The following is a 47,428-nucleotide window of genomic DNA, read 5'->3' on the forward strand; positions in this document are numbered from 1 at the left end:
GGCACGGTCATGCCCATAGACACACATTAGACGGGGTGCGCTGAACGATCGGCGCACGGTACGCTCAACGCATGACGCACCTACCGTTCGCGGGGCCCGCCCTGGGCCGCCGCCGGCTTCGGGCGAGTATCTACGTCCGTCTGTCCAACGCCGCCGACGAATCGAATACGTCGCTAGACAACATGGTCGCCGAGTGCCGCGCGCTGTGCGCCCGCGAGGACTTCGAGGAGATCGCCCTACACGTAGACGACGGCCTGTCCGGCGGTATCCGCGACCGCCCGCAGTTCACCGCGTGGCTGAACGACGCCCGTCACCAACGCTGTGACGTCCTGGTCGCGCATCACGTCGACCGCATGACCCGCGAGGGCCTGAACGTCGCGGCGACGATCCTCGACGTGCAAGAGGGGAAGGACCCGACGACCGGGCGGGTCGTCCGCCCCCCGGTCCGGTTGATGGATACGAAGGGCGTCGACTCGAACGGCGGCGTCGCCTTCCGAATGATGTTCGTAATCAAAGCCGAGGCGGCCCGGGAAGAGCGCGAGCGCGCCCGCGAGCGGGTCGCCGGCCGTGCGACCCGGCTGCGCCTCGCCGGCCGCTGGCCCGGCGGGGAGGTCCCCTTCGGCTTCGAGATCGTTCCGGCACCTGACGGGAAGGGAAAGACCCTCGCCGAGTGCCCGAAGGAGGCCGCCGCCCTGCGCGAGTGTGCGTCGCGCATCCTCGACGGTCACACCCTCGGCCGCACGGTCCGATGGTTGAACCTGAACGGCCCTAAGCCACGCCGCGCGCCCGAGTGGTCGCGGATCACTCTCGGGCAGGCACTCACGGGGGACCACATCCTCGGTCGGGTCACGATCGGCGGCGTCGTCCAGCGCGACGGCAAGGGCCGCGCCCTGACGCCGTTCCCGGCCGTCCTCGACCTTCCGACGGTGGTCGAGCTGCGGAAGGCCCTCGCGCCGTCTGGTGACCCTCGGAAGCGCGGCGGCCGGAAGCCCTCGCGCCTCGGCTCGCGGCTGATCGAGTGCGACGGCTGCGGCGGGTACCTCTACGTCGTCCGGCGCACCGCCTCGCGCACCGCCGCCGAGATCGCCGCCGGCCGCAAGGGGCGCTCGGACCTGATCGCGTATCGCTGCCAGCGGCGGGCGGACGGCGGCATCTGCCCGACTCCCCTGGTCGTCTCGGCGCTCCCCTTCGAGGCGTACCTAGAAGAGCGCTTCCTGTCCGACTTCGGGCATGTCCCGATGGTTGAGCGGCGCGTGATCGTGGCGGACGACGGGCGCCTAGCCGAAGTAGAAGAGTCGATCGCCCACACGCTCGCCAAGCTCGCCCAGGCGGCTACGCCCGAGGGCTTCGCCGACCTTCAGCGGCTACAGGCCGAGCGCGCCCTACTGGCCGACGCCCCGCGCGAGCCCGTCGTGACCCGCGTCCTGACCGGCCGCACGATGGCCGAGGAGTGGCACACCCGGGACCTCGAAGGGAAGCGCGAACTACTGGCCGACGCCTACGAAGTCCTGCGCCTGCGGCCCGGTCGGCGTGGCCGTAGAGGTTTCGACCCGGCCCGCCTCCTCGCGATCCCGGCCGAGGGCACCCACGACCCCGAGGACTAGCCGTGTAAACGAAGATGGGCCCGAAGGTGCGAACTTCGGGCCCGGGTGCGGCCACCCCTGGAAAGGCGAACGCCCCGGCACGGTAACACGAACGCCCCTGGCTCACCGCCCGGGGCGTTTGCCGTGTGCGCCGGGTAGCGCCGGGGTGACGCCGGGTAGTGAAGAGCGGCGCGGGAGTGACGAAGTGGCCCCAATCTCTACACTCCCCTATTACTTCTTAGAAGGAGGAGGAGGAGGAGCCTAGACATAGATACGGGAGTGTAGAAGTTGACGTCACTTCGTCACCCGGCCCCCGGACGCCGCTACTCCGCTTCCGCCTCGCCCAGGTGCGGGCGGTGCTTCCGAATCCAAGCCTCGACGTCAGCGATCCGCCAGACCGTCCCCATCGCGAGCCGGTCATAGGGCGCCGGCCAGTCAGCGCGCAGCGTCAACTGCCGGACACGCTCCCGCGAGACGCCGAGGCGGTCGGCGATCTCCTGAGGCCCGTACAGATGATCCGGCACGCCCGCAGGTTAGCCGGGTCACCCCTTGGCAAACGTGGAGAGTACGCCCGCCAATTGGCACGCGGGTACTACACGCTTGACAAGGGGTGCGTTGAACGGGAACGTAGAGGAATGAGACGACTACGCCCCGCCCCCGTCCTGGCCGACCTCGTCCACCGCCGCCGACGCCCCTGGTCCCGCTGGTGCGTGTGCGGGCTGCGCTGGCGGGCGTGCCCGGACCGTCACCGCCCGCCCGAGCCCGTATACCCGCCGGCCGTTCAGCGCACCCGCGCCCGCTGGGACGCCCCGACCCGCGAGGTCGGGACCGTTGGCCGCGTCGGCCGGCTGACCCGCGCCGGGGCCTTCCGCGCGAACGGGGGTCACTGGTGACCCTAAGGAAGCTGAAGTCCGGCGACGTGATCCGCCTGACCCGCGACGCGAGCCCCCAGTTCGTTAACCCGATCCGCGTCCGCGTGATCCGCGTCCTAGACGACTGGCACACGTACGACGGGTGGAAGTGGCTGGACGGCTACCAGCTCGGCCCGAAGGACGAGGCGGTCGACCGCCGGACCCTCTTCGTCCGCGTGGCCGGCGTCCAATGGCTGACGAAGCCGGCCCCACCGTCGCCGGGTACGCCGCGCCGGCCGCTCCCGCGTGCGCGGATGGTGGTGGGCTGATGGTTCCCCGCCGCATCCTCCCGCACCTGCCGTCTCGGCCCACCTGGCGCTGCCAGTCGTGCGGTGTCGCCTGGCCCTGCTCACCCGCAAAGCTGCGTCTCCTCGCCGAGTACCGCACGCGCCGCGCGGGCCTGCTGGTCTACCTGCGGGCCCTGAAGGCCGAGGCCGCGGAACAACTCGCCGAGCTGGACAGCGGGACGCCGCCGGCTGACCTCGACCGGCGCTTCGTCAACTGGGCTATCCCCGTCCTGTAGCCGGCCCCGACCGCCCCGGCCTGTCTAGCGCCTAGACAGCGTCGGGGCGGTTTTATTTTGCCCTGAACACCCCGGCGCGCTCTGGCCCACTCCTCCTGTGTCCCCAACAGACACGAGGCCTGAGGAGGCCAGCGTGACCCGTAACCTGCACATCACCTCGACGGCAGTCTCCGGTGAGACCCGCTCGACGCTCGACGTCGAGCGGTCGCTTCACCTGACCGACGGCACCTTCCTCCGTATGGACGACCGCACGCGGCTCGGTCAGGCGCACTTCTCGGCCGACGACGCCCGGAAGCTCGGCGAGTGGTTCGCGACCCGCTACGGCGTCGGCGGCTACCTCGACGCGAAGCCGGGCGAGACCGTGAAGGTCGTCAACCGCGACGGCACGCTGAAGGACACCGCCGAGGTCCGCGAGGCGGTCGACAGCGACGGCGCGTACGACCTGAAGGGCCACGGCTACGTGTCGGCCGCCTTCGTTCGTCACGCCGACGCGATCCTGCCCGAGGCCACCCCGGCCACCCCGGCTGCGCCGTCCGCCCCGGCCTTCACCGAGGGAACGCCGGTCGTGATCGTGACCGACGACGCGAAGAGCCCGGTCGGTAGCCCGGCCGGCCTGGCGAAGGGGACCCCGGCCGTGGTCCGGCGCACGACCGGCGGGAGCTACACGGCCCGGAACGGCCTCGGTTACCACGTCCGCGCGATGGTCGACGGCACGCTGACCGACCGGCTGGTCCGCGCCCAGGACGTCGCCCTGACCATGCCGGCCGAGCCCGCGACGCCCGCGCCGCTGAAGGTCGGGGACGTGGTCGCCCTGAAGCCGGGCGCGAAGACCTCCTTCGGCGGCGACGTGTACTTCGCGTCGGACGTGGCCCGGGTGAAGGTCGTGAGCCTCCCAGACGCGAAGGACGTCTACGTTCGGGCGGTCGACGGCTCTGGCGCGCACGGTAGCCGGGCTACCGGTCAGTACGTCGGCCGCGCCTACCTCGGCGACCCGATCGCGGAAGCGCCGTTCGCCCCGAAGGTCGGGGACGTGGTGGCGCTGAAGTCCGACGCCCGGATGGTGGCGGGCCCTTGCTCGCTGGTCCGGCTGGGCGCGACGAAGGTCAAGGTCGTCAGCCCCGCGGACCCCGACGGTGACCTGTTCGTGAAGGCCCTCGACGGCCGGGAGATCGGCCGCGGCGCCTACGTCCAGCGGTCGGGCCTCGCGCCGCTGTCCGAGGCCCCCGTGCGCCCCTGGGCCGTCGGTGACGAGGCGATCGTGACTGAGGACGAGCCGACCTTCGCGGGGGTCTTCCGGGGCGACCGCGTGCGGATCACCGACCTGCCGTCGGGGAGCGACCCGCGCTACCGCGCCCAGTTCGTCTCGGGCCGGGGTCGCGTCCGGCGGGACGGCGGTTGGTACGTCCCCGCCTCGGCGCTGCGCCGCCCGTGACCCTTCCGCAGTAACCGAAAGGCCCGTCCCTGGGACTCCCCCGGGGGCGGGCCTTTTCCGTTGCCCGGACCTGAACAGCGCGGCGGGTGCTGGCCCACTCCTCCTGTGTCCCTGAACGACACACGGCCCGAGGAGGCCCGTTGAGCACGTACAACCGTTCCGCGATGATCTTCGACCACAAGGACGCCGACGGCGACACCCTGAGCGTTTACACGCTCGCCGCCCGCCGCTACGCCCCGGCGACCCTCGCGGTCGCGGTGAACGCCGAGGACGACGACCGCGAGCAGATCGCCCACCTGACCCCCGACGCCGTAACCCGGCTGCGGGCGGCCCTGAAGCCGCACGACCCGGCCGAGAAGGGCGCCGAGGCACCGGCCCAGGTGTTCGAGATCGGCCGCGCGTACCGACTTCTGCCGGGGGCGCGCTACTCGAACGGCGAACCCGCGTCGATCGCCCGCGCGGGCGCGACCCGCGTCACCTACGACGGCCCCGGCGACGGCGACGGGAACGTCTGGGTCCGCCCGGTCGGGGGTGGGATGGCCCGCCTGGTCGCCCCGAGGTACCTCGCCCCGCTCGACCCGCCCGCGCCGGCCCCGGCAACGACCGAGGGCGCGTCGTACGCGGACCTGTCCGGCGAGGACATGGACGCCCTCGGGCTGCGCCTGGTCACCGAGGAGTCCTTCCCGCTCGACGCCCAGCGCGTCGCGGCCGTGAAGGAAGCCTTCGCGATCCTCGGCGACGACGGCGCGACCGTCGACACGGACTCCCTCCTCGCGATCGCGGACTTCCTGATTGGGGAGGCGGCGTGAAGCGCGCTCTCCCCTACGTCGCTGGCGGGGCCCTCCTCGGGGCCCTCGCCGGCCTGGCCTTCGGCCTCGGCAACTACGCCGCGACCTGGCTGCTCTGGTTCCTGTACTTCGCCCTGGTCGAGCTGCGGGCCCTGTTCAACAGCCGCACAGGCGACACGCTGTCGGAGCACGTCTGGCAGTGGTTCGCGGTCGGCGGCGGTCGCCCGGTCGACGGGTGGGCACGCCTACGACGGACGGTCCTGCTGGGCTTCATGGCCTGGCTGACGCTTCACTTCGTCGGCGGCGGGGTGATCGTGTGACCGTCTTCCGCCACACGAACGGAAACGCCCTGTCCGTCGGCGAGACGTTCGACGCCGACGGAGAGCTTCGGATTGACGGCGACTACATGGAACGCGCCGAGGTCGTGAAGCTGCGCGACCACCTGACCGCCCTCCTCGGCGACGCCCCTGCGGTCCCGACCGGCCCGTTAACGGTCGCTGCCGGTTACGGCCGGCTGACCCGCGCCGAGGCCCTGAAGCTCGCCGAGGAGACCGTGACGCGGCTCGCCCCGGCGACGAACGCCCGCGGCTACGCGGACGGGACGGCGAAGCTCGCCGAGCGCATGGACGCGATCCTTCGCACCGCTGACTACCTGACGGGAGGTCGGGCGTGATCATCCATACCTTCAACGGCTACACCCGCGAGGTTGCCGACGAACTGGACGACGACGGCGACCTGAAGATGTTCGGCGAGTGGTTCCGCCGTAAGGACGTCGCCGCCCTGCGGGACCACCTGACCACCCTCCTCGGCGACGTCCCGCCGGCCGACCCGGACGCCGTCGCCGTCGTGAAGGCGGCGGTCGAGGAGGTCGCCCGCCAGCTCGACGCCGATACCCGCTTCCCGTCCTCGACCGGCGTCGCCTTCCGGATGCTCGCCCGCAATCTCGACGTGAGGAGTCACCTGTGACCATCACCCCCGACGAGGCCCTGACGAAGGGCCGCGAGTTCGTGACCAACCTTCCCGGTGAGTTCGAGCTGACGACGCCGGACAAGATGATCGCCGCTGAGGTCTGCGTCGCGGCCTTCCTCATGGACTACAGCGCCCCGCCCGAGCCCGAGGCGAGCGAGGAGCCCGAGGGGGAGACCGAGGCCGCCGACGAGAAGGACAGCGAGCCGGGTCCGCTCGGCCCGGTCCGGCACGCCGTGTGTGCGGTCTCGCCGCCCGACGCCGCCTACACCGAGGCGTATCGGACCGTCCGCGGCCCGATGGTCCGCCTCGGCGTGGCCGACGGTCCGTCGCGGTTCAACGTCGTCTTGACGCCGTCCGACGCCCGCCGCTTCGCCGCCGGCATCCTGAACGCCGCCGACGAGGCCGACGGGACCGATGCCCTTCACTTCGGCGTGGGAAGCCCGCTGTCGTGAGCGACGACCCGACGGCGGACGGCATTCGAGAGAGCGCCGTCGACACGATCCACGAATGGATGCCGAAGCGCCCGGACGCGGCGCCCGGCTGGTTGCTCGCCCTGACCGGCCGCGACTACGGATCGGGCGAGCTGCGTTACGAGCTGCGCCCGGAAGACCTGGCCCTCGCCGGCCTGCCCTCGCTGCGCTACCGCGTGACTATCACTGTCGAACAGGAGGCCGCCCCGTGAAAGAGTTCATGACCGCCCTCGCCGCCCTGGCCGTCTCGATCGCCCTGACCGGCTGGCTCTTCATGGTCACGGTCGGCGTGATCCGGGGCGAGTGGCTTCACGACCTGCCGACGATCGGCTTCGGGTCTTCGATGCTGGTCGCGACCCTGATCGGCGCGTGCGCGGCCGTGATGCGCGGTACCCACGGCGCGCGGTCGGATTCGTGACCGCCTGAGACCGCCTCAGAAATTCTGAGCGCCCCGACCCCACCCGCACCTACCGCCTAGCACTGATCGCCCGCGAGAGACCGTCTCTCGCACCCCGGAAGGGCACGTCTGGCCGCGCGCTGGGCGTGCCCTTCCCTGTCCCTGAAGGAGATCCCGTGTCCCGTGCCCTGTCCCTGGGCGTCTCGGCCGTCATGGTCGGCGCGCTGTCCCTGACCGTCGCCGCGTGCGTCGACCCCGAGGCCGCCTGCGCGAAGCCCGGCGGTGGGTCCGGCTCGTCGTCGTCCGGTTCGAGGTCGTCCAGCTCGACCAGCTCGGGCACCCGCACCGCCCCGCAGGCCCCGCGAGTGCAGGCCCCGCCCCGCCAGCCGGCCAGCAAGCCGACGACCTACCGGACCACCTACCGCGACGGCGTCCCGGTCGTCGTACCGATCGTCGTGGACGACGACGCCTTCGAGACCGACTGCGACGACTGAAGGAGGCCCCGCATGTCCCGCAGGATGAAGGCTGACGAACCGCTGTACCGCGCCGCGATCACGGCGACCTACCCGCCGAGCCGCTGGCGGGACGAGGAATGGACCGAAACCGTCTACGTCGGCCCCTACACGTCGACCGGCCCGGCTTCCCGGGCGGTGACTGTCGAGGTCAAGAAGGCGTTGGAGTGGGGGGGAGCGACGTCGGCGACCGGCCACGTCGAGCGCGCCCCGGCGGCCTGGGAGCGGATCGAGTGACCAACCCCCTCGACGAGCTGGCCGCCGAGGTCGCCGAGGCCCACTCCCTCGACCCGGCGGCCTTCGCGGCCCGCGTCCGTCGTCAGCTCGCCCGGCGAATGGAGCGCGGCGCGCGGCCGTTCAAGCGGTGCGCGGCGTGCGACCGCGACCTTCCGGCGCGGGACTTCGCCGAGGACAGGTCCCGACCTGACGGCCTTCAGCGACGCTGCCGGCAGTGCGACCGGGACCGCTCGGCCGCTCGAAGATCCGCGTCACCCACCCCCGGCACACTCACCTAGTAGAGCGAGGGACCACGCGCCCTCGCCCACCCGCTACGGCCCCGCCACCCGCCGACCTGTGAGCCCCTAGGGACAGGCGCGGGAGGCGGGGCGTATGCGAGACCCCGCCGGGTGATTCCCGGCCTGCGGACTGGCCCCGTACACACGGACTAGCTGGTCTGCTTGAACGCCCCGGGCGCTTCGGCCACCGGGGTTCTGTGTGAAAGCCCCGGACCCACCTCTGTCTGCCGACATGTGGCCGGGGCCATGCTCTCGCCTCGGGCGGGGCGCTCTCCTTCGGACCTGGCCGCGAGAGCACCCGCCCGAGCGCCATCCCACGCCCCCGGCGTGCGCTCCCCCACTGCCTCTTACGCATGGGGTTCGAGCGCCCCGGGGGCGTTCGTCTTCTACCTGGGGGTCGCGATGACCTGGGAAGGGTCAGATCGCAGGGCCCGCCTTCCGCACGACTGGGCCCTTCGCCGCGTGCGGGTGCTGCGCAGGGACGGCTATCGCTGCCGGCAGGTATTCACCACGGGGGAGCGCTGCGGCGCCCCTGGCAGCGAGGTCGATCACGTTGAGCGAGGCGATAACCACGACCTAGCGAACCTTCAGACCCTCTGTTCGTACTGCCACGCACGTAAGACCGCAGGCGAGGCCGCCCAGGCCCGTCGCCCGCGGCCGAAGCGCGCTCGCGAGTCCGAGCGTCATCCTGGCGCGCTGTGACCCTGTGTGTTGTCACTCTGCGTGACCCCTGGGGGGTGGCCCCCCGCCCCGGCCCGGCCCCCACCGAAGCGGCATAGCGCCTCGGGCTGTGTACGGGCATAGAGGTCGTGATCGAGGGTCGCGCCCGACCGGAATCTCACCCTGTGTAAACGCCCGAGGAGGGCCCATGACCCCTGCCGACGTCGCTCACCGCTTCGCGTTCCACACCGCGACGACCGAGGAGAAGCGCGACGCGCACACGAGCGTCCGCCAGGCGTGCCGCCAGCTCGCCGACGACCTGAACGCGCGCCTTCCCGAGGGCCGCGAGAAGTCGACCGCGATCACGAAGCTCGAAGAGGTCATGTTTTGGGCGAACGCCGCCCTCGCACGGGCCGAGTCGTGATCTTCGGCCGCGCCCGCTTCGGCGGCTGGGTCCGCTGGCTTCCCCTCTACGCCTCGCCGATGTTCGAGGACCGCCGCCGCCCGTGGCGCACTGCGCGCGGCGTCGCCGTCGGGACGTTCGGCCGCGTCGTCTACGCCTACGCCGCCCCGCGCGAGGAGACCGCCGCGGGTTGCGTCCCTGACGACTGCTACGAGGTCGCCCACCACGAGTACCGGACGTGGCCCGTCCGTCTTCCCACGCCGCACGCCTTCCGCCGTGGCACCTGGCCGCGCGGCGGCACCCGCGCCAACCGCGCGTGGATGTACCTGCGGGGGTGGGGCCTGATCCGCCTTTACCACCTGTAGCCCGAGAGGAGGTCCGCCGTGGCCCGTGGCACCCTTCACGCCCCGAAGAGCGAAGCGACGCGCCGCCGCCGCAACACCCCGACGCACGGCGAGACCGTCCTTCCCGACGACGACGAGGTCCGCGGCCCCGAGCTGGCCGACCTGACCGCCGGCCGCGAGTTCCGCGCCGAGACCGTCGCGTGGTTCGAGACCTGGCGCCGCTCTCCGCAGGCCGCCGTCTTCATCGCGACCGACTGGCTTCGCCTGGCGACCCTTGCGCCGATCGTGGACGCCTACTGGCGCCGCCCCTCGGCCGCCGCCCTGTCCGAGATCCGGATGAACGAAGAGCGCCTAGGCGCGACCGTCGTAGACCGGATGCGCGCCCGGATGCGCGTCGAGACCGACGACGAAGCCGCCGAGGACGACCTTCCGGCGGGCGTCGCGTCCCTGACCGAGCGTCGTGCCGCGCTGCGCGACAGGCTCGCGTGACCGCCCCGGACGCCCGGGATGCCGAACTCGAAGAGCTGAACCGCCTCGCCGCGCTCGAAGCGCGAAAGGCAGTCGCCGCCCACGCCCTGACGACGATCGAGGCGTTCCCGCTCGACGGGTCGATTAAGACCCTCGGATGGGGCGTTATCGATTGGGTCGAGGCGTGGCTACTTCAGCCCGACGGCGACGAGGCCGGCGAGCCCTATCGGTTAACCCGGGAACAACTGAACTTCGTCCTTTGGTTCTACGCCGTAGACAATCGGGGACGCTTCATTTACCGACGCGCGGTACTGCGCCGCGCTAAGGGCTGGGGGAAGTCGCCGTTCCTGGGTGCGCTCGCGCTCGCGGAATTGTGCGGGCCGGTCCGGTTCTCGCACTGGACGAAGGACGGCGAGGCCGTCGGTAAGGCGCACCCCGCGCCGTGGATCGTGATTGCGGGCGTCAGCGAGACGCAGACCGAAAACACGATGGCCGCTATTCGGTCAATGGTCGAGGACTCGCCGCTAGTCGAGGCCGCCGGCTTGGACGTCGGAAAGACGCGGATCTTCACGCCTACTGGCGGGAAGATCATGCCCGTTACCGCGTCCAGTAGCAGTCAGGAAGGCGCGCGTCCGTCCTTCGCGATCATGGACGAAACGCACCACTGGACCGAGTCGAACGGCGGCTACGCCCTCGCCCGCGTGATTCGCCGCAACCTGGCGAAGAGCCGCGACGGCATGGCCCGCGCAATCGAGACCACGAACGCGCACGGCCCGGGACAGGACAGCGTCGCGGAAATCTCCTACCTGGCGTATCTCGCCCAGCAAGAGAAGCGCACGCGCGGGACGGGCATCCTCTACGACTCCCGCGAGGCCCCGGGTCATATCGACCTGTCGGACCGCGACGAGCTAATGAACGGCCTCGCGATGGCCTACGGCGATTCGCTGTGGGTCGACCTCGAACGCATCGCCGAGGAGGTCTACGACCCGGCGACGCCCCCAGAGGAGGCACGGCGGTTCTACCTGAACCAAATCGTCGCCGCCGCGGACTCGTGGCTCGCCCCACACGAATACGACGCGAACGGGCCGGAAGAGCGGCGCAAGAAGGGCTTGCCCGAGCTGGTCCCGCTGAAGCGCAGCGAGCCCGGGAAATGGCGCGAGGCCGACACGGTAACCCTCGGATTCGACGGCGGCCGAACGGACGACTCGACGGCCCTGGTCGCCGTCCGAATGTCCGACGGCGCGGCCTTTTTGCTCGGCCTCTGGGAAAAGCCCGAGGGCCCTTCCGGCGTCGGCTGGGAGGTCAATCAGGAGGACGTCCGCGGCGTCGTCGACCACGCTTTCGCGACCCTCGACGTCGTCGGCTTCTTCAGCGATGTCGCCTACTGGGAAACCGACGTCGACCGCTGGCGCGAGCTACACGGGGAACGCCTCCTAGTGAAGGCGACGACCCGCCACACGATCGCGTGGGATATGCGCTCTCACCAGGGCGACACGGTCCGCGCCGTCGAGGCCCTTCACCGCGCCTTCATCGACGGTGAGGTCCCCCACGACGGCGAGCTGAGGCTTCGCCGGCACGTCCTGAACGCCCGCCGCCGGCCGAACCGCTGGGGCGTGAGCTTCGGGAAGGAGACCCGGGAGTCGCCGAAGAAGGTCGACGCCCTGGCCGCGTTGCTGCTCGCCGTCATGGCCCGGTCCCGCGTGATCGCGGACGGCGCACTCGCTAAGCGCCGCAAGCCGACCGGCCGCCTCGTCGGCTTCTAACCCGTTTACACGCCTCGGAAGGGGGCCCGTCCGTTGCCGACCGACGGCAGTATTACCGGCCTCGCCGAAGAGCTGATTACCGAGCACCGCGCCGAGACCGGCAACCGCCACAAGGGAGCCGGGAAGGTCGCCCGCTACCTGCGGGGCGATCACGACCTGCCGTACATGCCGCGCGGCGCGAAGGCCGAATACGTCAGCCTGGCGAAGAAGTCCGTCACGAACTGGCTCCCGCTGATCAGCGAGACCTACGTAAAGGGCCTGTTCGTGGACGGTTACCGGGCCGCGAAGAAGACGGAGAACGCCGCGCCGTGGCGGTTCTGGCAGGCTAACCGGCTCGACGCCCGGCAGACGATCGCGCACCGCGGGGCGTTGGAGCTGGGCGCGGCGTACGTGCGGGTCCTGAAGGGCACCCCGGCGCCGAGCATCCGCCCGCTACCGGCCCTGTCGACCTGGGCGCGGTACGAGGACGACGGCGACGAGTGGCCCGTTCACGGTCTCTACGTGAAGGGCCGCTCGGCCGACGGCGCGCAGCTTTTCGAGTTGTACGACCGGGAGCACGTCTACCAGCTCGCCCAGGGCAAGGGCGAGAGCCTGAAGGTCGTCGGCACCCCGCAGGCCCACGGCCTCGGCGTAACCCCGCTGGCGCGCTTCCGCGACCGCCTCGACGGCGAGAACCGAGGCATCGTCTGCCCGCTGATCGTCCTTCAGGACCGGATTAACGAGGCGGTCTTCTCGCTGCTGATCGCCCTTCAGTTCGCGTCGTTCCGACAGCGCTGGGCTACCGGCCTGGCGATCCCGACCGTGGACGACCCGGAAAGTCCGCTCTTCGGCCAGCCGGTCGAGCCGTTTCAGGCGGCCGTCGATCGGCTCTGGGTCACGGACTCGCCGGACGCGAAGTTCGGGTCGTTCGACCAGACGGACGTTAGCGGCCACCTCGAAACCTACGGGTCCGGCGTGCGCACGCTCGCGGCGATCGCCCAGCTTTCGCCTCACGTCCTCCTCGGCGACCTCGTCAACCTGTCCGCCGACGCGCTCGCCGCCGCCGAGGCCGCCACGCAGCGCAAGATCGGCGAGTACGAAACGATCTTCGGGGAGTCCTGGGAACAGACCCTTCGCCTCGCCGCGCTCGCGGCCAACGACCGGGAGTCCGCGCAGGACACTTCCTCGCAGGTCCGCTGGCGCGACACCGAGGCCCGCAGCATGGCCGCAGCGGTCGACGCCCTCGGGAAGATGGTGACCATGCTCGCCGTGCCGGCCGAGGCCGCGTGGGAGCGGATCCCGGGCGTGACCGACGACGACATCACGCGATGGCGCGAAATGGCGAAGTCGTCCGACGGCCTGACCCAGCTCGCGGCGACGCTCGCCCGCCGGGCCGAGCCGGCCGCGACCACTCCCGCCGGGGCCGCCGATGGCGCCGACGGCTGATCAGGTCGCCGACGAGTACCGCCGGCTTCAGTCGCAACTGTCGGGCGAGGCCGCCGCACAGGTGACCGTCGCCTATGAAACCCTGCTGAACCCGCTCGACCTCGACCAGACCTTCCCGGTCTATGCCGAGGTCGTCGCCCGGATCATCGAAGCGGCCCGCCAGTCGGCGGCCGTCCTCGCCGGGGCCTTCTACGTCGCCCACCGCGAAGCGCTGCGGGTGACCGAGGAGGTCCCGGCGATCGCGTACGCGGGTCAGCTTCCGCCGGCCCAGCTCGCGACGTCCCTCCTCGTGACCGGCCCGGTCCGCGTGAAGCGGCTGACCAGCAAGGGAGCCTCGCCCGCCCAGGCGGCGGCGAAGGCCCGCGCGGCGACCGCTCGCGCCACGATCCGGCACGTTACGGACGGCGGCCGAGAGACGATCCGGGACACCACGCGGCGGGACCCCGTCGCACTGGGCTTCGCCCGGCTGACCGACGGCGACCCGTGCTATTTCTGCGCGATGCTCGCCAGCCGGGGCCCGGTCTATGAGTCCGAGGAGACCGCGGGGAAGGACGACCCGTATCACGACGGGTGCGGGTGCATACCCGCGCCTGTCTACCGCCGGTCGGACCCGTGGCCCGGCCGCGCCCGAGAGTTCGAGGCGTTGTGGGCCGAGGCGACCGCCGGCAAGTCGGGCCGAAAGGCGGTCAACGCCTTCCGTCGCGCCCACGAAGCGAATCGGCGAGTCGAAAGGCCCGCTGAGACGGCCTAGGAGCGTCTGACGCCCCTCAGCCCTGCCACACCCCTAGTCGACGTGCGTTGAACGATTCACGCACGCCCCTAGGCCCCCGCGCGGGCAGGTCCCGCGCACTCCCCAACCGACCCAGGAGGTCGAACCGTGCCCGACGAGCCCACCACCCCGCCCGTGACCGACCCGGCGCCGTCCGGCGACCCGGCCCCGAGCACCCCGCCGGCCGTGAAGCTCGACGGCCCGTACGACGAGGCCCGCGCCACGCGCCTGATCGAGAACCTTCGCGCCGAGCTGGCCGAGGTCAAGGCGAAGCGTCAGACCCCGCCGACCGAGGTCGCCGAGCTGAAGACCCAGCTCGACGCGATCAACGCCGAGCTTGCGCAGACCCGCACCGCCGCGATCGAGGCCGCGAAGCGGGCCGCCATCGCTGACGCGAAGGTCCCGGCCCACCTGGCGGGCTACGTCAACGGCACGACCCCCGAGGAGATCAAGGCGAGCGCCGAGAAGGTCGCCGCCGACTTCGCCGCGGGCCAGCCGGCCGCGCCGGACCCGCTCCCGGGCCTGCCGAGGCCCGCCCTCACCCCGGGCCGCGCGCCAGCCGACGCCACGCCCGCTTTCGACCCCGTCGCGACCGCCCGAGCGGCGCGCGGTTACTGACCCCCTGGAAGGTAGAAAATGCCGCACGACTTCGTCATTCCCGAGCAGGTGCTCTCGACCGCTATCGCGCTGGTCCGCGATGACCTCATGCTCGCCGCGACCGTGAACCGCGACTACGAGGACGCCTTCGGCGGCGGCCGTGGCACTGTGGTCAACGTCCGCACGCCGAACACCCTGAAGGCCCGGCGCCGGAAGATGACCGACGACGGTCAGGAGATCGTGACCGACACGGTCACCGAGTCGACCATCCCGGTCACCATGACCGAGCACGTCTACTCGGCCGTGGACGTGTCTGACCTTCAGATGCGCATGGACATCGCCGACTTCACCCGGCAGGTCACCGTGCCGCAGGTCCGCGGCATCGTCGAGGACCTGGAAAACCTCGTGACCGAGACCATGCAGGCCCTTCCCGAGTCCGTGGGCCTGGCCTACGACCCGGCGAAGCCGCACCTCACGTTCACCCGGGCGCGCAAGATGCTGCGGGACCTCGGCCTGCCGGCTGCCGGCCTGTGGGCCGCCGTCGGTACCGGCGTCTACGCCGAGCTGGTCGACGCGAACGCGCTCACCGACGCATCGCAGTCCGGTTCGACCGAGGCCCTGCGGAACGCGAACGTCGGTCGCGTCCGGGCCTTCACCGTGGTCGAGAACAACCGCTTCGACGACGACGAGATCGTTTTCTACGGCCGCGACGCCTTCACCCTGGCGATCCGGGCCCCGTACCCGCCGGACGGCGCCGCGTTCTCGGCCTCGCAGTCGGACAACGGCTTCGCGATGACCTGGGTCAAGGACTACGACTCGAAGGTCCTGAAGGACCGCTCGGTCTTCCAGACCTACGCCGGCTGTCAGGCGATGCAGGTCAAGCGACTCGCGAAGGACGGGACGACCTCTCTGGTCACCCCGGCGCTGCGGGTCAAGACCTCGACCATCCCGGCCTGATCGGAGTAACCCGTGAGCCTGCCCCCGCTCGCCCCGGTCGCCGAGCTTGAGCGGCGTCTAGGGCTGGCCCCCGGCACGCTCACCGGATCGGACCTCGTCCGGGCGGGGGTGGCGCTCGAAGATGCGTCGACCCTCGTCCGGGCCGAGGCCGGGACGGACTGGGTTGCCGGGGACGGCGCGACCATCACGGCCCCCGCCGTGGTGACGACCGTCGTCCTCGCGGCGGCCCTGCGTGCCTACCGCAACCCCGACGGCTACCAGGGCGAGTCCGTCGGCGACTACTCCTACCAATACGCCCGCGAGTCGACGTCCGGTTACCTGACCCCGAGCGAAGTCCTGATCGTGCGGCGGGTGGCTGGGAAGGCTGGCTCGCGCGTTTACACGGTTCGGACGCCGAGCGCGTACGACCCGGATCCGGCCGCAACCGCCGACCCGTTCCGCGCGGTGGTCGCATGAGGTTCCCCGACGCCGTGACCGTCCTACGCCCGACCGGCGCCGACGAGTACGGCAACCCCGGCACCGGCCCGCACGCCCCCGCCGGCACGTTCGCCGGCTTCCTGTCCGGCGACGCCGTCTACGCGGCCCCCGGGGTCGATGTTCAGCGCGGCGACCGGCTGGTCATCGGTGCGGACACCTACGACGTCGAGGGCGACCCGCGCGACCTGCGCTCGCCCTCTCGCCCGGTCATGACCCGCGTCGCCGTCCGACTGCGAAGGAGGTAGCCCCGTGGCGGGCGTGGATATCCGACTCGACCACAAGGGCATTGCCGAGCTGCTGAAGTCGGCCGAGTTCGCCGAGGCGATGGCCGAGAAGGCCGGCGAGGTCGCGGCGACCGTCAAGGCCCACCAGTCGATCCGGCGCCACAAAATGCCGGTCACGACCGGCGCCTTCGAGACCGACCGCGCAACGCACAGTGTCACGATCGCAGACCCCGGCGGCCTGCCCGTACAGGCGAAGTACGGCGTCCTGACCCAGGCGGCGACAGCCGCGGGCCTCGAAGTGACCGAGGGGGCCCCCGAGTGAGGGCGGCCGTCCCGTTTCTCGACCCCCGCGCCGGGACCCTCGCGGTCCTGCGGGCCCTGCACCCGGACGTCACCTTCGGCACGAAGCGCCTCGACGAGTGGCCCGAGGGCGACGTCCCGGTCCTGCCGTACGGCGGCGTCTTCGCCGACGGGACCTTCGTCCGCCAGCGGGTTACCGCGACCGCGACGGTCCGAGTCGTCGTCTGGGCCGAGACGGACGCCGCCGGCTACCGGCTCGCCGACGACCTTCACGCCGACCTCCTCGCGTACGAGGGCGGCCCGGACGTTGGGGGCTTCGGCCCGATGACCGGCCCCCTCCCGACGACCGACCCGGACACGGGCCGGCCGATGACCTACTTCACCGTGCGCGCCCGGCTTCGCCCGCGCACAGACTAGGAGCGTTTACATGGGCGACCCGACGAAGGTCAACCTTTGGTCCGGCGCGGACGTCTACATCGCCGAGCCCGGCACCGCCGAGCCGACCGACCTCACGACCCCGTGGGCCGTCGACTGGGACCCGGCCGGCATCCTCGACGGCGAGGAGGGCTTCACCTGGGAGCGCGAAGAGGACTCGTCCGAGTACTACGGCTGGGGCGGCATCCTCGTGAAGAAGACCCGCTCGAAGCACAAGCGGACGGTCACGTTCGTAGCGATGGAGGACAACCCCGTTGTCTTCGCGCTGGTCAACCCCGGCTCGACCCAGACCGTCGCGGGCGGCATCACGACCTCGAAGGTCAAGGTCCCAAAGTACGTGGACATCGCGGTCGGCTTCGAGCTGCGCGAGGGGACGAAGGTTCGGCGGCGCACGGTCAAGCGCGCAACCGCCGAGGTCGCGGGCGAGATCAAGGAAAGCGAGACCGCGCCGACCGTTTACACGATCCTCGTCACCCTCTTCCCCGAGGCGGACTCGACTCTCTACACCGAGCTTTCCGGCGACACGGCTGACCTCACGCCGTGATGCGCTGAACGTTCATCGCACTACCAGGGCCCCGAGGTCGCCGCCCGGACGGCCTCGGGGTCCTTCCTTTCCGCGCCCATCCGCGCCGACTCCCGAAGGAGCCCCCGAATGAAGGCACCGCAGACCCAGGCCGCTCGCGCCGAGGCCGCCGGCCAGGTCGCACAGTTCGCGTACGACGGCGAGACCTACACGGTCGCCCCCTCGAAGGACTGGGACCTCGACGCCCTGGCCGCTTTCGAGGACGGCCACATTCTGACCGCCGTCCGGCTGATCATCGGCGACGCCCAGATGAAGACCTTCAGGTCGAAGAAGCGGACGATCGGCGAGCTGAACGCCCTCTTCGAGGAGGCCCAGAAGGCCGCCGGTATCGAGGGAAACTAGCCGCGCTCGTCGGGGCCCTGCGGGACCACTACGACGCCGTAGAGGCCGACCTTCAGCGCTTCTACGGCGTCGACCTCGCGGGTCTCTGGACGGGCGCGCTCTCGCTGCGCCGCCTGTGCGCGCTGGTCGCGAACCTTCCCGCCGGCTCGGCGCTCTGGGCGGCCGAGGCCGGCCTACCGCTCGGCCTGACGCCGACGGACCTCCTCCTCGCGGACGTCTACCACGCCCTTACCGGCAGCCCTCACCCGCTGCGCCCGACGCCCTCGCCCGCGGCGACGAAGGCGGCTGCGGCGACCCACCACGAAGCCCTAGCCGCGAAGCTGCGCGCCCAACGTGCCCGGCTGCGCCCGCCACCCCGGGAGGAGGCCCCGCATGTCGAACGTCGGCTTCGCGACGCTTCAGGTGATACCGAGCCTGAAGAACCTTCGGCGCCACCTGAAGAAGGAAGCTGACCCGATCCTCGCGGGCTGGGCGAAGGAGGCCGGCGAGACGATCGGCGACGGCCTGGCGAAGTCGGCCGGCGGCGGGATCGCCGAGGCCGTCGGCGCTGCCCTGCGCGAGGGCGTCGACCAGGACAGCGACCGCCTCGGCGAAATGCTGCGCGAGACCTTCCGCGAAAGCGTCCGGCGCGGCGTCGGGGACGGCGTCCGCAACGGGGCCGACGACGCTGAAGACCTCGTCGACCGCCCGCTTCGCCGCAGCGTCCGGCGCGCGACGGCCGCGGGCTTCCGTGCGGGCTTCCGCGCCATGTTCACCGGATCCCAGGACCAGGGCGACCGCTTGCGCCGGTCGATCGGCCTCGGGATCGCGGGCGGCATCGCGAACGGCGCGAAGGAGGGGTTCGAAGCCGCGATGGACAGCGCCCGGACCTTCGTGAAGTTCACGGGCCAGGTCGGCTCGGCCGTCGCCTCGGCGGCGGTAGCGGGCGTCGCTACCGCGCTTCAGGGCATCGGGACGACGGTCGCGACCGGCGGCCTGAACCTCCTCGTCGGCGCGCTGCTCGCGATCGCGTCAGCGCTCCCGATCGTCCTTACCGGCTTTACCGCGCTGGCCCCCCTCGTCCTGCTCGCGGGCGGTCTGTTCGGGTCCCTGTTCACGATCATCGCGGGCGGCGTCGGCTCGGTCGGCGTCTTCGCCCTGGCCTTCCGCGGCCTCGGCGACGCCTTTTCCGAGGTCATGGAAAAGGGGAAGGCGACCGACGAGACGCTGAAGAAGCTCGCGCCGAACGCCCGCAAGTTCGTTAAGGCGTTCGCCGGCCTGCGGAAGCCGCTTTCGGACCTGCGCCGGGCCGTTCAGGACAAGCTCTTCGCCGGCCTCGACAACACGCTGAAGTCACTCGCGAAGAGCTGGCTCCCGGCCCTGAAGCCGATGCTCGGCGACCTCGCCACGCGGTTTAACCGCTTCGCGAAGACCATTGCTGAGGCGCTCGGTAAGCCGGACTTTATCCGCAATATCCGCGAAGCGATGATCGGCTTCGGGTTCTTCCTCGACCGAATCGGCGAAGCGACAGGCCCCCTGATCAAGACGTTCGGCCAGCTCGCGAAGGCCGCCGGTCCGTTCCTCGCGTCCCTCGGCGACAACCTCGCCCGCGCGCTTGAGAAGTTCAGCGCGTGGGTCGACAAGGCCGAGAAGTCCGGTGCCCTGAACGACTTCTTCACGAACGCCGCGAAGGCGCTTCGGGATATCTGGGATATCGGCGGGCTTGTCATCGGAATCGCGGGCGAGCTGATCGACACCTTCTTCCCGTCCTCGAAGAAGGCGAGCGACACCTTCCTCGGCGGCGTGAAGTATTGGCTCGGCGAAATTAAGGCGTGGCTCGCCGACCCGGCGAATAAGCAGAAGATTCAAGAGTTTATGGACAAGCTCGGCGAGTTCATAAACAAGGCCGTCACCGAATGGATCCCGGCCGTCATTGACTTCATGATGAAGGTCGACGAGTGGGGCCAGCGGATCGAGTCGTGGGGAAACACAATCGAGCGGTGGGGCCTCAGGGTCTCGACCGCCTTCACGTCGGCACAGGTCATCGTGTCCGGGCAGATCGCCGCCATGCGCGCCGCGATCGACACCCTGACCGCGCCGATCGAAGCCGCGATTGGGGCCTTCCTGCGACTGCGCAACGGCGCCGCCGGGCACCTCGGCGCGTTGCTCGGGCTGGTCTCGTCCATCCCCGGGCGGATCCTCGCGGCCCTCGGCGGTCTCGACGACGCCCTCTACGGCGTCGGCGCGAACATCGTTCGAGGGCTGGTCGCCGGTATCCGGGCAATGATCCCGAGCGCCCAGAGCATCGCCCGCACCCTGGCGAGCAGCGTCCGGGCCGCCGCTGAAAACACCCTCGGGATTAACAGCCCGTCCAAGGTCTTCGCCCGAATCGGTGGCTTCACGGCCGAGGGCATGGTCCGGGGGATCGAGCGCGGGACGCCGAAGGTCACGAAGGCCGTAAACGCGATGGTCGCGGCCCCGAACGTTGCCAGCGGCGGCACCTCGCGCGGCGCGGTCACGGCGGCCGGCGGCCCGCTGGTCGGCTCGCTGACGCTGAACGCCCGCGAGGACGTCCGCGACCAGCTCGAAGAGGTCACTTTCGCGCTTCGGCGCATCCGGCGAGGGGGCGTCTATGCGTGACGGTGAGTACGAGCTGCGCTTCCCAGGGACCTCGGTCACCTGGGGGCCGGCTGACCTGCCCATCGTGAACATGTCCGCCCCCGACCTGGGCGACGCCGAAGTCCGCGACGACGACGAGGACCGCCCCCGAGAGGACGGCCGAGCTTTCGGCCAGGACTTCCGGGGCGGCCGGTCGATCACGTTCGAGCTGGGCGTCTTCGGCGACGACGAGGCCGAGGCCCGAGCGACGCTGGCGGGCCTGGCGCAAGCCTGGCGCGGGGACGCCGTCCGGCGCACGCCCGGCGCGGTGGCCGAGCTGCGAATGCGGCACGCGGGGCGCGAGCGGATCGTCTACGGGAGGCCCCGGCGCTTTGCGTCGAATGAGACCGAGATCGGCGAGGGCGTCGCCCTGGTCGTCGCGGACTTCGCCGCCACGGACGATCTCTTCTATGGCCCGGCCGAGCACACCCGAGACGTCGGCCTCGTCCCGCCTCTCGGCGGCGGCCTGACCGGTACCCTCGCGGCCCCGCTGACCACGACCGCAACGTCCGACCGTTCGGCCGGGGTCACGGTCGGGGGTGCGCTCGCCGCCTGGCCCGTCCTGACGATCCGCGGCCCGGTCACGAACCCGGTCGTCGAGGTCGTCGGCCTCTGGCGGCTAGAGCTGCGCACGACCCTCGCCCACGACAGCACGGTCACGATCGACCCCCGCCCCTGGGCCCGCTCGGTCTTGCTTAACGGCGGCGGGTCCCTGGCGGGCGCGCTGACCCGCACGTCGCCGCGCCTCGCCGCGATGGCGATCCCGCCCGGCGCGTACGAGGTCGCCTTCCGGGGGACCGACGCGACCGGCACGTCTTCCGTGCGCTTCGCCTGGCGCGAGACCTTCCCGACCCCTTAGGAGCGTGTAAACGTGGCTTTCGACCCTGTCCCGTGGTTTGTGGGTGGCGGCGCCGAGCACTCCCCCGAGGTCGCCCGCCTCCTCGCATACATCGCGTTTCGAGGAAACGAAGGCGTCGTCGCTTCGGCGGACCTGAAGGTCGCGGCGCTCGCCGTGCCCGGGACGTCCGTCCGGGTCCTGCCCGGTGCGTGCGCGATCAACTCGCGGGCGGCCGGCGGCGCCTATCAGGCGTACGCGGCCCGGATGCCGACCGAGACCGTCGTCCCGATCGCCGCGACCGGCTCGGGCGGTGGCCGGTCGGACCTGATCGTCGCTCGCGTAGAGGATCCCTTCATGCCGGGTGAACCCTGGCAGACCCCTGCGGACGTGAAGGTCGGCCCGTACGTCTATGTGCGCGTGATCGCGGGCGTCCCGGCCGGGACGACCTCGGTCGCCGCTCTGAACCTGGGCTACAGCGCAATCGCACTCGGCCGCGTCGACCTGCCTGCGAACACCGGCACGGTCACGCAGGCGATGATCGTCGACCTGCGGCGGGTCGCGAACCCCCGCCGCGAGCGCTTGGTGATCACGGTCAACCCTGGTCAGCGGTACGACCTAACCGCGACGACCTTCACCGGCCCGTGGACGAACGCGAGCGGGTCCGTCGAGGTCCCGCCCTGGGCCGCGAAGGCGATCATCCGTACGTCCATCGGTGGCGTTGTGGTGACCTCGGGCGTCGCCTGGGGCCAGATCCGCGCCCGCCTCGGCACGCTGACCACGCAGGCGACCCGCTGGGACGACACGGCAACCGGCGACGGTAACCGCCGGTTCTGGCGGGACGCCGACACGCTGTCGGTCCCTTCGGCCCTGCGCGGGACGACCCAGACGGTCACGTTGGAGGCGAACCGGGCGGCCGGGTCGACCGCGGGCGTCTACGCCGACACCTCGTCGAGCCTTGACTTCGACATTGAGTTCGTCGAGGCCCCGGCGTGACCCGCTGGCGGTACATCGCGCAGCGGGCCGTGACTGGCGAGTTCGTCGACTGGGACGTCCCGATCGCCCGCGACGAGCTTTCCTGGTCGCTGTCCGGCCCCGGCTCGCTGCGCGGAACCATCGCCCCGGACGTCGGCCGCCTGCGGGGCCCGGACGGACGCCCCCTGCTCGACGAGTGGGGGACGCTGCTCTACGCCGAGGCCGACGGCGAGATCCGCTGGGGCGGCGTCGTCGTGCAATCGGGCTTCTCGGGGTCGGCCTGGCGTGTCGAGGCCACCGGCTTCACCGCCTACCCGCACGGCGTGCCTTACCTCGACCTGTACTCGAAGGTAGGCGTCGACCCGCTCGACGCCGTCCGCGAGGTCTGGCGGCATGTGCAGGCCCAGCCGGACGGCGACCTCGGGATGCTCGTCGACCCGACCACGACGCCGGTCCGGCTCGGGAAGCCCGTGACCCCCGCCTATCAAGAGGTCCAAATCGGGGGCGTCTGGGTGCGGAAGGACTCCGTCCCCGCGTCGAGCATCGAGCCGTCGGCGTCGGCGAAGCTGAAGGCCAGCATCGACGCTAACGACACGTCGCTAACCCTGGCGGCGCTCGGCGTCTACGCCCAGCTAACCCCGCCCTACCTCGTGACGGTCGGTTCGGAGACGATCCGCGTCGGTGGCCGGACTGGCTCGACGCTGACGGGCCTCACACGCGGGCACGGGACGAGTAAGGCGACCAGTCACCGCGCCGGGACGGTGGTCCGCCACACGGGAACGCCGACCCGGACGGTCGCGGCCCGGCCCGCCGAGCCCTACCAGCTCGCATGGTGGGACGCCCCGGACTGCGGTGGCGAGCTGGACGCCCTCGCCCGGGAAACGCCCTTCGATTACGCCGAAGAGCACTACTGGGACGGCGACAAGATCGCTCACCGCCTGCGGATCGGATACCCCCGCCTCGGCCGGCGGCGTACGGACCTCGCCTTCGTTCAGGGCGACAACGTGACCAGCGTCGTCGCCCCCGAGCGCGACGGCGAGGGCTTCGCGAACGAAGTCGTCGGCCACGGGGCGGGCGAGGGCCGAACGGTCCTTCAGCGCCGGATCCCCGAGCGGGACGGTCGCCTTCGGCGCCCCTTCGTCTACGCCGACAAGTCCGTAACCACGTCGGCCCGTATGGACGCGCTCGCCCGCGCCGAGCTGGCGACGCGCCGACACACGCTCGAAATCGATTCGGTCGAGGTCGTCGACCACCCGAACGCCCCTATCGGCTCGTGGGCCCTCGGCGACGACATCCCGATCCGGGCCGTTATCCCGTGGCTCGGCGAGGTCGAGGTCTGGGAGCGGGTCGTCGGGTGGGCCATGCGAGGCGAAGACCGGGCCGTCCTGAACCTACGTCGAAGCGACGCATTCACCTACGCGAGGAGTCCTGAGTGACCACCGCCGACGACCTGGCTACCCAGATCGCCGACCTGACCCGCCGCATGGAAGCTGTCGAACGCAGCTCGCAGGCCCCTCACACGACCGTCGAGGGCGGGACCTTCGCGGTCCTCGACCCGGACGGTAACCCGGTCTTCCTCGTCGGCGAGGACAGCGACGGCGTTTACACGGCGCAGGCTGCGAACGGCGCCGCGCTGATCGCGTCTGACCTCGACCTACCGGCGGGGTCGATCACCGAAACCGACATCAGCGACGAGGCGATCACCACGCCGAAGCTCGTCGCAAACGCCGTCACGGCCGACAAGATCGAAGCGGGGGCCATCGTCGCCGGGAAGCTGAGTGCCGACGCGATCGACGGCCGCACGATCAGGGGCGCGACCCTCATCGGTGGCGAAATCGTCATGGAGGGTGCCGACGGGTCCGAGATCCGCCTCTACGAAGACCCCGTCGAGGGCGCAAGCCTGACCATGCTCCCCGCCGGGTCGCCGCCCAGCGTGCGCCCGGCGGCCCTGACGACCTACCGCGACCCCGAGTTCACAGACGTCGGTACGGTCCTGCGAGGCCCAGCGGACGACGACGGCCTAGGCACCCCCGAAAAGGGGGCGGAGATCATCCTGACGGGTCAGTCGTTCAATGGGACGATTGAAATGCGGGCCGATTTCGTCAAGGTCGACTCCCAGCACCCGGCCGAGTTCAACAACGCATTTTTCGGGGGCACCGCCGAGGTCACGGACGATCTCACCGTGAACGCTAACGCATCGGTAGCCGGCGGCCTGACGGTCTCAGGGACCGCAACCGTCGGCAGCACGCTCGACGTGACCGGGAAGGTCACCGCGAACGGCGGTCTCGCCGTGACTGGCGCCGCGACCGTCGGCGGCCGGAACGTCGTCACCGGCCCCGGCCGGATCCACTGGCAAGCCGCCACGGTCACCACGAACGCCCAGGGCATCGCGACGGTGCCGCACGCTGCCGGCTTCGTCCCGACGGCCGTCGGCGTCTTCCAAAATGGCGCGACCGGCTCGTCCGCGGTTTCGCTCTTCTACATCACGGGGACGGCGACCTCGACGGCCGTTCAGGTCAAGGCGATGTTGAACGGCGCGGTATTCAGCGGGTCCGTCGGCGTGACCCTGATCCTCGGCGGCTAAGCCGCTGCCCCCGTCCGAAGAGGGCGTTCCCCGCGCGGGAGCGCCCTCTTCGGCGTGCCCGAAAGGAGGCCGCGTGTCCGCGGCACCCGCAAACCTCCTCGCCGTCCGCCGGCTACTGCTCGACCACCTGAACGACGCGCCCGGCCCGGACGACCTCGAACCGATCGAAGTCGGCATCGTCGGCGACACCGCCCACCAGCGCCAGGGCGACTCGTACCACCTGGGCACTCCCGAGCAACGGTCCTACGGCTACTCGGTCGGCGAGTCCCCGCGCGACCGGGCCGGTCTGTCGGTCTACGCCTCGGCCCTCGACGTCGGCGCCTTCAGGGTTACGACCCCGAAGGGGACGTTCGACCTCGCCCACTTCTCGCGATGGTGCGTCGCCCAGTGCGTCGCGGAAGCGCCGGACACCAACGACATTCGGGAAATCATCTACTCCCCTGACGGCCGGGTCGTAAAGCGGTGGGACCGCCTCGGCCGCCGCAGCTCGGGCGACGACTCCCACCTCTGGCACACGCATTTCAGCTTCTTCCGCGACGCGACGCGCTCGGGCCGCGATCAGACGCCGCTCTTCCGCCGCTACCTCGCTCACATCGGACTCATCGACCCCCCGGAGGACGACTTGACCCCCGACCAGAATGCCAAGCTGAACGCGATCTACCAGGCACTTTTCTACGGTGGCTCGTCCTGTGGGGCGACCGTCCCGGCCCCGCACCGCGTCGCCGGCTCGAAGTCGCACGGTAACGCGGTCGTCGACAAGCTGGGCCACATCACCGCGACCCTCGCCGCCGTCGCCGCGAAGGACGGCGCGGACGAAGCCGAGATCGTGTCGGGTGTCCTCGCCGGCCTGAGCCCCGAGACGATCGCCGCCGCGATCCCGACCGACCTCGCCGAGCGTGTCGCCGCCGAGCTGGCCCGGCGTCTGGCGGCGTGACCCAGTGCCCGTACAGATAACGACCGGCGCAGAGAACCCGCCGGGCGCGGACGGAACCGCGTCCATGCTGATCATCCTCGCCCGGTTAGAAGGAAAGGTCGACGTCGTCACCGCCCAGCACGGCGCCCAGCTCGACGAGCACGGGCGCCGCCTGAACGACATCGAGCTTCGCCTTCGCGCCGAGGAGGCACGCCCCGCGACCGCGCCCGAGGTCGACACCCGCCTTCGGGCGGTCGAGTCCCGCCCGGTCGTCACGCCTAAGGCCGTTTGGGCGGCCGTCGCCACGCTGGGCGGTCTGCTCTTCGGCGCCGTCGGTCTCGCCGACAAGTTGCTGTCCTGACGCCCGCCCCCGGAAGGACCCGCCCGTGAACCGCCAGCCCATCGTTAACCGCGCCCTCGTCGTTGCCGGCCTGGGCCTCGTGTACGCCATCCTGGCGCACTTCGGGATCACGCTCCCGCCCGGCATCCGCGAGGCGGTCGAGGCGTTCGCCCTCGCTGCCGCCCCGCTCGCCGTGGCGTACTGGTCCCGCCGCCACACCACGCCCACGAAGGACCCGCGAGACGCCAGCGGAACGCCACTCGCCCCCGTGAAGAGCATCGCTGACCTGCGGCGATACGTCGCGGGCGGACGCGAGGCGGAACGGTACGCCGCCCGCCACCGCCTCTGAACCGCCCACGAACCGCCCGAGACACGCCAACGCCCCGCCTCCCGGCACGCCCGGGGGTGCGGGGCGCTTTGGCGTTTCGGTGGGCGTCACGCCTGGCGGGCTCGGGCGGCGCGCCCGGCGGTCGGGCGGGTGGCTCGGGCGGTCGGGCGTATCCGCCGGGCGGGCGGGCGGGCGGCAGGGGCGGGTGGGCAACCGCCGCCGGGCGATACTGGGCGGGTGAGCGACCCCGAATGGTGGACGACGGGCGACGTCGCGGCGTTCCTGGGCGTGCGCCCGTCAACCGTCACGAACTACCGGAAGCGCGACCAGATGCCGCCCCCGGACCAGACCGTCGGCCGTACGCACATGTGGCGGCCCGCCCGCATCCGGGCGTGGCACGCCAGCCGCCCCCGGCCGGGCGTCGGCGGCCGTCCCCGCGAGAAGGACTGAACACCCCCGCCCGATCTGGCCCACTCCTCCCGTGTCCGACACATCGACACGAGGAGGCCGCCGAATGGCCCTCAGCTATCACGACGTCTACGGGTCCCCCTGGGACCGCGACCCGACCGACGTCCGCGCCCGGCTCGCCAGCGCCGCACCCGAGCGGCCCGCCCCGCTGAAGAAGGGCGACCGCGCCCGGCTGCGCGACGACCTGGGCGGCGGGGCGGTGAAGATCGTAGACGTCTACTTCGCACGCGACCTGTTTCAGGTCCGCCCCGAGAGCGGGAAGCCTGATTTCGTCGTCAGCTCGCACGCCCTGACGAGGACCGGCCCCGAGTGGCGCCCGGGGGACGTGGTCGTCGTCTACTACGGCCCGCGGCGGGCGGCGTACACCTACGTCCGCGGCCGGGAGTCCTGGCCGACCGACGCCGGCCGCGAGCCGAAGTCCGACGAGTGGATGACCGGCATGTTCCTCGACGGCCGCGCGAAGCCGGTCCTTCAGGCCGGCGGCGCGGCGTTCGACGGGGGGCGGCTGTGACCCGCCCGGCCGCCGTCATCGGCCCCATGCTCGCCGAGTGGCGATCCTTGCGGGCGGACCTGCGGGCGATGGAGGAAGCCGAGCACCCCGACGTCACGGACGCCCTCGGGCGGGTCTGGACGTGGGTTAGCGGGGACCTGTACCGCCATGACTCGATGGCCTGGCCGCTGGCGCACGTCCTGAACCCGGCCGTCGGGTGGTCGCGGGCCGGTCTCCTCGACAACCCGAACTATCGATTCTGCGGCGTGTGCCGCGAGGGCATGTCCCGAACGGAGGCCGCGTGACCGCCACCTTCGACCGCGCCGCCGACGGCCTGGCCGCGCTGATCGAGACCGCCTTCCCGAGTCCACCCCTGATCGGTCTCCTCGGTCGCGCCCGCGCCGGGAAGGACACGGTCGCCGGCCGCCTGGTCGAGCGGCACGGTTTCCGGCGCTACGCCTTCGCCGACGCGCTGAAGGAAGCCGCGCTGATCGCCGATCCGATCGTCGTTCCCGTGGACACGGTCGGCGGGTCGCTGCGACTGTCGCATTTCGTACACTCGGTCGGCTGGGAAGCCGCGAAGGAGGTCCGCGAGGTCCGGCGCACGCTTCAGCAATTCGGGGTCGGCATCCGGCACCTAGACCCGCACTTCTGGGTCCGGGTCGTCATGGACGAGGTCAGCGACCCGGACGGCCCGGCGGCCGTGATCACCGACGTCCGCTTCCCGAACGAAGCCGCGGCGATCCGGGCGGCCGGCGGGAAGCTCGTCCGGGTCGTTCGCCCAGGTCAGGACGAGTCGGATCAGCACATCAGCGAGGTAGCGTTGGCAGACTGGCCCGTCGACCACACGCTACTGAACGACACCGACGTTCACGCTCTGATGATCAAGGTTGACGGAATGATAAACACCCTGTAACAAAGGTCACCCTTAGCACTTCAGGACCTAGGCCCCTGTCGCCGGTCGGCATACGCTGATCGTGCGACGGGGGCCTTTCTGCGTTTACCCTCCCAGGGGAACCTAGACACTCCTGAGCCTGGCTTACCAAAACCGGGACAACGTTGGACGTTCAACGCGCCTACGATGTCCCTACCCACTACGCGACAGGACGGCGGCGATGGACCCGGTAGCGACGAAGGACCAGTTAGGCGCGGCCCTCGTGAAGGCGCTTCGCGCCGTGCGGCGGGTCGGCGACAACCGCGAGCGCCGGACCGAGCTTTACCGCGCAATCGCGACAGCGTCCGTCGACCTGCGGGCACACTTCGTCGTCGAGGAGACAGGTCAGCCGGACTGGGCCGGGCGGACCTGGGAGTACCGCGAATACATCCGCGACCGCTACGCCGAGGCGGGCCTATCCCGCGACGAGGCGCGAAGCGTGCAAACGTCCGTCCGCTATCACATTGGGTCCCTCGTACGCGAGCGACTGGACGCCGACCAGCTCGAAGACCTCGGCCTACGCCCCGAGGACATGGCCGAGCGGATGCGCGAGTATCGGAAGGCACAAAGTGCCCAGCTCGCGACGCTGAAGGCCGAGCCAGGGGACCTCGACCTCGGTAAGGCCCTAGCGGGCGCCTTCACGGTCTTGCAAAAGATTTCCCCAGGGCAGATCGCCGAGCTGCGGGGCGCGGCGCGCGAGCAGGCGCGGGCGGTGCTGGGCCGGCTGCTGCGGCACGCCGAGGAGCTTCACGCGGCGAGCGCGCCGGAAGTGAAGAAGTGACGCAGGTTTCTACACTCCCGTATCTATGTCTAAGTCTCCTCCTCCTCCTCTTCTAAGAAGTAATAGGGAAGTGACGAAACTGGGGTCACTTCTACACGCCTAGGGCGGCAACCGCGCCGCCCGCCCCGCGCCCGCCAGGTTCCCGCCCGGCGGGCGTATTGCATTTCCGCAGGTGAACAGGTATATAGCTGCTGGCCCACTAACCCTATGTCCGCATTCGCAGGCATAGGAGGCCCAGCGCATGACTACGCCCAAAATCAATACGATTAGCCGGGGAGGCGCGCGTTTCTACGTGTCGCCCGAGACCGGCGCGAAGGCCCCGGGGGTGACGAGCATCCTCGGGATGCTCCCGAAGCCCTTCCTTCAGCACTGGGCCGCAAAGGTGGTCGCCACCTACGCGATCGAGAACCTGGGGGACCTCGTCGGCATCGCACTCCGCGGCGACCAGGCCGGCGCGATCGACTACCTGAAGGGCGCCCCGCGTCGCGACACGGCGAAGGCCGCCGAGACCGGCAGCGCCGTACACGACCTCTTCGAGAAGATGGCGAAGGGCGAGCCCGTCGGCCGCGTGCATCCCGAGTATCGGGTCTTCCTCGACCACTTCGAGGAGTTCCTGAAGGAGTTCTCGCCCGAGTTCGTCTTCCTCGAAGAGACCGTCTGGTCTGAGACGTGGGACTACGCCGGCAGCTTCGACGCGTACGCGATCATCGACGGCGAGAAGGTCTTCCTCGACTGGAAGACGACCCGGTCCGGCGTTCACCCCGAGGTCGCCCTTCAGCTCGCCGCCTACCGCTTCGCTGACTACATCATCCGGCCCGACGGTAGCCGCGTCCCGCAGCCGCCTTCGACCGGCGGCGGCGTCCTTCACGTCCGGCCCGAGGGCTGGTCGTTCGTGCCGGTCAAGGCCGATGAGGCGACCTTCGAGGTCTTCAAGGTGTTGCGTCAGGTCTTCGACTGGGACCGGATCACGAAGGAGACCGTCGTCGGTTCCCCGATCAACCGCGTCCCCGGCTCGGGCCTGACCGTGAAGCGCACCGCCGCCCCCCGGCGGGCCGCCGCGTGACCGCCGCCGAGCTGGTCCGGACCGTCGCCTCCCACCTCGACGGTGAGTACGCCGAAGACGCCTTCCTGTCCGCGCACGCCGGCGACCTGGGCGAGGTCGTCGTGACCGTCGAGGACGCCGAGACCAGCGAGCGGAAGACCTTCCGCGCGACGTTCGAGGAGACCGCATGATCGCCAGCGCCACCCGCGAAGACGTGATCTGGCTCGCCGGCCTCCTCGAAGGGGAAGGCGCGTTCGACCTTCAGCGGGGCCGGTACCCGCGCGTGCGGGTCGCGATGAAGGACCGCGACGTGGTTGGCCGCGCCGCGACCCTCATGGGCTGCTCGGTCCGGCTGTCGCTGCGCCCGCCGCCGCAGGCTGCGATGTGGCACGCCGAGATTCAGGGGCCCGCGGCCGAGGCCGTCATGCGCGCGGTCCTACCGATCATGGGCGCCCGCCGCTCGGCGAAGATCGCCGAAGTCCTCGGGCACGCCCCGAAGACCTCGAAGGTCCCGGTCGCGATCTCCCGGCCGCCCGGTCTCCCGCTGGACAAGTCCGCCTGAACACCCTGGCCCCCGCTGGCCCACTCACCAAATGACTACCCGTAGCGCGGGGCCTGGGCTTTCAACGCCGCCCAGCCCAAACGACCCGGCTTAGCAGGGCGCCCGCGCGCAACCCTTGGAAGGAGCCCGTACGTGGGCCTGCGTATCTGGGAGACCGACCCCGAGGCCGAGCCGAAGCCTCGCCAGTCGTTCAAAAATGACATCGTCGGCCGCTTCCGCAGCGGCTATCAGGTCAGCGGCCGTCCGGCGAGCCTCGAAAAGTGGCGGGTCACATCGGGAGACCCCGAGGTCGCCGCAGAGGTCCGCCGGCTCTTCGGCGGCGACGCGCCGCAGGCGTGGGAGACCCAGGGGGAAGACAACCTCGAAGTCTTCACGACCGCCGAGAAGGTGAAGATCGTCCTCGACGGTCCGCGGGCGATCCGACAGGAAATGGTCCTCTGGGGCCGGAACGGCGCGATCCGGCGCTGCGACGGCGTCGAACAGACGATGGACGAGGACAAGGGCAAGCCGTGCGAGTGCCCGGCGTCCTACCAGGACCGGAAGGACGCCGCGAAGTCTGGCAAGGGCTGCGCGCCGTCGATCACGGTCTTCTTCACCCTGGCCGACGCCCCCGAGCTGGGGAAGTTCAAGTTCAACAGCGGATCGTGGTCGCTGGTCCGCGACATCGTGACCGCCGAGAAGGCCCTCAGCGAGATCGACGGCCCGGCGTTCGCCTGGCTCGGGCTGGAAGTCGTCGAGTACGAGCAGAAGGCGACCGGCGCGAAGCGGAAGTTCACGAAGCCGGTCGTCGACATCATCGGCGCGGCCCCGAAGCGCGAGGACGACGAACCGCCGTTCTGACGTGCGCTCAACGTTGAGCGAGGAGGGAGGCCGCCCGTGCGTGCCGATTTCGTCTGGAACTAGCTAGTCGAGTGGCCTCGGGGCCGGGGTGCACTCAGACTCCCCCGGCCTCGGGGCCCTCTTCGTTTCTGGGAGGGAAACGTGAGCAGTAGAACCCGGGACTATGTCGGTCCCAACGCCCCGATGTACCGGGCCGCCGCGTACAACGCCGAGGGCGTCTGCGTGCGCGCTCACGGCCCGTACGCCACGAAGGGCGCAGCGTCGCGCCAGCGGCCCCGCCCACCGCGCGGCGGCGTCGTCCGTGTTGAGGAGTGCTTCCCGATCTGGGCCCCGGTCGAGGGGACGGAGGTCGCGGGATGACCGAGCGCGAGCCGTACCTTCCGCCCGTCGTCTGGCGGGTGGCTATCCCCCGGCGGTCGGGTTACCAGACCACGCCCGCGAGCCGGACCTACACGAGCGAGCGGGGCGCGCGGGACTACGCGGCGCGGTACCCGGGCGCCCGCATCTTCCGCGCTGAACAGACCTGGGCCGAGGTGACCGAATGACCATCCGACACACCACCCGCGCACTGACCGGCGCGGTCAGTACAGGCGAGGTCGCGACCCGGCTTGGCTTCCGGCCGCGACGGTCGTCCGACCCTGGCCCGCCCGCCCGCGCCGCGTCGCTGTACTTCTACCCCCGGACCGCGTCCGGCGTCCTGTCCATCACGGACCCGGCCGTCGCCGACGAACTGGCGGCCGAGCTGCGCCAGGTCGCCGCGTACCTGCGTGGGGAGGCCGGCCAATGACGCCCGCCGAGGTCGCCGTCCGGTCCGTCCTGGGCCTTCACGCACCGGTCACGGGTTACTACGCAAACTCGCCGTGGGTGAAGGTCTGCGCGCACTGCACTTCCGGCGGGGATCCGTACACCCACCCCGTGAACAGCGACGAATACCCGTGCGCGACCGTCGCCGGGATCGCGGCGGCGGGGATCGAGGTCCCGAGGTGACCGCCCGCCGCTGCGCCGTCCTGATCGCACTGAACGAAGACGACGCCGCCTACTGGGGCGGGCACGTCGCCGCCGAGCGGTTCGCGTTCACCACGGGCAACGCGCCCCGGATGGTCGAGGGCTTGCGCGTGACGGTCGTCTTCGTGACGCCGAACGCCCAGCGGGGCGAGCGGTTCTGCGAGGTGCGGTCCGCGCTGCGCCGGAATCTGGCGATGATGCGCGGTGCGTCGCGGGCGTTCCACTACCTGAGTGAGGACCCGCGGTGAGCGCCGCGAAGGCGAAGGGCACCGCGTACGAAACCCTGTGCGTGCGGGCCCTGCGCCTCTTCGGCATCCTCGCCCGGCGCGTCGCGCAAGAGGGCTTCGCCGACACGGGCGACCTTCACGGCCTGTCCCCGTGGATCGGCCAGTGCAAGGCGTACAAGTCGTGGGAGGACGCGATCCGGCTCGGCCTCGACGGTGCCGAGAAGCAGCGTTTACACGCCCGCGAGTCCTACGGCGTCGCCTTCGTGAAGCGGGTCCGCCGGTCGGTCGGCGAGAGCTACGCCGTTCAGACGCTCGCGACCTGGGCCCGCGTGTACGTCCGTCTGCGGCGGGCGGAAGCCCTCCTCGCCGAGCTGGCGCCCGAGGCGTTCGCCGGGCACATGGCCCAGGTTGCCGACGAGCTGGCCCGGCCGTTCCCGAAGGGCACCGAGAAGGACGGCGACTAGATCCACCCGAGATCGAAGACCAGCGACACGACGACGAGGACCGGCACGCAGACGACGAGCGAGAAGGCCCCGGCCGCCATCATCGCGAAGCCGAACCGCTCGGGGTCGTCGTCGATTGGCTTCGTCAGCAACTCCCACCAGCGCCGCATGACCCTCCCCTTCCGACAGTGACCCGCGCAGTGTCGCACATGCGCTGAACACTTCGCGCACCCGTGGCCCACTAACCCTCTGACCGCCCAGTACCGGGCCCCGACGACCAGGGAGCACAGCGTGAACGAGACCACCGAGACCCCCACCCTGACCGCGACCCCGAAGGAGGTCCGGGCCTGGGCGAAGGAGAACGGTCACGACGTCGGCGACCGGGGCCGAATCTCGAAGGAGATCAAGGCCGCTTTCCAGGCCGCGACCGGCCGCCTCGCCGCCTGACCGCAGTACCGCACGAAGCCCCCGGCCCCGAGCCGGGGGCTTTCTGCGTTTCCGGCCCGCGTGATCACCCGGCCGCCCGCTGGCCCACTCCACCAGCGTCACACCCGCTCGACGGAAGGACACACCCCGTGACCTTGACCTTGACCGACCTCCTCGCCCGCCTGGGCGCGACCGACGACGCGGACGGCTGGCTCGCCGTCTGCCCGGCGCACGCTGACTCTCGCCCGTCCCTGCGTATCGCCGTCGGCGAGTCCGGCGTGATCCTGCTGAAGTGCCGAGCCGGCTGCGCGACCTTCCGGCAGACCCCGGAGGCGGCCCCGGGAGTGCTCGACGCTCTCGGGATGACCGTCGCCGACCTGGCGAAGATCGACACGAGCGACGCCCCCGTCCGGGCGACGTCGACCAGCACCCCGGCCAGCCCGGCCGCGGTCGCGGCGCTGGCGGCACAGCTCGACCGCTGGGCGGCGGCGCTGACTCTCGACGAGGACGCCGAGGGCCGCGCCATGACCTACGCGTCGCAGCGCTTCGGCCTCACGGTCGAGGACGCGACGCGCCTCGGCCTGGGCCTCGCGCTCGACCTCGGCGGCGGCCCCCGCCTGGTCGTCCCGTTCCGCGACCGCGACGGCGTCCCCCGCGGCTTCCAGGCCCGCGCGCTCGACCCGGCCGCGAAGGTCCGGTGGCTCGGGGCGAAGTCGCCGACGGGCGAGTCCTGGGCAAAGGTCGGCTACCTTCCCGGCGAGGCTGGCTGGTCTGAGCTGGTCGTGACCGAGGGCCCCGGCGACGGTCTGACCGCGTGCGCGACCGGCTATGACGTGGCCTTCGTACGCGGCGCCGGCCTGGCCGCGTCCGTCGCGGACGAGGTCGCCGCCCTGGCCGACGGCCGCCCGGTCGTCGTCTGCGGCGACGCGGATCCGTCGGGCGACCGCTTCGCGCGGGTCCTCGCGGCCGAGCTGGCGAAGCGGGGCCTCTCGGCGCGCAGCGTCCGGCCGCCGGCCGACGGCGACGACCTGACCGACTGGCGGGCCCGTGCGCCCGAGACCTTCGCGACCGACTTCATTCGGGCGGTCGTGGCCTCCCAGGACCCGGGCGGGCTGCGTACCCGGCTCGACGCTTGGACGGACGCGGACCTGACCGAGGTCGCGTCGGCCCGCCGGCTGCGGGAGCACTTCGAGGAGGCCGGCTCGGGCGTGCGCTACTCCCCCGAGGCCGGCTTCTTCATTCTGCGGGCGGGCGTGTGGCGCGCGGACAAGCTCGACGAGGTCCGTACCGCGGCCCAGGACGTCGCGGCGTCGATCTGGGCCGAGGCGGCCGACCTGGCCGAGGCGCTGAAGGAGGTCGAGGCATCCGGCGACCCGGGCGGTGAGGCAAAGGAGCTGAAGGCGCGGGTCGGCAAGCTGAAGAGCTTCGCGAAGTCGGCGAACAGCTCGAAGGGCATCGACGCGATGGTTCGCGAGCTGAAGGCGTTGCGCGGCGTCGCCGTCGACTTCGAGGCGTTCGACCGTCACCATCACCTCCTCGCCGTGCGGAACGGCGTGATCGACCTGCGGACGGGCCGGCTCGGGTCGCACGACCCGGATCTTCTCCTGACCCGGCTCGTCGACCTCGACTACGACCCGGAGGCGACGGCGCCGCGCTGGGAGGCGTTTCTTCGGGAGGTCTTCCCGTACGACCGGCACGCGGGCCTGCCCGAGTACCTTCGCCGCCTGGTCGGCTACGGGATCACGGGCGAGACCGGCGAACAGTGCTTCGTGGTCCACCACGGCGGCGGCGCGAACGGGAAGAGCGTTTACACGGACACGCTGACGGAGGTCTTCCGCGAGCTGGTCGTGACGACCCCGTTCAGCACGTTCGAGGAGAAGTCCTCGGGTGGTATCCCCAACGACCTCGCGGCGTTGAAGGGCGCCCGGTTGGTCTTCGCCGCCGAGGGCGAGCAGGGCAAGCCGATGGCCGAGGCCGTCCTGAAGCGGGTCACGGGCCGCGACGCGATCTCGGCCCGGTTCATGCGGAAGGAGTATTTCGAGTTCCGCCCGACGTTCCTCCTTCAGCTCGCGACCAACTTCCGGCCCCAGTTCAGGGGCCAGGACGAAGGACTCTGGCGCCGCGTCAAGCTGGTCCCCTGGGAGCGGTACTTCACGCCGGCCGAGCGGGACCACAAGCTCGGCGAGAAGTTGCTGACCGAGGCCGTCGGGATCCTCGCGTGGGCGGTCCGCGGCGCCGTCGACTTCTACCGGGACGGCCTTCAGGACCCGCCCGCGATCGTCGGCGCAACGGCCGACTACCGGCAGACGTCCGACGCCCTGGCGGGCCTCCTCCCGGGGGTCTTCGTGCGGGACCCGGACGGGAAGGTCGCCGCCCGGATCGCCTGGGACTCGTACCGCCAGTGGTGCGAGGACGAGGCGCTTCCGCCGAAGGAGCGCTGGACGCGGAAGGCGTTCTTCGCCGCGCTGGAAGAGCGCGGGGCGACGAAGAAGCGGGCGAACGTCGGCGTCGTCTTCGAGGGCATCCGCCTCGGTCGGCCGACCGACCACGCCGCCGAAGAAACCCCGGACGAGGAGAGAACAGCCGCTAGCCCGCTGGCCCACTCCACCAGTGATACCCCTTCCGCCGGTCCCTCGCTGGACGACGTCTTCGCTGGGAGCACTTCATGAAGCGCAAGCTCTACCGCGTGTCCATCCTCGAACGTGAGGGGGTGGACGAGACCGCCGAGGCCTACATGACCGAGGCCGAGGCCGACACCGTCCGCTACCTCGCCGACCTCCTTCCCGGCCTGACGATCGAGGAGGCGGCGTGACCACCCCCGCCGACGACTGCGGCGTGACGGGCGGGTGCCGGGCGTGCCCGCTCTTCACGGCGAACGTGTGCGGCGACCCGGCGCCGACCTTGGGTGACCTGATGACCGAGTACGAACGTCCGTTCGCCGAGAAGTGCGCCGAACGGACCGCTGTACAAGGCCCGGCGTGGGAAGCCGTTCTCCGCGCCGTCGAGCTTGAGTTGCCGGGCATGTGGGAGTCGGCCGACTTTCTCGGCGGTGCGCCGGACGAGGTCCGGCCGCCGGCCCGCGCCGCCCGCTTCGAGGTCGACGGCGCGGGCGTCGTGACCGACCGGGACGACCCCTGGCCGGGATGGGACAAGCCGAACGGCGACCCCGTCCCGGTCTGCGTCCAGACCCCCTCGGGTGTCGTCCCGTGCGGGTCGGCGCGGCTGTGCCGGTCGCCCGAGGAGGTCGCCGCCACCCGCGCGGCGTTCGGGTCGGCCTATCTCCTGGTCGAGCCCACCCGGCCCGACCTGCGTACGCCCGACGAGTGGTCCGAGGTGACCGGCCTGGTCGTCCTCGACCCGGACGGCTGGCGAGCGGACGGGCGGCCCTGGTCCGCGCCGCTCACCCGCGCCGACTTCCTGAAGCGGGCGATGCGCTCGACGCTCGCGAAGGCCCCGGCCGTCGACCCCGACGCCCCCGACGTCGACCCGGCCGAGCCGAAGCCCGAGGGGGCCGGCTGCTGCGGGGGTGGCTGCGGTGCCTGAAGCCCTTGTCGCCCTGGTCCTGTCCGGGCTGGGCCTCGGCGCGCTCGCCGGGGTGGTCTTCGCCTGGTGGCTGCTGACCGACCCCGACAACTGACCGACCCCGACCCGTGAAGGGCCGCTCTCCCACGACGGAGGGCGGCCCTTCGGCCTACCCAGAAAGGAGGGCCGCCGCGTGCGGACCCTGACCCATGCGGTCGCCGGCTCGACGGTCGGCATTCACGTTCCCGAGCGGCGGGAAGACCTCGACGGCTTCCGGGCCTTCCTGGCCGGCGGGGACCGGATCCTCGCGTTCGACACCGAGACGACCGGCTTGGACGTTTACACGCCCGGTCACCGGCTGCGCCTCGCCCAGATCGGTAACGGCCGCGAGGCGTGGGTCCTGCGGACGGACCTCTTCGCCGAGGACGTCGCCGCCGCCCTGCGTCAGCCGCGCCCGTTCGTGATGCACAACGCGCCCTATGACCTCCTCGTCGCGGATCGGCACCTCGGGGTGCGGCTGGAAGACCTGGGCCCGCGGACGTTCGACACCCGCGTCCTGGCCCACCTCCTCGACCCGCGCTCGCCGCAGGAGGGGGGCATCGGCCTGCGTCTGAAGATGCTCTCGGCGGTCTACGTCGACCCCGAAGCGCCGGACACTGAGGAGGGGTTGTCCGCCATCTTCTCGGCGCTTTACGCAGCGTGGAAGAAGACCGTCAGCCGTGAGACGGTCGACGCCTGGGCGAGACAGCACCCGAAGCGCCCGCACATGGCCTACGGCTTCGGGAACATACCGATCGACCACGAGACCTACGTCCGATATGCGGGCCTCGACGTCATCCTGACCCACCGCCTCTTTCACGCGCTGGGCCCGATGGTGCGAGAGATCGGCCTTGACCACCTCAGCAAGTTCGAGCATCACCTTCAGGTCTTGCTCGCGATCCTTCAGCGGCGGGGCTTCCGGCTGGACGTCCCGTACGTCGAGGCGTTGAGGGACGACCTCCTCGCCGAGGCCGAGCGGTTCCGCGCGGTCGCCAGGCGCTACGGGGTCGAGAATGTCAACTCGACCGCGCAGCTCGCGGCGGCCCTCGAAGCGATGGGCGAGACGCTGACCGAGCGGACGCCGTCGGGCGCCGTGAAGGTCGACAAGGGCGTCTTGCTCCCGCTGGCAGACCTGAACCTCGACTGGGACCGCCTCGACGTCCGCACGCCGAACCCGCTGGCCGACGCCGCGCTTCGCTCGAAGCGGTCCGAGAAATGGGCGGTTACGTACGCGCAAGCGTTCCTCGACCTGAAGGACGCCGACGACCGGCTTCATCCGTCGATCGGCGGCCTTCAGGCCCGCACGGCGCGTATGTCGATCAGCCGGCCGCCGCTTCAGCAACTCCCCTCGTCCGACTGGCGGGTCCGGCGGGCGTTCATCGCGGACCCGGGGCAGACGGTCATCGCGGCCGACTATCAGGCCGTCGAGATGCGGGTCCTCGCGGCCCTGGCGGACGTGCCGCGGATGAAGGAGGCGATCGCCAACGGCGAGGACTTGCACAGCTTCACCGCCCGCCTGATCGAGGGTGACGGCTTCACGAAGCGTCACCGCAAGCTCTATAAGGGCGTCGGCTTCGGGAAGGTCTACGGCGGCGGGGCGGCGACGCTGTCCCGGCAGACCGGCGCCCCGCTCGACGCTGTGAAGCGCGCGATCGCGGCGTACGACTCGGTCTATCCCGAGATCAAGCGGTACTCCCGCCGCTTGATGGAGCGTGCCGAGTTTGGCCGCCGCGAGGTCGTGACCCCGTCCGGGCGGCATCTTCCGCTCGACCGGGACCGCCTCTACGCGGCGACCAACTACGTCGTCCAGTCGACGGCGCGGGACCTCCTCGCACAGGCGATCGCCGATATCTTCGCCGCCGGTCTCGGCGACCACCTGTTACTGCCCGTGCATGACGAGCTGATCGCCCAGGCGCCGACGGCCGACGCCGAGGAGGTCATTCGGGAGATCGGGAAGGCGATGGAATCGACCTTCTTCGGCGTGCGAATCGAGTCCGACCCGGACGTCTACGGGCCGAGCTGGGGCCACGGCTACGGGTGCGCGGTGAAGGACGGGCGGTGCGTGGTTGCTGGTCAGCACCCGAAAAAGTCGGGGGTCGCGCACGTCTGACCGCCCACGTGTACTCGAACACCTGTACTATTCCGATCTTCGGGAGGAGCGATCAGCGGTGAAACCGGCGGATCTTGATATCGACCGTGACGTAATTCGCACGGCGGACCTCATAGCGCGGTTGCGGGATGAAATCGACCACATGGAAGCCGTCATGCCCGCGGCTATCGATGCGCAATGGACGGCCGCGCCCGTCGCACGGCCGAGGGAGGACACGGCCGAACGTATGAAAAACCGTCGCGTTGCCCCTACCGAGGATATAGCACTCGACTCGGACCGCTTGCGACTGCGCACCCAGGTTGTACGCTCTGCGCAAGTGCTTGCCGGTGGGATTATCGCCCTTCGAGCGGTACGCCAGGCCGTCGGGCAAGCGCTCGCGCCGTGGTACGGGGAGGACAGCGAAAGATGACCAACGGTACGCGGGCACCCCGCCCGGTCCCGTCGGTGGGACTCCCCCGCCGTCGGGTTTACCTCCTCGGGCCGTCGCACGGCTCGGACCGGGACAGGGCCCGCCGCTTCCGCCCGGCGCTGGACGCGATCGCCGCCGCCGGCTTCGAGGTCGTCGCGCCCGGCTACGCCCCTCCGTCCCCCGTGGACGCCGACGACTTACTGTCGGTAGTCGGCGACGACCTCGAAGCGCTCGCGTCGGCCGACGTCGTTGTCACGCTCCCGGGGTCCGAGTCCCTGTGGGAGTTCACGATTGCGGGGACGCTCGGTGTTCCGGTGATCCCGGTCGCGGCCTTCGTGGCCGAGCTGAAGTCAGCCTGACCTAACCTGCGGAAAGAGGCCCCGGGGACTTCCCCTCGGGGCCTCTCGCTGTATCCGCTCGGCTGATCATCTAGTCAGCCCTCCCGTGATCATCCGTCCGGTCAGGACGGCTCCCCGTTCGGTCCGTTGATCACTCTCGCCTTTGCGTTGAACGTTGAGCGCAGTACCGTTCATCACGCACCGCAACTCGCACAACCGTTCGAGAACAGGCCGGCGACAACCGGCGATCCCGTCACGCCCTAGGAGGGCCCGCAATGTCCACTTTCGCCCAGCTCTGGACCGTCCACACCGAGCCGATCCCTGCCGACGACGAGGCCGCCGTCATCGCCGCCGCCCAGACCGGCGACGAGGCCGCGACCCTGCGCCTGTTCGCCGCGTATCAGCCGGCCCTGCGCGCTGCCGTGCGGCACACGACCCGCCTCGACCGTGACGACGCCCGCCAGGCCGCGACCCTCGGCTTCCTCGAAGCCGTCCGGGCGTTCGACCCCGACCGTCACGAGGGCGGCCGGCTGGCCGGCGTCCTGCGCCATCACGTCGCGGACGCCCTGTCCGAGGCGTCGTCCGACGCGCTCGGCGGATTCACCGTTCCGGGCCGGACCCTGCGCCGTTACTTCGGCATCCTGAAGCGGGCCGACGGTGACCCGGTCGAGGCGGCCCGGATCGCCCCCGAGTTCGAGATGACCGCCGAGACGTTCTGGGCGGTCTGGGCGGGGGTCACCGCGAACGACAGCCTCGAAGAGGCGATCGCCGCTCACGGCGCCGTGTGCGTCGCCCCCGTCGGTGACCTGGCCGAGCCGCGGGGCGTCGCCGACGCCGAGGACCGGGTCCTCGCCGAGCTGGCCTTCCGGTCGGTCGACGACTTCGAGCGGGACGTCTGCCGGCTGGCCTACGGCTTCGCCGACTTCGACCCGCAGCCGGACGCCGAGATCGGTCACCGCCTCGGGGGCTTCGGCCGGCTGAAGATCCAGCGCACGCGCACGCGCGCCCTCGGCAAGATGGCTTCCGCGCTGGGTGCGTTGAACGTGTAGCGCATTTCCGGGAGGGGCTGAACAGGTCGGCCCCTCCCGGCCCACTACTCCCGCGTAACCGCAAGATCCCCCGAAAGGACCGACCACGATGGACGTCTTCGAGACCGACAACTTCCCCACCGCCCCCGAGACCCGCGAGGAATACGACCGCCTCGACTTCGACGCCCGCGACGAGCTGGACGACGTCTACGCCGACGACCTGCGCGCCGCCCTGACCGGCCTCCCGGCCCGCCCGGGGACCCGGCGGTGACCCGCCCGATCCCGTGCGAGCGGTCCGGGTGCCCCGAGCACGACGCCCGCGAGCACTTGGACCCCCGGCACGACCGCTACGACGGCCCCGCCGCCACGTTCGGCGCCCTCCCGCACAACTGCCGGAAGGCCGCCTACGCGCTGAGGGAGGCGGGCGCTTCCGTGCCCGAGGTCGTAGAGCTGGCACGCGAAATCCTGCGCCTTCGTGCGCAGGTTGCGGCCGTTCAGGTCGACGCCGACCGCAAGGTCCGCGAGGCGTCCGCGCGGGCGCTCGACTGCGACGACCACGGCCGGATCATTCGCGAGCTGGAAGGGCAGGTCACGCACTTCGACCGCCTGGCCGCGCGGAACGACCGGGGGCGAATTGCCCTGCTAGCGCTTCCCCACGCCCTCGAAGAGCTGAAGCCGGACGCGAAGGTCACTGTCGCTGACCTGAAGCGGGCCGCAAAGAAGGCACTCGACGCGCACGGAAGGGCATGGAAATGACCGCCCCCGAGATCGGCCCGGCCGACTTCCGACCGTTCCGGGCCGAAATCGCCGACTGCCACTGCCCGACGTGCCGGGCGGTCGCCTACGCCCTGTCGAGCGTCCTCGACGGCCCGCGGTCGCCGCGCCACCTGGCCGCGTGCCGGGCCCTCCTCGCCGAGCTGCGGGCCGGGGATCACCACCGCATGACGCTCGCCGAGCGCGCGGCCGAGGCCCGCGAGGCGAAGGCCGCCCGGCTGGCCGAGCTGCGCGCGGCGGGGGCACCCGCGAGCGACATCGCGGCCGTTGAAATGGGCTTCGTGCGGGTCGACATGGCCTTTATGCGCGAGGGCGCCGGGGTCGGCATCGGCGGGCGAATTCAGTGACCCCTGGGCGGGGCGCGTGAATCAAGACTTGCGCTCAACGTTGAGCGCAACTAGCATCGTTTACACGCCCCGCCCCCAACGAAGGGAATCCGAAATGACCGCCGCCGGAAAGATCACCGCCGCCGCCCTCGCCGCCCGCGTCGCCGCTGGCGACCCCGTCCGGGTCCTGCTGGTCCGCGAGGACGCCGAATGGGCCGCCCGCTGCGGCCGGGTTACCCCGCGCTGGACGAACGCCACCCGGAAGACTGGTGTCGAGACGCTGACGGTTACTGCGACTGAGGTCACCATGCACCGAGGCGGGGGCCGCCGGGCCGAGCGTCTTTACGCCTTCGAGACCGGCCAGGGTCGCACGCTGAACTTCTCCCCGGCGCAGACCTTCATCCTCGCCCCCGAGGACGCCGCCGCCGTGAAGCGGGCGCACGTCGAGGCCCTGGCGATGGACGCCGAGCGCGAGGCCGCGAAGAAGGCGGCCGAGGTCGCCGAACTGAAGGCGGACCCGGAAATCTTCGCCGAGGGCGTCCGCCTGGCGAAGGGCGGCTTCCGCGACCCGTGGGTCATGGCGAAGAACAACGTTGAGGCCCGTCGCGCCCAGGCGGCCCACGAGCGGCGCCAGCGGGACGCGGTCGGCGCGGTGCCGGCGTTCACCGCTCCCGCCTCGGCCGCCCTCCTCGCAGAGGTCGGCTCGACCGAGGGCGCTTGCGGTCCCGATTGCGGTCACGTTCTGTGCCGACCGATCGCCCCGCCGGTGCGGACGTCCCCGATCGTGCTACCTCCGTCGACCGGCTGGCGGAATCGGCTCGACACGGCCGAGATCCGCGAGGCGCGTGCCGCTCGGCAGTCGGCGCAGGCCCGGGGGTATAGGGCGCCGCGCGACCCCGCTCGCGCACCCGAGGGGGTCGCACCGACGAACGCTGCTAGTGAGGACGTCCTGACCGACCGAGCGCGGCGGCTGACCAGGATTCACGGCGTCATGGTCGCTATCGCGAAGGCCGCCGAGACCGAGGCGAGCGCTACTGCCCCCGCCTCGGCCGCCCTGGTCGCCGAGGTCGCCCCGGCCGAGGCCCCGGCGGTCCCGGCCGAGACGATCGCGACCCGGGAAGCCTGGCTCGTCGGCGCGGTCAACGCCCTGCGGCCCCTCTTCGCCGAGCACACCGTGACCCTCCCGACGGTCCGGGTGTCGGTCGGCTGGCCGGGCGTGTCCAGCCGGAAGGGCCTGACGAAGGTCATCGGCCAGTGCTGGGCGTCGTTCACCACGGCGGACAAGACCCCGCAGGTCTTCATCTCGCCCGCCCTGGCCGACGCCGGACAGGTTCTCGAAACCCTCGTCCACGAGCTGATTCACGCCTGGGACGATTGCAAGTCGGGTCACAAGGGCGACTTCGCGAAGCTCGCGAAGCGGGTCGGCCTGACCGGGAAGATGACCGCCACGGTCGCGGGCGACGACCTGAAGGCGAAGCTCGCCGAGATCGCCGCCCAGCTCGGCGAGTACCCGCACGCGAAGTTGTCGGCCGGCGTGCGCGACGGCCAGGGCGAGAAGAAGCAAACGACCCGAATGCTGAAGGTCGAATGCCCGGACAGCGGCTACACGGCCCGGACTACGCGGAAGTGGCTGGACGAGGTCGGCGCCCCGATCTGCCCCTGTCACAAGCGAGAAATGTCCGTCGCATGACGCGCTAAACGTTGATCGCGGTTGATACGCTCCCCGCGCCTCGCTGTCCGGCGTGGGGAGCCGTCCGAAGGGGACCGCCATGTACCCGAACCACCCGCAGTACGAAGCCGAGCGCCAGCGGGCCGGCTTCTTCCGTGCCGGGAAGGTCGCCGCGTGGGTCTGGGTCGCTGTGACCGTGATCCCGCTCGTTCTCATCCTGGTCTGCTGCGGACTGTGCCTGGCGGGCGGAACCCTCGGGGCCGTGATCCCGGCCCCGTCCTCTGAAGTGACAAAGGAGAAGAAATGACGGAGACCACGACCGCGGGGAAGCTGACCGAGGGGTCGCGCATCCTCGCCGACTGCGGCGAGTACGGCGAGCCGATCCCGGCGAAGACCGGCGACCAGGCCGCCGAGGTCGCGACGCTGACCGCCGAGCCCGAGAAGCGGGGCCGGAAGCTCTTCGTCCAGACCGACCGAGGGACCTTCGAAATCGGCCCGACCGCGAAGGTCGTCCTCGCCCCGCCGGCCGAGCCCGAGCCTGCCGAGAAGGTCGCCGCCGAGCCGACCCCGACCCCCGAGGACGCCGTCCCGCCGCCCGCCGGCATCCTGGCCGCGACCGTCAACCTCGACGGCGCGGGCCGGCTGACCGCGGACAGCGTCCTTCACGTCGGCGAGGCGGCGACCGTCGTCCGCCCGGAGACCGGCGACAACGCCCCGGCCCGCCTGCTCGCCGCGCTGGCCGAGCTGGGATACGAGCCGGTCACCCGCTGGGCCCTGAAGGACGGCACGGCCGTCTGCCAGGCCCGCCCGATCCACCCGTAACCACAACCGAAGGAGAACCGAACCATGCGCCACACCATCGCCCGCGCCGCCGTCGCCGTGACGGTCGCCGTCGCCTCGCTGGCCGTCGCCCCGGCCCCCGCCTCGGCCGCCCTGAAGGACCGGCTCGGCCCGGCCGCCGTCCGTTGCCTCTGTGGCGACCACCCGCTTCCGACGACGAAGCCGGCCGGCAACTTCCCGCGTCACCTCTTCCGCTGACCCTCCCCCACACCGCCCCCGACCTGGGATTTCCTGGGCCGGGGGCGTTTACACTTGCGTTTAACGTTCAACGCATGGTCTACTTGACCCCGTCAGCGAGACGCCCCGCCGAAGGAGCCCCGAAATGACCGCGAAGCGCCCGACCGCCGCCCAGGCCCGCGCCCTGCGGATCGCTGCCGCCGACATCGCCGGCCACATTCGGACCGCCGCCCGTACGGCGCGCGTACTGATCCGCGAGGGCTGGGCCGCCGAGGAGGGCGACCGGCTGGTCATCACGAACGACGGGCGTCGAGCGGTCGGCGCGGCTGTGCCTGTGGTCTGCGAGGCGTGCGAGGACGCCGGCACCGGCTGCTACTACTGCGCCCCGGCTGAAACCACCGAGGAGACCCCGACCGTCGAGAACGCCGCCCAGCTCGGCGCGACCGTCGAGGTCGTCGAGGGCTTCGCCGCGAACATGACCGGCACGGTCGAGGCCGTCGAGGAGTCCGCGACCCTCGGGCGCCGCTTCCTCGTCGCGCTCCCCTGCTACGGCCCGCGCTGGCTGAACGAGAGCTTCGTCCGCCCGGCCGCCGCCTGACCCCTCCCGCACACTCCCGAAAGGACACCCCGTGAAGCGCAAGATCGACGGTCTCGGCTGGGTCTACGCCGGCACCGCCCTCGGCCTCGTCGCGTCCCTCGGTTTCAACGTCGGTCACGCCTTCGCGAGGCCCGAGGGCGCCCCTGCCGACTGGTCGCCGTCGGTCGGCCGGATCCTTTTCGGGGTCTTCCTTCCGCTGGCGACCGGCATCCTCCTCGAAGTGGTGACCCGGGTCGCCTGGCCGAAGGGGCGGGCGTTCGTCATGCTGCGCTTCGGCGGCGTCGGCTCGGTCGGCCTCGCGTCCGGCTACGTGTCGTTCCTCCACACGTCCGGCCTCCTCGCGGCGTGGGGCGAGGACCGGCAGACTCAGGTACTCGGCGCCCTGGCGGTCGACGGTCTTCTTCTCCTCTGCTCGTGCGCGCTGGTCTTGCTGCGTCACGCCGCCACGAAGGCGGGTGAGGGCGCCCCGGCGACCCCCCGCCAGACGACCGCAGACGCCCCGGCGTCCCTGGCCCCTACCTGGGACACCCCTCCGGCCGCCCCGGTCGTCCCTGTGCCTCTCTGGGGCCCCGCGCCGGGCGTCCTCGTCGCGGCGTGCGAGGCGCCCGAGCCGGTCGCCGTCGAGGAGGTCGAAGAGATCGCCGCCGAGCCCGAGCCCGAGCGGGTCGAGGAGACCACCCCGACCGACCCGCGCTACGTGACCGCCCTGGTCTTCGACGAGCTTCCCGCGCCGCGGACCCCGGGCCGGGCGGCCGAGATCCGGCGCCGCTTCGCTCTGCTGAAGGAGGAGAACCCCGACCGCACGCAGACGATCATCGCCGACCTGATCGGCGTCCCCCGTCGCAACCTGCGCGACGCGCTCGCGGCGGCCCAGCCCGAGCCGACCGACCCGCCCCGGCTTCAGCTCGTGACGTCCTGAAGGAGTTGCCGTGACCAACTCGCCCCGCTTGATCGCCGCGTACGTCGGTCCGATCGCCGGCCTCGCCGCCTACCTGGCCGCGCTCACCGCCGCCGAGTTACGTTGAACGTTCATCGCAACTAGAGTCCTGTTTACACGCCCCACCGAGGAGGACACGAAATGATCTACCGAGTTGACATCATCGACCAGGGCCCGTCCGGCTTCGGTGTCTACCTCACTGAGGACGACGGCCGCTACGTGACCGGCATCGCGCAGGCCCGCAGCAAGACCGAGCCGCGCGGCGCCCAGATCCGCGCCTGGCTCGCCGCGAAGGGCTTCGAGGTTTACGGGGACTCCCGCGTCGTCGGGGACCGCACCCTTCGGACGATGGTCCGGCGGACCGCCTGACCACCCGGCCCGCCCGGGGCGACCTGGGCGGGCCTTCCCCTCCCCTACCCTGAACCCACGAACGAAGGAGACAGACCGATGACCGACATGATCAAGCTCACCGCCGCACTACTGTCCGACGGCACCCGCGCCGCTGTCGCTAATCTCGTGGACTACGAGATCGAGCGCGAGCGCGGTCAGGACGACGCCGCCGCGAAGGCGGGCGCGCGGGCGGTCGCACTCGCCGGCATAAAGTTCGACCTGCGCGACTCGTTCGTGACCCAGACTGGCAGCGACGCGGGACTTCAGGGTTACGCCGAAACAACGCTGCGGATGCTCGTGACTGACGGCCTCGCGGACCGCGTGTGCCAGTGCCGGACCCTTCACCCGCACGGGTGCCCGCACGGCTCCGCCGTCGGGTCGCTCTGGTGCGGCGGCCACTACGAGGCCGACGTGCCCGCGATCGGCGGGGCGCTGCTGTGCGGTACCTGTCACGTCGCCGAGTACGAGACCCGCGCCGTCTGACCCCCTACCCAGAGACGCCCCGCCCCGGACTCCGGGCGCGGGGCGTTTGCGTTCCGGCCCGCCCCGGTATGTCCGGCTTCAGATGTGCGTCTGAAGGTAGTTTCGTGGGCA

At 71.2% G+C, this 47,428-nt stretch carries 72 protein-coding genes; 70 read left to right on the forward strand and 2 right to left on the reverse strand.

Going from position 1 to position 47,428, the window contains the following annotated elements:
- Positions 1–71: 71 nt before the first annotated feature.
- Positions 72–1,604, forward strand: a complete 1,533-nt coding sequence (locus ACGF5G_RS33585) for a recombinase family protein (RefSeq protein ID WP_393270514.1) — start codon at positions 72–74, stop codon at positions 1,602–1,604.
- Positions 1,605–1,906: 302 nt separating this feature from the next.
- Here the strand turns inward: ACGF5G_RS33585 and ACGF5G_RS33590 are convergent, their stop codons facing one another.
- Entirely contained in the window at positions 1,907–2,107 is a 201-nt protein-coding gene (locus ACGF5G_RS33590) for a helix-turn-helix transcriptional regulator (protein WP_393270516.1), read from the reverse strand.
- Between the two features lie 365 nt (positions 2,108–2,472).
- On the opposite strand from ACGF5G_RS33590, the gene ACGF5G_RS33595 reads away from it, so the two are divergent.
- The 50 genes from ACGF5G_RS33595 to ACGF5G_RS33840 all read left to right on the forward strand — a co-directional run bounded on the left by ACGF5G_RS33595 (position 2,473) and on the right by ACGF5G_RS33840 (position 33,272).
- Positions 2,473–2,763: a hypothetical protein gene (locus tag ACGF5G_RS33595; protein WP_393270519.1), complete on the forward strand. Its 291-nt coding sequence runs from the start codon at positions 2,473–2,475 to the stop codon at positions 2,761–2,763.
- Positions 2,763–3,017, forward strand: coding sequence for a flavin reductase (locus tag ACGF5G_RS33600; RefSeq protein WP_393270520.1), 255 nt, complete (start codon positions 2,763–2,765; stop codon positions 3,015–3,017). Before ACGF5G_RS33595 ends, ACGF5G_RS33600 begins: the two co-directional genes overlap by 1 nt.
- A 133-nt stretch (positions 3,018–3,150) precedes the next feature.
- A complete protein-coding gene (locus ACGF5G_RS33605) occupies positions 3,151–4,449 on the forward strand; it encodes a hypothetical protein (protein ID WP_393270522.1) in 1,299 nt (432 codons plus the stop codon).
- A 140-nt stretch (positions 4,450–4,589) separates the two neighbouring features.
- Positions 4,590–5,258 (forward strand): hypothetical protein, encoded by a 669-nt coding sequence (locus ACGF5G_RS33610; protein ID WP_393270524.1) that lies wholly within the window; start codon positions 4,590–4,592, stop codon positions 5,256–5,258.
- A complete protein-coding gene (locus ACGF5G_RS33615; protein WP_393270527.1) occupies positions 5,255–5,557 on the forward strand; it encodes a hypothetical protein in 303 nt (100 codons plus the stop codon). The genes ACGF5G_RS33610 and ACGF5G_RS33615 overlap by 4 nt, the downstream gene beginning before the upstream one ends.
- The gene (locus ACGF5G_RS33620; RefSeq protein WP_393270529.1) at positions 5,554–5,910 is read left to right on the forward strand and encodes a hypothetical protein; all 357 of its coding nucleotides are present in this window, start codon (positions 5,554–5,556) and stop codon (positions 5,908–5,910) included. Before ACGF5G_RS33615 ends, ACGF5G_RS33620 begins: the two co-directional genes overlap by 4 nt.
- Positions 5,907–6,203, forward strand: a complete 297-nt coding sequence (locus tag ACGF5G_RS33625) for a hypothetical protein (protein WP_393270532.1) — start codon at positions 5,907–5,909, stop codon at positions 6,201–6,203. The genes ACGF5G_RS33620 and ACGF5G_RS33625 overlap by 4 nt, the downstream gene beginning before the upstream one ends.
- A complete protein-coding gene (locus ACGF5G_RS33630; RefSeq protein ID WP_393270535.1) occupies positions 6,200–6,658 on the forward strand; it encodes a hypothetical protein in 459 nt (152 codons plus the stop codon). Before ACGF5G_RS33625 ends, ACGF5G_RS33630 begins: the two co-directional genes overlap by 4 nt.
- On the forward strand, positions 6,655–6,888 hold the full coding sequence (locus ACGF5G_RS33635; RefSeq protein ID WP_393270537.1) for a hypothetical protein: 234 nt from the start codon (positions 6,655–6,657) through the stop codon (positions 6,886–6,888). Before ACGF5G_RS33630 ends, ACGF5G_RS33635 begins: the two co-directional genes overlap by 4 nt.
- An 8-nt stretch (positions 6,889–6,896) precedes the next feature.
- Positions 6,897–7,094, forward strand: coding sequence for a hypothetical protein (locus ACGF5G_RS33640; protein ID WP_393270540.1), 198 nt, complete (start codon positions 6,897–6,899; stop codon positions 7,092–7,094).
- Positions 7,095–7,249: 155 nt separating this feature from the next.
- A complete protein-coding gene (locus tag ACGF5G_RS33645) occupies positions 7,250–7,567 on the forward strand; it encodes a hypothetical protein (RefSeq protein WP_393270542.1) in 318 nt (105 codons plus the stop codon).
- Positions 7,568–7,579: 12 nt separating this feature from the next.
- Positions 7,580–7,822: a hypothetical protein gene (locus ACGF5G_RS33650; RefSeq protein WP_393270545.1), complete on the forward strand. Its 243-nt coding sequence runs from the start codon at positions 7,580–7,582 to the stop codon at positions 7,820–7,822.
- Positions 7,819–8,100 carry a hypothetical protein gene (locus ACGF5G_RS33655; RefSeq protein WP_393270547.1) on the forward strand — a complete coding sequence of 94 codons (282 nt, stop codon included), beginning with the start codon at positions 7,819–7,821 and terminating at the stop codon, positions 8,098–8,100. Before ACGF5G_RS33650 ends, ACGF5G_RS33655 begins: the two co-directional genes overlap by 4 nt.
- Positions 8,101–8,502: 402 nt before the next feature.
- Positions 8,503–8,802: an HNH endonuclease gene (locus ACGF5G_RS33660; RefSeq protein WP_393270548.1), complete on the forward strand. Its 300-nt coding sequence runs from the start codon at positions 8,503–8,505 to the stop codon at positions 8,800–8,802.
- 166 nt (positions 8,803–8,968) lie between these two features.
- Positions 8,969–9,184: a hypothetical protein gene (locus ACGF5G_RS33665; protein ID WP_393270550.1), complete on the forward strand. Its 216-nt coding sequence runs from the start codon at positions 8,969–8,971 to the stop codon at positions 9,182–9,184.
- Positions 9,181–9,528, forward strand: a complete 348-nt coding sequence (locus tag ACGF5G_RS33670; RefSeq protein WP_393270552.1) for a hypothetical protein — start codon at positions 9,181–9,183, stop codon at positions 9,526–9,528. Before ACGF5G_RS33665 ends, ACGF5G_RS33670 begins: the two co-directional genes overlap by 4 nt.
- A gap of 18 nt (positions 9,529–9,546) precedes the next feature.
- Positions 9,547–9,996 (forward strand): hypothetical protein, encoded by a 450-nt coding sequence (locus tag ACGF5G_RS33675; RefSeq protein WP_393270555.1) that lies wholly within the window; start codon positions 9,547–9,549, stop codon positions 9,994–9,996.
- A complete protein-coding gene (locus ACGF5G_RS33680) occupies positions 9,993–11,738 on the forward strand; it encodes a terminase (protein ID WP_393270557.1) in 1,746 nt (581 codons plus the stop codon). Before ACGF5G_RS33675 ends, ACGF5G_RS33680 begins: the two co-directional genes overlap by 4 nt.
- Before the next feature lie 33 nt (positions 11,739–11,771).
- Entirely contained in the window at positions 11,772–13,163 is a 1,392-nt protein-coding gene (locus tag ACGF5G_RS33685) for a phage portal protein (RefSeq protein ID WP_393270560.1), read from the forward strand.
- Positions 13,147–13,914, forward strand: a complete 768-nt coding sequence (locus ACGF5G_RS33690; protein ID WP_393270563.1) for a hypothetical protein — start codon at positions 13,147–13,149, stop codon at positions 13,912–13,914. The genes ACGF5G_RS33685 and ACGF5G_RS33690 overlap by 17 nt, the downstream gene beginning before the upstream one ends.
- Positions 13,915–14,040: 126 nt before the next feature.
- Positions 14,041–14,550 carry a hypothetical protein gene (locus tag ACGF5G_RS33695; protein ID WP_393270566.1) on the forward strand — a complete coding sequence of 170 codons (510 nt, stop codon included), beginning with the start codon at positions 14,041–14,043 and terminating at the stop codon, positions 14,548–14,550.
- An 18-nt stretch (positions 14,551–14,568) separates the two neighbouring features.
- Entirely contained in the window at positions 14,569–15,486 is a 918-nt protein-coding gene (locus ACGF5G_RS33700; protein ID WP_393270569.1) for a P22 phage major capsid protein family protein, read from the forward strand.
- A 12-nt stretch (positions 15,487–15,498) separates the two neighbouring features.
- Entirely contained in the window at positions 15,499–15,942 is a 444-nt protein-coding gene (locus ACGF5G_RS33705) for a hypothetical protein (RefSeq protein ID WP_393270572.1), read from the forward strand.
- Positions 15,939–16,208, forward strand: a complete 270-nt coding sequence (locus tag ACGF5G_RS33710; protein ID WP_393270575.1) for a hypothetical protein — start codon at positions 15,939–15,941, stop codon at positions 16,206–16,208. The genes ACGF5G_RS33705 and ACGF5G_RS33710 overlap by 4 nt, the downstream gene beginning before the upstream one ends.
- Before the next feature lie 4 nt (positions 16,209–16,212).
- Positions 16,213–16,509, forward strand: coding sequence for a hypothetical protein (locus tag ACGF5G_RS33715; protein ID WP_393270578.1), 297 nt, complete (start codon positions 16,213–16,215; stop codon positions 16,507–16,509).
- Positions 16,506–16,904, forward strand: coding sequence for a hypothetical protein (locus ACGF5G_RS33720; protein WP_393270581.1), 399 nt, complete (start codon positions 16,506–16,508; stop codon positions 16,902–16,904). The genes ACGF5G_RS33715 and ACGF5G_RS33720 overlap by 4 nt, the downstream gene beginning before the upstream one ends.
- A 10-nt stretch (positions 16,905–16,914) precedes the next feature.
- Positions 16,915–17,466, forward strand: a complete 552-nt coding sequence (locus ACGF5G_RS33725) for a hypothetical protein (protein WP_393270584.1) — start codon at positions 16,915–16,917, stop codon at positions 17,464–17,466.
- A 108-nt stretch (positions 17,467–17,574) separates the two neighbouring features.
- Entirely contained in the window at positions 17,575–17,847 is a 273-nt protein-coding gene (locus ACGF5G_RS33730) for a hypothetical protein (protein WP_393270585.1), read from the forward strand.
- A gap of 372 nt (positions 17,848–18,219) precedes the next feature.
- Positions 18,220–20,466, forward strand: a complete 2,247-nt coding sequence (locus ACGF5G_RS33735) for a hypothetical protein (protein ID WP_393270588.1) — start codon at positions 18,220–18,222, stop codon at positions 20,464–20,466.
- Complete coding sequence (locus ACGF5G_RS33740; RefSeq protein WP_393270591.1) at positions 20,459–21,343, forward strand: hypothetical protein; 885 nt, start codon at positions 20,459–20,461, stop codon at positions 21,341–21,343. Before ACGF5G_RS33735 ends, ACGF5G_RS33740 begins: the two co-directional genes overlap by 8 nt.
- A gap of 243 nt (positions 21,344–21,586) precedes the next feature.
- A complete protein-coding gene (locus tag ACGF5G_RS33745; protein ID WP_393270594.1) occupies positions 21,587–22,315 on the forward strand; it encodes a hypothetical protein in 729 nt (242 codons plus the stop codon).
- A complete protein-coding gene (locus ACGF5G_RS33750; RefSeq protein WP_393270597.1) occupies positions 22,312–23,730 on the forward strand; it encodes a hypothetical protein in 1,419 nt (472 codons plus the stop codon). Before ACGF5G_RS33745 ends, ACGF5G_RS33750 begins: the two co-directional genes overlap by 4 nt.
- A complete protein-coding gene (locus tag ACGF5G_RS33755) occupies positions 23,727–24,878 on the forward strand; it encodes a hypothetical protein (RefSeq protein WP_393270600.1) in 1,152 nt (383 codons plus the stop codon). The genes ACGF5G_RS33750 and ACGF5G_RS33755 overlap by 4 nt, the downstream gene beginning before the upstream one ends.
- A 73-nt stretch (positions 24,879–24,951) precedes the next feature.
- Positions 24,952–25,812, forward strand: coding sequence for a hypothetical protein (locus ACGF5G_RS33760; protein WP_393270602.1), 861 nt, complete (start codon positions 24,952–24,954; stop codon positions 25,810–25,812).
- 64 nt (positions 25,813–25,876) lie between these two features.
- Positions 25,877–26,152, forward strand: a complete 276-nt coding sequence (locus tag ACGF5G_RS33765; RefSeq protein WP_393270604.1) for a hypothetical protein — start codon at positions 25,877–25,879, stop codon at positions 26,150–26,152.
- Positions 26,153–26,177: 25 nt separating this feature from the next.
- A complete protein-coding gene (locus ACGF5G_RS33770) occupies positions 26,178–26,480 on the forward strand; it encodes a hypothetical protein (protein ID WP_393270607.1) in 303 nt (100 codons plus the stop codon).
- 216 nt (positions 26,481–26,696) lie between these two features.
- Positions 26,697–26,909 carry a helix-turn-helix transcriptional regulator gene (locus tag ACGF5G_RS33775; protein WP_393270610.1) on the forward strand — a complete coding sequence of 71 codons (213 nt, stop codon included), beginning with the start codon at positions 26,697–26,699 and terminating at the stop codon, positions 26,907–26,909.
- 64 nt (positions 26,910–26,973) lie between these two features.
- A complete protein-coding gene (locus ACGF5G_RS33780; protein ID WP_393270613.1) occupies positions 26,974–27,438 on the forward strand; it encodes a hypothetical protein in 465 nt (154 codons plus the stop codon).
- Positions 27,435–27,722, forward strand: a complete 288-nt coding sequence (locus ACGF5G_RS33785; RefSeq protein ID WP_393270616.1) for a hypothetical protein — start codon at positions 27,435–27,437, stop codon at positions 27,720–27,722. Before ACGF5G_RS33780 ends, ACGF5G_RS33785 begins: the two co-directional genes overlap by 4 nt.
- Positions 27,719–28,333 carry a hypothetical protein gene (locus ACGF5G_RS33790; RefSeq protein WP_393270617.1) on the forward strand — a complete coding sequence of 205 codons (615 nt, stop codon included), beginning with the start codon at positions 27,719–27,721 and terminating at the stop codon, positions 28,331–28,333. Before ACGF5G_RS33785 ends, ACGF5G_RS33790 begins: the two co-directional genes overlap by 4 nt.
- Positions 28,334–28,532: 199 nt before the next feature.
- Positions 28,533–29,132, forward strand: coding sequence for a hypothetical protein (locus tag ACGF5G_RS33795; protein WP_393270620.1), 600 nt, complete (start codon positions 28,533–28,535; stop codon positions 29,130–29,132).
- 241 nt (positions 29,133–29,373) lie between these two features.
- Entirely contained in the window at positions 29,374–30,195 is an 822-nt protein-coding gene (locus ACGF5G_RS33800) for a hypothetical protein (RefSeq protein WP_393270623.1), read from the forward strand.
- The gene (locus ACGF5G_RS33805; protein WP_393270626.1) at positions 30,192–30,365 is read left to right on the forward strand and encodes a hypothetical protein; all 174 of its coding nucleotides are present in this window, start codon (positions 30,192–30,194) and stop codon (positions 30,363–30,365) included. Before ACGF5G_RS33800 ends, ACGF5G_RS33805 begins: the two co-directional genes overlap by 4 nt.
- Positions 30,362–30,736, forward strand: a complete 375-nt coding sequence (locus ACGF5G_RS33810) for a hypothetical protein (RefSeq protein WP_393270629.1) — start codon at positions 30,362–30,364, stop codon at positions 30,734–30,736. Before ACGF5G_RS33805 ends, ACGF5G_RS33810 begins: the two co-directional genes overlap by 4 nt.
- A 132-nt stretch (positions 30,737–30,868) precedes the next feature.
- Positions 30,869–31,576: a hypothetical protein gene (locus tag ACGF5G_RS33815; RefSeq protein ID WP_393270631.1), complete on the forward strand. Its 708-nt coding sequence runs from the start codon at positions 30,869–30,871 to the stop codon at positions 31,574–31,576.
- 141 nt (positions 31,577–31,717) lie between these two features.
- Positions 31,718–31,936, forward strand: a complete 219-nt coding sequence (locus tag ACGF5G_RS33820) for a hypothetical protein (RefSeq protein ID WP_393270634.1) — start codon at positions 31,718–31,720, stop codon at positions 31,934–31,936.
- Entirely contained in the window at positions 31,933–32,121 is a 189-nt protein-coding gene (locus ACGF5G_RS33825; RefSeq protein WP_393270636.1) for a hypothetical protein, read from the forward strand. Before ACGF5G_RS33820 ends, ACGF5G_RS33825 begins: the two co-directional genes overlap by 4 nt.
- The gene (locus ACGF5G_RS33830) at positions 32,118–32,363 is read left to right on the forward strand and encodes a hypothetical protein (protein WP_393270637.1); all 246 of its coding nucleotides are present in this window, start codon (positions 32,118–32,120) and stop codon (positions 32,361–32,363) included. The genes ACGF5G_RS33825 and ACGF5G_RS33830 overlap by 4 nt, the downstream gene beginning before the upstream one ends.
- Before the next feature lie 196 nt (positions 32,364–32,559).
- The gene (locus ACGF5G_RS33835) at positions 32,560–32,829 is read left to right on the forward strand and encodes a hypothetical protein (RefSeq protein ID WP_393270638.1); all 270 of its coding nucleotides are present in this window, start codon (positions 32,560–32,562) and stop codon (positions 32,827–32,829) included.
- On the forward strand, positions 32,826–33,272 hold the full coding sequence (locus ACGF5G_RS33840; RefSeq protein ID WP_393270641.1) for a hypothetical protein: 447 nt from the start codon (positions 32,826–32,828) through the stop codon (positions 33,270–33,272). Before ACGF5G_RS33835 ends, ACGF5G_RS33840 begins: the two co-directional genes overlap by 4 nt.
- Here the strand turns inward: ACGF5G_RS33840 and ACGF5G_RS33845 are convergent.
- Positions 33,269–33,421 (reverse strand): hypothetical protein, encoded by a 153-nt coding sequence (locus tag ACGF5G_RS33845; protein WP_393270643.1) that lies wholly within the window; start codon positions 33,419–33,421, stop codon positions 33,269–33,271. The two genes, ACGF5G_RS33840 and ACGF5G_RS33845, sit on opposite strands and share 4 nt — an antisense overlap.
- Before the next feature lie 79 nt (positions 33,422–33,500).
- Here ACGF5G_RS33845 and ACGF5G_RS33850 point away from each other — a divergent pair, with 79 nt between their 5' ends.
- The 19 genes from ACGF5G_RS33850 to ACGF5G_RS33940 all read left to right on the forward strand — a co-directional run bounded on the left by ACGF5G_RS33850 (position 33,501) and on the right by ACGF5G_RS33940 (position 47,317).
- The gene (locus tag ACGF5G_RS33850) at positions 33,501–33,698 is read left to right on the forward strand and encodes a histone-like nucleoid-structuring protein Lsr2 (protein ID WP_393270688.1); all 198 of its coding nucleotides are present in this window, start codon (positions 33,501–33,503) and stop codon (positions 33,696–33,698) included.
- 128 nt (positions 33,699–33,826) lie between these two features.
- The gene (locus ACGF5G_RS33855) at positions 33,827–36,346 is read left to right on the forward strand and encodes a phage/plasmid primase, P4 family (RefSeq protein ID WP_393270645.1); all 2,520 of its coding nucleotides are present in this window, start codon (positions 33,827–33,829) and stop codon (positions 36,344–36,346) included.
- The gene (locus ACGF5G_RS33860; protein ID WP_393270648.1) at positions 36,343–36,489 is read left to right on the forward strand and encodes a hypothetical protein; all 147 of its coding nucleotides are present in this window, start codon (positions 36,343–36,345) and stop codon (positions 36,487–36,489) included. Before ACGF5G_RS33855 ends, ACGF5G_RS33860 begins: the two co-directional genes overlap by 4 nt.
- Positions 36,486–37,220 (forward strand): hypothetical protein, encoded by a 735-nt coding sequence (locus tag ACGF5G_RS33865; RefSeq protein ID WP_393270650.1) that lies wholly within the window; start codon positions 36,486–36,488, stop codon positions 37,218–37,220. The genes ACGF5G_RS33860 and ACGF5G_RS33865 overlap by 4 nt, the downstream gene beginning before the upstream one ends.
- Positions 37,221–37,392: 172 nt before the next feature.
- Complete coding sequence (locus ACGF5G_RS33870) at positions 37,393–39,348, forward strand: DNA polymerase (RefSeq protein WP_393270652.1); 1,956 nt, start codon at positions 37,393–37,395, stop codon at positions 39,346–39,348.
- A 58-nt stretch (positions 39,349–39,406) separates the two neighbouring features.
- Positions 39,407–39,757, forward strand: coding sequence for a hypothetical protein (locus ACGF5G_RS33875; RefSeq protein WP_393270655.1), 351 nt, complete (start codon positions 39,407–39,409; stop codon positions 39,755–39,757).
- Entirely contained in the window at positions 39,754–40,116 is a 363-nt protein-coding gene (locus ACGF5G_RS33880; protein WP_393270658.1) for a hypothetical protein, read from the forward strand. Before ACGF5G_RS33875 ends, ACGF5G_RS33880 begins: the two co-directional genes overlap by 4 nt.
- 254 nt (positions 40,117–40,370) lie before the next feature.
- Complete coding sequence (locus ACGF5G_RS33885) at positions 40,371–41,144, forward strand: hypothetical protein (protein ID WP_393270659.1); 774 nt, start codon at positions 40,371–40,373, stop codon at positions 41,142–41,144.
- An 88-nt stretch (positions 41,145–41,232) separates the two neighbouring features.
- Positions 41,233–41,394, forward strand: coding sequence for a hypothetical protein (locus ACGF5G_RS33890; RefSeq protein WP_393270662.1), 162 nt, complete (start codon positions 41,233–41,235; stop codon positions 41,392–41,394).
- Positions 41,391–41,879, forward strand: a complete 489-nt coding sequence (locus ACGF5G_RS33895) for a hypothetical protein (RefSeq protein WP_393270665.1) — start codon at positions 41,391–41,393, stop codon at positions 41,877–41,879. Before ACGF5G_RS33890 ends, ACGF5G_RS33895 begins: the two co-directional genes overlap by 4 nt.
- On the forward strand, positions 41,876–42,244 hold the full coding sequence (locus ACGF5G_RS33900) for a hypothetical protein (protein WP_393270668.1): 369 nt from the start codon (positions 41,876–41,878) through the stop codon (positions 42,242–42,244). Before ACGF5G_RS33895 ends, ACGF5G_RS33900 begins: the two co-directional genes overlap by 4 nt.
- Before the next feature lie 94 nt (positions 42,245–42,338).
- Positions 42,339–43,913, forward strand: coding sequence for a hypothetical protein (locus tag ACGF5G_RS33905; protein ID WP_393270670.1), 1,575 nt, complete (start codon positions 42,339–42,341; stop codon positions 43,911–43,913).
- A gap of 79 nt (positions 43,914–43,992) precedes the next feature.
- Positions 43,993–44,199 carry a hypothetical protein gene (locus tag ACGF5G_RS33910; protein ID WP_393270672.1) on the forward strand — a complete coding sequence of 69 codons (207 nt, stop codon included), beginning with the start codon at positions 43,993–43,995 and terminating at the stop codon, positions 44,197–44,199.
- Complete coding sequence (locus ACGF5G_RS33915) at positions 44,196–44,714, forward strand: hypothetical protein (RefSeq protein WP_393270675.1); 519 nt, start codon at positions 44,196–44,198, stop codon at positions 44,712–44,714. The genes ACGF5G_RS33910 and ACGF5G_RS33915 overlap by 4 nt, the downstream gene beginning before the upstream one ends.
- Before the next feature lie 24 nt (positions 44,715–44,738).
- Positions 44,739–44,930 (forward strand): hypothetical protein, encoded by a 192-nt coding sequence (locus ACGF5G_RS33920; RefSeq protein ID WP_393270677.1) that lies wholly within the window; start codon positions 44,739–44,741, stop codon positions 44,928–44,930.
- Between the two features lie 124 nt (positions 44,931–45,054).
- The gene (locus ACGF5G_RS33925) at positions 45,055–45,507 is read left to right on the forward strand and encodes a hypothetical protein (protein ID WP_393270680.1); all 453 of its coding nucleotides are present in this window, start codon (positions 45,055–45,057) and stop codon (positions 45,505–45,507) included.
- Between the two features lie 31 nt (positions 45,508–45,538).
- Positions 45,539–46,426 (forward strand): hypothetical protein, encoded by an 888-nt coding sequence (locus tag ACGF5G_RS33930; protein ID WP_393270682.1) that lies wholly within the window; start codon positions 45,539–45,541, stop codon positions 46,424–46,426.
- A gap of 159 nt (positions 46,427–46,585) precedes the next feature.
- Positions 46,586–46,813 carry a hypothetical protein gene (locus ACGF5G_RS33935; protein ID WP_393270684.1) on the forward strand — a complete coding sequence of 76 codons (228 nt, stop codon included), beginning with the start codon at positions 46,586–46,588 and terminating at the stop codon, positions 46,811–46,813.
- A gap of 78 nt (positions 46,814–46,891) precedes the next feature.
- Complete coding sequence (locus ACGF5G_RS33940; protein ID WP_393270686.1) at positions 46,892–47,317, forward strand: hypothetical protein; 426 nt, start codon at positions 46,892–46,894, stop codon at positions 47,315–47,317.
- Positions 47,318–47,428: the final 111 nt, after the last annotated feature.

Source organism: Micromonospora sp. NPDC047730 (assembly GCF_043204765.1).
Lineage (GTDB): Bacteria > Actinomycetota > Actinomycetes > Mycobacteriales > Micromonosporaceae > Micromonospora.

Coding starts and splice junctions, on each gene's coding strand:
- ACGF5G_RS33585 (WP_393270514.1), top strand. CDS start 72: ATGACGCACCTACCGTTCGCGGGGCCCGCCCTGGGCCGCCGCCGGCTT.
- ACGF5G_RS33600 (WP_393270520.1), top strand. CDS start 2,763: ATGGTTCCCCGCCGCATCCTCCCGCACCTGCCGTCTCGGCCCACCTGG.
- ACGF5G_RS33640 (WP_393270540.1), top strand. CDS start 6,897: ATGACCGCCCTCGCCGCCCTGGCCGTCTCGATCGCCCTGACCGGCTGG.
- ACGF5G_RS33650 (WP_393270545.1), top strand. CDS start 7,580: ATGTCCCGCAGGATGAAGGCTGACGAACCGCTGTACCGCGCCGCGATC.
- ACGF5G_RS33660 (WP_393270548.1), top strand. CDS start 8,503: ATGACCTGGGAAGGGTCAGATCGCAGGGCCCGCCTTCCGCACGACTGG.
- ACGF5G_RS33665 (WP_393270550.1), top strand. CDS start 8,969: ATGACCCCTGCCGACGTCGCTCACCGCTTCGCGTTCCACACCGCGACG.
- ACGF5G_RS33690 (WP_393270563.1), top strand. CDS start 13,147: ATGGCGCCGACGGCTGATCAGGTCGCCGACGAGTACCGCCGGCTTCAG.
- ACGF5G_RS33700 (WP_393270569.1), top strand. CDS start 14,569: ATGCCGCACGACTTCGTCATTCCCGAGCAGGTGCTCTCGACCGCTATC.
- ACGF5G_RS33710 (WP_393270575.1), top strand. CDS start 15,939: ATGAGGTTCCCCGACGCCGTGACCGTCCTACGCCCGACCGGCGCCGAC.
- ACGF5G_RS33725 (WP_393270584.1), top strand. CDS start 16,915: ATGGGCGACCCGACGAAGGTCAACCTTTGGTCCGGCGCGGACGTCTAC.
- ACGF5G_RS33730 (WP_393270585.1), top strand. CDS start 17,575: ATGAAGGCACCGCAGACCCAGGCCGCTCGCGCCGAGGCCGCCGGCCAG.
- ACGF5G_RS33735 (WP_393270588.1), top strand. CDS start 18,220: ATGTCGAACGTCGGCTTCGCGACGCTTCAGGTGATACCGAGCCTGAAG.
- ACGF5G_RS33740 (WP_393270591.1), top strand. CDS start 20,459: ATGCGTGACGGTGAGTACGAGCTGCGCTTCCCAGGGACCTCGGTCACC.
- ACGF5G_RS33745 (WP_393270594.1), top strand. CDS start 21,587: ATGCCGACCGAGACCGTCGTCCCGATCGCCGCGACCGGCTCGGGCGGT.
- ACGF5G_RS33765 (WP_393270604.1), top strand. CDS start 25,877: ATGCTGATCATCCTCGCCCGGTTAGAAGGAAAGGTCGACGTCGTCACC.
- ACGF5G_RS33780 (WP_393270613.1), top strand. CDS start 26,974: ATGGCCCTCAGCTATCACGACGTCTACGGGTCCCCCTGGGACCGCGAC.
- ACGF5G_RS33795 (WP_393270620.1), top strand. CDS start 28,533: ATGGACCCGGTAGCGACGAAGGACCAGTTAGGCGCGGCCCTCGTGAAG.
- ACGF5G_RS33800 (WP_393270623.1), top strand. CDS start 29,374: ATGACTACGCCCAAAATCAATACGATTAGCCGGGGAGGCGCGCGTTTC.
- ACGF5G_RS33810 (WP_393270629.1), top strand. CDS start 30,362: ATGATCGCCAGCGCCACCCGCGAAGACGTGATCTGGCTCGCCGGCCTC.
- ACGF5G_RS33825 (WP_393270636.1), top strand. CDS start 31,933: ATGACCGAGCGCGAGCCGTACCTTCCGCCCGTCGTCTGGCGGGTGGCT.
- ACGF5G_RS33830 (WP_393270637.1), top strand. CDS start 32,118: ATGACCATCCGACACACCACCCGCGCACTGACCGGCGCGGTCAGTACA.
- ACGF5G_RS33845 (WP_393270643.1), bottom strand. CDS start 33,421: ATGCGGCGCTGGTGGGAGTTGCTGACGAAGCCAATCGACGACGACCCC.
- ACGF5G_RS33860 (WP_393270648.1), top strand. CDS start 36,343: ATGAAGCGCAAGCTCTACCGCGTGTCCATCCTCGAACGTGAGGGGGTG.
- ACGF5G_RS33880 (WP_393270658.1), top strand. CDS start 39,754: ATGACCAACGGTACGCGGGCACCCCGCCCGGTCCCGTCGGTGGGACTC.
- ACGF5G_RS33885 (WP_393270659.1), top strand. CDS start 40,371: ATGTCCACTTTCGCCCAGCTCTGGACCGTCCACACCGAGCCGATCCCT.
- ACGF5G_RS33890 (WP_393270662.1), top strand. CDS start 41,233: ATGGACGTCTTCGAGACCGACAACTTCCCCACCGCCCCCGAGACCCGC.
- ACGF5G_RS33900 (WP_393270668.1), top strand. CDS start 41,876: ATGACCGCCCCCGAGATCGGCCCGGCCGACTTCCGACCGTTCCGGGCC.
- ACGF5G_RS33905 (WP_393270670.1), top strand. CDS start 42,339: ATGACCGCCGCCGGAAAGATCACCGCCGCCGCCCTCGCCGCCCGCGTC.
- ACGF5G_RS33910 (WP_393270672.1), top strand. CDS start 43,993: ATGTACCCGAACCACCCGCAGTACGAAGCCGAGCGCCAGCGGGCCGGC.
- ACGF5G_RS33915 (WP_393270675.1), top strand. CDS start 44,196: ATGACGGAGACCACGACCGCGGGGAAGCTGACCGAGGGGTCGCGCATC.
- ACGF5G_RS33920 (WP_393270677.1), top strand. CDS start 44,739: ATGCGCCACACCATCGCCCGCGCCGCCGTCGCCGTGACGGTCGCCGTC.
- ACGF5G_RS33925 (WP_393270680.1), top strand. CDS start 45,055: ATGACCGCGAAGCGCCCGACCGCCGCCCAGGCCCGCGCCCTGCGGATC.
- ACGF5G_RS33935 (WP_393270684.1), top strand. CDS start 46,586: ATGATCTACCGAGTTGACATCATCGACCAGGGCCCGTCCGGCTTCGGT.
- ACGF5G_RS33940 (WP_393270686.1), top strand. CDS start 46,892: ATGACCGACATGATCAAGCTCACCGCCGCACTACTGTCCGACGGCACC.